This is a genomic window from Isoptericola sp. GX10416 (genome assembly GCF_056590155.1).
The window spans coordinates 1-55,985 of the sequence record NZ_JBWPVO010000012.1; the positions used below are offsets into that span (position 1 = coordinate 1).

Below are 55,985 nucleotides of genomic sequence, written 5' to 3' on the forward strand. Positions count from 1 at the left end.
CCTAGCGGCCTATGGCGCACGCTTGGAAAGCGTGTTGGGTTCACGCCCTCGGGGGTTCGAATCCCCCATCCTCCGCCAGCCTCACGGGCAGAACGCCGGGCGGCTCCGCAAGGGGCCCCCGGCGTTCGGCGTCTCACCGCCGGGTCCCGGCCCGGCTCGGCCGACGAGCGGTTCCGGCTCGTCGACCACGCGGTCACCCCGGCCGGCGTCGCGTGACCGCCGTCACCCCTCGACGACGAGCACCTCGTCCTGCGATCCCTCGGCGCACGCGGCAGGAATCCCGTCCACGACCTCCAGCGGAACCGGCACGGCAGCGAGCTCGACGTCCTCACCCACCTGCACGGTGCCCAGCCCCGGTGTGGTCACGGAGGGCCGGGCGTCACGCAGCACGAACTCCGCGTCGTCGGCGAAGACGAGGAGCTGCGGCGGCGCGTCGGCCTCCATCGCCAGGCAGCCCCCGGGGCCGCTGATGAGCATGCCCGAGTAGTCCTGCGCGCCGCCGTCGGGCACCTCGGTCGCCAGCAGGCCGATGGGCCCCTCCCCCTCGGCCTCGACGACCAGCAGGTCGCCACCGGTCGCACCCTCCGTGGACCCGGGCGTCGAGCTCTCGCCGTCGGCAGACGGCGTGGCGCCCTCGGGTTCTGTCGCGGTCGCGTCGGGCGCGGCGCCTCCCTGGTCGCCTCCGGCGTCGTCGTCCGTACAGCCGGCCAGGGCAGCGACCGCCACCACGCCGGCGAGCACCATGCCGTGCACACGAGCTCGTGCCACGATCCGTACCTCCAGGCTCCGAAGTGTCGTCGGCCGCGCCGATCGGTCGCGGCCGGGACCAATATGGCATGCCCCGTCGCCGCGCCTCCGTGCTCGTCCACGGGACGTCGTCGTCGACCGATGTGCTTGGATCGGTTCATGCCCCGCTTCGAGATCGGTGACGACGACTTCCTGCTCGACGGCCGGCGCCTCCAGATCGTCAGCGGTGCCCTGCACTACTTCCGCGTCCACCCCGACCAGTGGGCGGACAGGATCCGCAAGGCCCGGCTCATGGGCCTGAACACGATCGAGACGTACGTCGCCTGGAACGTCCACTCCCCCGACCGCGGCACCTTCCGCACCGACGGCCCCCGGGACCTCGGCCGGTTCCTCGACCTGGTCGCCGCCGAGGGGATGCACGCCATCGTCCGGCCCGGCCCGTACATCTGCGCCGAGTGGACCGGTGGCGGCCTCCCGGCCTGGTTGTTCACCGACCCGGGCGTGGGCGTGCGCCGCGCCGAGCCGCGTTTTCTCGCCGCGATCGAGGAGTACTACGCGGCCGTGGCCCGGATCGTCGCCCCGCGGCAGGTCACCGCGGGCGGTCCGGTGCTCATGGTGCAGGTCGAGAACGAGTACGGCGCCTACGGCGACGCCCCGCCGGACGAGCGGCAGCTCTACCTGCGCGCCCTCGCCACGATGCTGCGCGACCACGGCATCGACGTCCCGCTGTTCACCAGCGACCAGGCGAACGACGAGCACCTGGCCCGCGGCGGCCTGCCCGAGCTGCTGCGGACCGCCAACTTCGGCTCCCGCACGCCCGAACGCCTCGCCACCCTGCGCCGCCACCAGCCGACCGGCCCGCTGATGTGCATGGAGTTCTGGAACGGCTGGTTCGACTCCTGGGGCCTGCACCACCACGTCACCGCGCCGGGGACCACGGCCGACGACCTCGACGACCTGCTCTGCGCGGGCGCGTCCGTCAACCTCTACATGTTCCACGGCGGCACCAACTTCGGGTTCACCGCCGGCGCCAACGACAAGGGCACCTACCGCCCGATCACGACGTCCTACGACTACGACGCCCCGCTCGCCGAGCACGGGGCCGCGACCGCGAAGTTCCGCGCCCTGCGCGACGTGATCGCCCGCCACCGCCCGGTCCCCGACGAGGTGCCGGCGGAGGCGCCGTCCGCCCCGGAGCTCACCGTCACGATGGGCCGCCGCGTCCGGCTGGACGACGTCGTCGACGCCCTCGGCGAGACGCACCACGTCGACCACCCGCCCACGCACGACGACGTCGCCGCCTGGGACGGGTTCGTCCGCTATCGCACGCGGATCGCTCCCGACGACGCCGTCCTGGTGGTCGACGACGTCCGGGACCGCGCGCTCGTCGCCCTCGACGGCGAGCCGGTCGGGCTGCTGGACCGCACCACGCACGCCACCGCCGTCGCCCTGCCTGCCCGCGCCGGCGAGCTGACGCTGCTCGTCGAGGACCAGGGCCGCGTCAGCTACGGCCCGCGCATCGGCGAGCCGAAGGGCCTCGTCGGCACGGTGCGCACCGCCGTGCGGGAGGTCACCGGCTGGGACGCGACCCCGCTCCGGTTCGCCGACGACGGCGGAGCGTTGCGCCGGGAGGTCACGGACGCGTTGCGTGCAGCGCCGCCCGTGGGCTCGGACCTGCCTCTCGCCGGGCCGGTCCTGACGCTCGGGACGTTCGCGAGCACCGCGGGTGCCGACCACTTCCTGAGCCTCGACGGCTGGACCAAGGGCGTGGTGTGGGTCAACAGGTTCTGCCTCGGCCGCTTCTGGAGCGCGGGGCCGACACGGACGCTCTACGTCCCGGGTCCGCTGGTTCGGGCCACGGACAACGAGGTCGTGGTGCTCGAGCTGCACGGTGCGCACCACCGCACGGTGCGGATGGTCGCCGGACCCGGTCTCGGCCGGTCCGAGGAGTGAGCACCCCGCACCCTTCACCCTGTGACGGGCATCACGGCATCTCGGCCGTTGCCCGAGCAGACATCGACCGGACGCGAGACCGAACCAGGCGAATTGGCTCGATCGTGACGATATCGTGACGAACCATTGCCTCCGTCTCGGTGACCGCGTCGCCCTCCGCCTCTACGATGGCAGCCATGATCTTCAAATCCGTGGGCGATGGGCGTCCGTACCCCGACCACGGCCGCGAGAGCACCAACGACTGGTCGGACGTCCCACCGCGCCAGGTCCGGCTGGACGAGCTCGTGACGACCAAGCGCACGCTCGATCTCGACGCCCTGCTCGCCGACGACTCCACGTTCTTCGGCGACCTCTTCGCTCACGTGGTCGAGTACCGGGGAACCCTGTACCTCGAGGACGGGTTGCACCGTGCCGTCCGGGCCGCGCTCCAGCAGCGGCCGATCCTGCACGCCCGCGTCCTCGCCGTCGGATGATCGCTCCCGTTCCCGGAATCTCAGGTAGTTTCTTCGCGTGACGTCACCAGCCCAGGACCCGGCGAGGGTCGCCCGTCGTCGGCGCAAGCACGAGCGCCAGGCGGTGGTCTTCGGGCTCATCATCGCCTTCCTCGTGATCCTCGGCCTCGGTGCGCTCGCCGTCTACACCGAGACCATCGACGCGCCGTTCGCGGAGCCGATCTACACCCCGAGCGCCCAGTCGACGAGTATCGCCCCGGCCTGCCTGCCCACCGACGAGGACTCTCCCGAGGGCGTCCTGCCGACGGCGTACGACAAGGTCCGCGTGCGGATCTTCAACGCCGCCGACGACCGGTTCGCGCTCGCCGGCGCCGCCGACGACGTCCTGTCCGACCGCGGCTTCGACGTGCGCGACACCGGCGACTTCCCGAGGCTGATCGACGGGCCGTCCGAGATCCGCTACGGCGCCGAGGGCATCGTGCAGGCCTACACGCTGGCGGCACAGTTCGAGGACGTCGAGCTGGTGATGGACGACCGCGGCGGCAAGTTCGTCGACCTCCTGATCGGCGTCGGCTGGACCGAGCCGGTGCCGCCCGAGGAGGTCACCCTCTCCGCCGACGAGCCGCTCACGAACCTGCCGGGCTGCGTCCCCGCCGAGGAGCTCGAACCGGTCGAGCGTGAGTACGGCCGCGGCCGCGGCCCCGACGAGGCCTGATCCCCGTCACGCTGCGCGCACGAGCAGCCAGGCGAGCAGCCTGGACCGCGTCGACCCGTCGTCGATGCGCTCGTCCGGCAGCTCCCGGGCGACGTCCAGCGCCGCCGCCGCGTCCTGCGTGCCCAGCAGCGCGGCGTACATCAGGAGCTGGTCACCGAACATGACGTCCCACGTCGCCGGGTCCGCCCAGAAGTCGTCGGTGCCCAGCGCCTCGGCGAGGTTCTCCCGCACCCGGGCCGGGTCTTCGCCGAGGTAGACCGAGACCTCGGTGACCGGCAGCACCACGATGCCGAGCGCCGCGCTCGGCTCGGCCGAGAACCAGGTGGCCCGCTCACGTTTGCCGTCCCACACGAGCGACGTCACCGACGCCTCGAGCCCTGCCGTCGCCGGGTCCGCGGTGTCGAAGTCCGTCCAGTAGGCGCGCGCCGACGCCGCCTCGAGCGAGAGCATCCAGCGTGCTTGCTCACGCATCCCGCCGTCGTCCAGCCCGGCCGCCGCGCGCGCCGCGGCCCAGAGCGACAGGCCGTGCCACGCCGCGACCGCCTCGGAGGCCGACTCCTGGTTGTTCCCGTCAGCGAAGGGAGACGGTCCCGAGGCCCACGAGTGCCCCATGACGACGTCCAGCACCCGCAGGCCGGGCAGGGGCGCACCGTCGCCCACCGGCACGTCGGCGCCCGCCGCCACGTCGGCCGCGAGCAGGTCGAGCACCGGCGCCAGGTCCGCGGCCAGCTCGCCGTCGTCCGCGGAGACAACCCCCGCCGCGTACAAGAAGTAGCCGGAGTGGAAGTGATGATCGTTGCCCTCCTCCGAGCCGAACGCGGTCGCCTGCCCGACGACGGTGCGCAGGTCCGGCTCCCAGGTGAAGCAGCGCTCGGGCCGGTTCACACAGCCGTCCGCCTCCGTCCAGGTGCGCAGGTCCGCCACGACGCTCTCGCGCAGGTCCATCTGCACCCGCGGGGCGTACGGGCCGGCCAGCACGGCACCCTGCGCCCGCACAGCGGGCAGCCCGTACGCGAACCCGGACGCGGTGAGCCCGACGGCGAGCGGCAGCGGGAACACCGGCTGCGGCGCGTCGCCGAACACCAGACCGGAGAACCACCGGTTGGTCGGGGGTGCCAGACCGTCCGCGAGCCGCATCGGTACGTCGCCGCGGTCCACCGTCGGCAGCAGGGTGGGATCCACGTCCGGTGGCGCGGCGCTCGTCACCCCCGTGCCCGACGACGGCGCCGCGGCCGGGGCGGACGTCGTCGTGCAGCCGGCGACCAGGCTCGCCACCACGCAGGCCGCGACGACGAGCGCGGCTCCCCGGCGCGTCACAGCCCGATCCTCTGCAGGAACCGCTGGAAGGCGAGGTCGACGCCCGCCCACGGGCCGTCGTCGTGCAGCTCGACGCTCGCGACGACGGGCGTGCCGGGCTGCACCAGGTCGGCGCCCGCGCGCTGCGCGAGCGTGGTGCTGTCGACGACGACCTCACAAGTTAGGCCAGTGCCGACGTCCTGTCACGGGGTGAAGCGCTCGCCGCGCAGATCTACACCAACCGGAAATCGCGCCGTTCGCTCCCCGCAACGCGCCGTTCTCATTCCGTCCCGCTCCCCTTTCCGTTGTGGGCGCGATTCTTGGCCCGTTTTGTACCTTTTGGGGGCTTCTTTGGCCCAGGAATCGCGCCCACAACGGCTGCCGGGTCGGTCAGAGCTGGGGTGCGACCTCCCGGGCGATGAGGTCCAGGTGGTCCAGGTCCTGCTGGTCCAGCACCTGCAGATACACCCGCTCGACGCCCTGGTCACGCAACGACGCGAGCCGGTCCACCGCCTCGCTCACCGTCCCCGCGATGCCGTGCTCGCGCAGCTCGGCCGGCTCACGACCGATGGCCGCGGCACGCCGGGAGAACTCCGCCTCGTCGGCGCCCACCGCCAGCACCAGCGCGACCGACTGCGTCAGAGACTCCGGCGTGCGACCGGCCGCCGACAGCGCCTCGTTGATCACGCCGATGCGCGGTCCGATCGCGTCGAGCTCCGGGAACGCCTGGTTGTACTCGGAGGCGAAGCGGGCGGCGAGCGCCGGCGTCCGCCGCGGGCCACCACCACCGATGATCACCGGGATCTGCTCCTGCGTCGGCTTGGGCAACGCCGGAGAGTCGCTCAGCGTGTAGTGCCTGCCGCTGAAGTCGTACGTCTCGCCGACGGGCGTGCCCCACAACCCGGTGAGGATCTCCAGCTGCTCGGTGAGCATCCCGAACCGCTTGTCCGGGAACGGGATGCCGTAGGCGGCGTGCTCGGCGGCGAACCATCCGGTCCCCAGCCCCAGCTCCACCCGGCCACCGGACATCTGGTCGACCTGGGCGACCTGGATCGCGAGGACGCCGGGGTGGCGGAACGTCGCGGAGGACACCAGCGTCCCCAGCCGCACCGTCGTCGTCTCCCGGGCGATCCCCGCGAGCGTGGTCCAGGAGTCGGTGGGTCCCGGGAGCCCGTCACCGCCCATCGCGAGGTAGTGGTCCGAACGGAAGAACGCGCTGAACCCCAGCTTCTCGGTGGCCCGGGCGACGGCGAGCTGGGTGTCGTACGAGGCCCCCTGCTGGGGCTCGGTGAAGATGCGCAGGTCGAGGGTCACGGTGCTCCTGGAGGGTGGTTCGGCGATGGTGCTTGTGGTGCGGTGGTCGCTCGCGGCTCAGTCGTGGACCGGGCTCTCGGTGCGCGTCCGCTTGAGCTCGAAGAAGTGCGGGTTGGCGGCCAGCGTGACGGCGGCGTCGAACAGCTCCACGGCATCTTGTCCGCGCGGCACGCGCGTGAGGACCGGGCCGAAGAACGCGACGCCGTTGACGTGGAACGTCGGCGTGCCGACCTCGTCGCCGACCGGGTCCATGCCCGTGCGGTGGCTGGTCGCGAGCGCGTCGTCATAGGCGTCCGACGTCGCGGCGTCGGCGAGCTCGGCCGGCAGGCCGGCCGCGGCGAGGGCTTCGGCGATGACCGTGTCGAAGTCCGTTCCGCCCTGGTCGTGCCAGCGCGTACCGAACTCCGTGTAGTAGCGGCTGAAGGCCTCGTCACCGTGCTCGACCCGCACCGCGGCGGCGACGCGCCCCTGTCCCTGGCCGGCCATGACGCGCTCACGATAGGACTCGGGGATGTCCTTGTCCTTGTTCAGGAGGTACAGGCTCATCTGCTTGAACGTGAGGTCGACGTCGCGGTGCTTCGCGACCTCGAGCGCCCAGCGGGACGTCACCCAGGCGAACGGGCAGGTCGGGTCGATGTAGACGTCGACGACGGGAGGGGTGGTGTCGGTGGAAGTCACGTCCAGCACAGTACTCCGGGACGCGAATCGGTTCGAGGCCGCCCGGTCCGGTTACGCTCGGGACGTGCTCCAGACTCTGCGCGACATCCGCTGGGCGAGCATCCTGACCGTCCTGGTCGCCGGAGCCTTCACCCTGGTCACCCTCGTGGCCGCGCTGCGCGGGCGGGTGTGGGCATGGGTCCCGTTCACGCTCTCGGCTGCGATCCTCGTGCGCGAGCTCCGCTACCTGCAGCGTGCCAGACGGCGGCCCGCCGGTTTCGACGAGCCGGACCGTCGCGCGGGACGCAGCTAAGGGTGCTACCTCGGCGAGCGCCGCACTACCTCGCGCCGTCGCGCATTACCTCGGCGCGCGCTGCACCACCTCGCGCCGGGGCGAGACCGCGGGCCACGCCCGCCGTCGCCAACCGCCCTGCGAGGAACAGCCCGAACCACGTGCACGCCAGGAAGCTGCCCAGCATCAGCGTCACGAACGTCACCAGGACAGCCGGCGCCATCGCGCCCATGTCGAACGCCACCCATCCCGAGGCGACGTACGCCGCACCGAACACCAGCGCGTCCACGAAGAACAGCCAGGGCCGCCAGACGCGGTAGCGGGTCACCAGGAACGCCAGCTCGACGGCGGCGCCCGCCATCAGGCACGTGACGACCGAGTAGACGCCCACCGGGGAGGCGGACGACACGACGCCCGCCACGAACATGGTCAGGATCCCCGCGCCCGGCCGTCGCAGCAGCGCCATGGCGAGCACCGGCCCGATGATCCACAGCCCCACCATCGGCGCGTAGGCCATGGGTGCCGCGGCCGCGAGCGGCGCGCTCACGAAGTTGGCCGGGACGAGCAGCACCCCCATGGCGGCGCCGATGGCGGCGCACGTCATGAGGTAGCGGGTGGTGACGGACTTCATGAAGGCCTCCGAGGCGGGACGGGTCAGGCGAGGGTGACGGTCGCGGCCAGGACGACGCACGCCGCGCCCCCGGCCCAGAACGACAGGAGCAGGACGACGTCGCGCGCCCCGAACGGGACGGCGGTGCGCTCGGTGCGGGTCGGGTGGGCGCCGAACCCCCGGGCGTCCATCGCGAGCGACACCCGTTCGGCGTGCCGGATCCCGCCGGCGAGCAGGGGCACGACGTATCCGGCCTGTCGGCGCACGGCCACCACCGGCCCGCGGCCGGGCGCGACGCCCCGGACACGGTGAGCCCCACGGATCACCTCGAGCTCGTGACCGAACCGGGGCACGAACCGCAGCGCCGCGAGCGCCGCGTACCCGACGCGGTAAGGCAGGTGGAGCTGCTGGGTCAGCGCCCGCACGAGCTCGGCGCCCGACGTTGTCAGGCCGCCGAGCAGCACGAGCATCATCAGCGCCACCGTCCGCACCGCGGTGGCGAGTCCGACGGCCAGGGCGCCGGACCGCACCTCGAACGTCCCGACGGTTGCGAGCAGCGCCGTGCCCTCGACGAGCGCCGGGTCGGTGAGCAGGCCGAACGAGAACGTCATGACAGCGCACAGCACCACCGCTCCCCCGGCGATCGCGGCGAGCACCCGCGGGCGCAGCCGACCCATGCCGGCGAGCACCGCGAAGGCACCGAGCGCGACCAGCGCCGGCGTGAGGACGTCGCGAGTGGTCACGACGTAGACCATGACGGGGACGGGGCCGAGCACCTTGACGAGCGGGTTGTACGAGCGCAGGTCTCCCAGGCCGGTCATGCGTCCACCTCCGCGAGACGCGCCGCGGGCAGGTCGGCCAACCGGGTCACGGCCCGCCACGCCGGGTCGCGCAGGGCTCGGGTGGCGCGCGCGAGCGGCGGCGTCCGCAGCCCGGCGGCGGCCAGCACCGCGTCGTCACCGAGCACGACGGCGGGGCTCCCGTCCGCGACGACGCGCCCGTCGGCCAGCACCACGACGCGCGTGGCGTGCTCGGCGACGAGCTGCATGTCGTGGCTGACCACCACCACGGTGGTGCCGTCGTCGTGCAGAGCCGTCAGCAGGTCGAGGAGCTCGACGGCGCGCTCGCGGTCCTGGCCGTACGTGGGTTCGTCGAGGACGAGCACGTCGGGCCGGCACACTATCGCCGTGCCGACGGACAGCCGGCGCTTCTGCCCGCCGGAGAGCCAGAACGGGTGGCGGTCGCGCAGGTCGCCGAGGCCGAAGCGGTCCAGGACGTCGTCCACGCGGGCCGCGATCTCGCCGTCGGGCACGCCGCGCACCCGTAGCCCGTGGGCGAGCTCGTCGTCGACACGGCCGGTGACGAACTGGTGCTCGGGGTTCTGGAAGACGAAGCCGACGGCGGCGGTGAGGTCGCGGACGTCCGCCCGCCAGGGGTCGAGCCCGCCGACGCGCACGGAGCCGGCGACGGCGCGGCGGCGGGGCCGCAGGACGCCCGCGACGATCTGGGCCAGCGTCGTCTTGCCGGCGCCGTTGGCACCGACCAGCGCGAGCAGGTCGCCGCGCGCGACGTCGAGGCTGACGTCGTCGAGCACGGTCCGGCCGCCACGGCGGAGCGTGAGGTGGTCGACGCTGATGACGGCGTCGCGGGCGTCCGGCGGCCGGTCCGGCGGCGGCCGGTCCGGCTCGCCGACCACCGGCGCCGGGAGGGTGACGGCGTCGAGGGCGGCGGTGAGCTCGGCCGGGGTGAGCGGCAGCGGGTCGATCGGCACGCCCGCCGCGCGCAGCCGCAGGGCGGCGATCGTCGTGGTGGGCAGCCAGACGCCCAGCTCGGCGAGCAGCTCGGCCCGGTCAGCGAGGACCTCGCGCACGGGGCCGGTGGTGGCGACGCGCCCGGCGGCGTCGAGCACCACGACGCGGTCGGCGGCGTCGACGGCGGCGTCGAGGTCGTGCTCGACGAGCAGCACGCCCCTCTCGCCCGCGGCCGTCACCGACCGCAGCGTGGCGTAGAACTGCTCGACGCCGTCGGGGTCGAGGTTGGCGGTGGGCTCGTCGAGCACGAGCAACCGGGCGCCCACGGCGAGGGCGCAGGCCAGCGCGAGGCGTTGGCGCCCGCCGCCGGACAGCAGCGCCGGGTCGTCCTCGCGGCGCTCCCACAGGCCGACCTGCCGCAGGGCGTCCTCCGCGCGGGCGAGCACCTCCGCGGGCGGCAGGCACAGGTTCTCGGGGGCGAAGCAGACCTCGTCGAGCACCGAGCCGGTGACCACCTGGGCGTCGGGGTCCTGGAAGACCATCGCGACGTCGGCGGCGAGCAGCGGCGGGCGCGTCTGGGCGACGTCGTGGCCGCCCGCGGCGACCTCGCCGGTGACGTCGGCGGCGACCGCGTGCGGGACGAGCCCGTTGGTGGCGAGCGCCAGGGTGGACTTGCCGCAGCCCGACGGCCCGAGGAGCAGCACGACCTCGCCGGGTCGCACGGCGAGGTCGACGCCGTCCGGGGCCGGTGCGCCGAGCCGGTGGCCGCCGTCGTCGAGCGGCAGGTGGTGCCGCACGCGCAGGCCACGCAGCTCCAGCAGGGGGGAGGTCACCTGGTCAGGATAGGCAAACCTCACCCCTCCTGGCGAGGGTCGGTGACCCCCCTCACATCTGAGCGGCACTTCGCGCTCTGTCCGGCACCTCGAAGTGCCGGGCAGAAGACGAAGTGTCGGACGGACGCCGCGCGCGACGCGGTCACGTCCGGGAGTAGCCTCCTGCACATGACTGCCGTTCGGACGCACACGCACGCCCAGGCCGTCGACGCCGCCATCGACCTGTTCTCCCGCCAGGGGTTCGAACAGACGACGGTCGAGGAGATCGCCGACGCCGCGCAGGTCAGCCGCGCCACCTTCTTCCGCCGCTTCCGTTCCAAGGAGGACGTGATCTTCGCCGATCACGAGCTCCTCCTCGAGGAGGTGGTGGTCATGCTCGCCGCCACGCGGCCCGAGGCCCGCGAGACCGACGACGCCGGTGGCCGCGAGACCGCCTGGAACCCCGCCGTCGACCCCTACCTGGAGGTGTGCCGGGCCGCGCGGCTCGTGTTCGACCACCACGTGGGCCAGCGCGAGACGTCCCTCGCCCGCCACCGCCTGCTGCAGCAGGTGACCGCGCTGCGCGACCGCGAGCTCGTCACCACGCACCGCTACGAGCGCGCGTTCACCGCCTACCTGCGCGACACGCTGCCCCCGGACCGGTCGAGCACCACCATGTCGATCGCGTTCGCGGCCTCCGTCGTCGCGGTCCACAACGCGGTGCTGCGCCGCTGGCTGCGCAACCCCTACCTCGACCTGCGCCCCGACCTGGAGGAGGCGTTCGCCGAGCTGCGTCGCGCGGCCTGGGCACCCGGGGCCGACGGCGGCACCCCGGCCGACCCTGCGGGCACGGCCGCGCCCGGGGCCGCCGTCCCCACGAACCGTCGCGTCGTGGTGGCCGTCCTGGACCAGGACGCCGACGCCGACGACATCGCGCGGGCCGTGCGCGACGTCCTGGCCTGAGGAGCGAGATGATCGACTGGCTCTTCAGCGCCACGTTCAGCGTCGGCGCCGAGCAGGTCCTGTGGCGCGAGGTGATCGGCAACGCGTTCGGGCTCGCGTCGGCGCTGGGCGGGATGCGTCGCAAGGTCTGGGCGTGGCCGGTCGGCATCGTCGGGAACCTGCTGCTGTTCACCGTGTTCCTCGGGTCCCTGTTCGGGGACGCGGACCGCGTGGACATGCTGGGCCAGGCGGGGCGGCAGATCATGTTCATCGCCGTGTCCGTCTACGGGTGGATGCGGTGGCGCGAGACGCGCCGTCAGGACCTGGAGGTGCGCGCCGACGGCAAGATCCCGGCGTCGGGCGCGGAGGGTGTGCACCCGCGATGGGCCACCTGGTGGCAGCGGCTCGGCCTGGTGGCGGCGCTGGTCGGCGGCACGCTCCTGCTCACGCCGCTGTTCCGGGCGCTCGGGTCCTACGAGCCCGTGTGGGCGGACGCCTGGATCTTCATGGGCTCGCTGCTGGCGACGTACGGCATGGCCCGCGGCTGGGTCGAGTTCTGGCTGATCTGGGTGGCGGTCGACGTCGTCGGGGTGCCGTTGCTGTGGAGCGCCGGCTACTACGCGACGTCGTTCATGTACATCTTCTACGGGGCGTTCACGCTCGTCGGGTTCTTCGTCTGGTGGCGGGTGCACCGCCGCGAGCAGGCGGCCGCCGGCTGAGGCCGCCTGCTCTGCGGGCGGTCAGAGGGTGGCGTTCATCGCCTTGGCGAACCCGCGCGGGGTCAGCTCGCCGGTGAACACCCGGTGCAGGTTGTCCAGGAGCGGCCCGGCCTGGTCGGACGGGATCGCCTGGTCCCAGGAGAGCTGGAAGTGCGGCGCCGAGGCGACCATGTCGTAGACGTACTCCAGGTACTCGGCGTCGTCCCGCTGGGCGAGATGCTTGCCGAGGTTTCGGACCGGCGGGACGGTCCGCACGACGAGGAACCGTTCGACGGCGACGTCGGAGTACACCTGCTCGTTGAGGAAGTCGATCGCGGCCTGCTGCTCCTCCGGTGTCGCCGCGGACGAGACGGACCAGAAGTTGGCCGGGTTGCCGACCACGTTGTCCGGGTCGCCGGCGCCGTCCTCGACCGCGGGGAAGGGTGCGAACCCGAGCCCGTCGTTGGCGACCAGCGCCGGCGCGGCGGTGACGAAGTCCGGGTAGACCCAGGCGCCCTGGAGCACGAACGCGGCGGTCCCGTTCGCGACGAGACCCACGTCGCCGGACTCGTCGGCGACCGTCTCGGTGAAGTACTCCCCGAACGCGCCGGCGTCGACGAGCTCGCCGATCTTCTCCAGCGCCTCCAGGATCGCGGGGTCGGACCAGGCGTCGGGCTCGCCGTCGACCACGCGCTGGAAGACCTCGGGCCCGCCGATGCGGTCGGTGAGGTACTGGATGTACATGAGCTCCGGCCACCGGCTGCCGCCGGCCAGCGCGATGGGGATCACGCCGGCGTCCTGGAGCACGGGCACCGCGTCGAGCAGGTCGTCGAACGTCTCGGGCGGCTCCAGCCCGGCGGCGTCCAGCACCTCGGCGTTGTAGTACAGGACGACGGGCTGGGTCTGGTTGTTCGGCACGGCGTACGTGCGCCCGTCGACCTCGCCGTTCGCGGCGACGGCGGGCAGCACCCGTTCCTGGACGGGGCCGACGGCGTCGCTGAGGTCGACGACGGCTCCGTCCGCGACCATCCGGTCGAGGTCGCCGCCGGCCCAGCCGAAGATGAGGGTCGGGGGTTCACCGGCGCCGAGCGCCTCCTGGATGCGAGCCTTGTACTCGTCGTTCTCCATCCAGGTGACCGCGATCTCGTCGCCGGGGTGGCCGCTGTCCCACTGCTCGAAGGTCTTCTCGAGGACCACGTCGCTGCCTCCGGAGAGCGCCCAGGCGGTCGGTCCGTGGGCGGGTGCGGTCTCGGGCCCTGTCGCCACCTCCTGCGGGCTCTCGGCACAGGCGACGAGCAGCAGGCTCACGCCCCCCACTCCCGCCAAGACCTGCCCGAACCGTCGCCTCATCGCTTGCCCCCTCCACGCCGTCGTCTGGGTCGTCACCCGGTCTTGACGGTGTAAACCGTTTTCGATCCGGGCTGGTGCACATTACGTCAGAATCCGCGACCATCGTCAAGATCCTCGTGAGTTTCGATATCTGGCGAGACCTTGTTTCAATAATCAGTCGAATACCGGCCGCGAAATCCTTTCGACGCGAGAGGTCCGTGCCCACCGCGCCCGACCTCGGCAGGTGGGCCGACGACTACCTCCCTACCCTGAGCCTGTGATCTCGACACCCGGTACCTCGCGCCTCGCCGCGGCCTGGCCCGCCGAGCCCGGACGCGCCCGACGGGGGATCGTCGTCGGCGACCTCCTGCGCGTGTCCGCGCTGGTCAGCGTGGTGGTGACCGGCATCTGGTTCGGCTGGCCGGCCGTCGCGCTCTTCCTCCTCGTGCTCGGCGGCACGATGCTCCCCCGCGCCGCCGGGACACGTCCCGCGCTGGACGTCACCTATTGCGCGTCGCTGCTCGCCGCCGCATGGTGCGCGCAGCTCGGCGTCTACGAGCGCGTGGACCGGCTCGACCTCGTGGTGCACGCCGCGACGACCGGCGCGATCGCCGCCGTCGCCCACCACGTTTTCACCCGCGCAGGCCTGGTCGCACCGAGCCGGCACGCGCGCGCCTCGGCAGCACTGACGACCGTCGGGCTGGGCTCGCTCGTCGCCGTCGTCTGGGAGCTCCTCGAGTGGGTCGGCCACACGTTCGTCGACGACAGCATCTTCGTGACGTACACCGACACCCTCGGCGACCTCGCCGCAGGCCTCGTGGGCAGCGTGCTGGCGGCCGCGCTCGTGGCTCGCGGCGCCCGGGCCGAGACATGAGCCCCGCCGCCGCCCGACCGACCGTGTCGGTCGTGGTGCCCGCCCGCGACGACGCCGACGAGCTCGACCGGTGCCTCGCACTCCTGGCCGCCCAGTCGGTGGCGCCGCTGGAGGTCGTGGTCGTGGACAACGCCTCGCGGGACGCGACGGCGGAGGTCGCCCGCCGGTGGGGCGCCGTCGTCGTCCCCGAACCCCGCCTGGGCATCCCCGCCGCGGCGGCCGCCGGGTACGACGCCGCGCGAGGTGACGTGATCGCCCGCCTGGACGCGGACTCCCGGCCCGGCCCGCACTGGGTGCGCTCCGTCGTCGACTCGATGACCACGGACCCCGCCCCCGACGCGGTGACCGGCCGGCCCGGACTCCGACGCCCGACGACGAAGCGCCGCCCCGGATCTTTCGGGACGGCGCTCGCCGCAGGTGCACCGCCTCGCCGGCTGGTGGACGGCGGCGGTGATGCACACGACCGGCGTCGACCCACGCCGGGAGCTGGTCGGGGACGTCTCAGGCGAAGGAGGAGATGCCCGTGATGTCGCGGCCGACGATCAGCGCGTTCATCGACTCGGTGCCCTCGTAGGTGTGCAGGGCCTCGATGTCGGCGAAGTGCCGCGCGACGCGGTTCGCGAGCAGGATGCCGTTGCCCCCGAGCATGTCGCGGGCGACCGACGCCACCTCGCGCGCGCCCCGGGTGCAGGTGTACTTGGCCAGCGACGCCTGCTCGCCGGTGAGCTCGCCGGCGTCGGCGAGCTCGGTGAGCCGGCCGACCAGGAGCTGCATCTGCGTGATGGTGGAGAGCATGCGGGTGAGGCGCTCCTGCACCATCTGCTTGGCGGCGAGCGGCTTGCCGAACTGCACGCGCTGCTTCGAGTACTGCACGGCCGCCTCGTAGCAGGCGATCGCCTGCCCGACGGCGGACCATGCCACGGCGAGGCGGGTCGCGAAGAGGACGGCGGCAGTCGCCTTGAACGAGGTGGCGCCGGGCAGGGCCGCGCTGGCCGGGACGAACACGTCGTCGAGCTCGATGTGCGCCTGCCAGATCGCGCGCAGCGCCATCTTGCCCTCGATCGTGGTGCCGGTGTACCCGGGGGCGTCCTGCGGCACGATGAAGCCGTGCACCTGACCGTCGCGGTCGCCGGCGTCCGGGTCGTCGAGGCGGGCCCAGACCACGGTGATGTCGCCGCAGGAGCCGAACCCGATCCACTTCTTCTCGCCGTCGATCACGTAGCCCTCGACGCCGTCGCGCACGGCGGGCCGCGCCGTCGTCTCCAGGGAGACCGAGTCGGAGCCGTGGGTGGGCTCGGTGAGCGCGAACGCGCCGAGCACCTCGCCGCGCGCCATGGGCTCGGCGTACTGCTCGATCTGCTCGGGCGAGCCGTGCATGACGATGGAGCGCAGGGCGAGACCGCCCTGGACGCCGCAGATGGTGGCGACCGAGCCGTCCCCGCGAGACATCTCCATGCTGGCCAGGCCCTCGGCCATGAAGGAGACCTTCGGGCGGCCGGGCACGTCGACGCCGTCGCGCAGGAAGTCGTGCTCGGCGAGCTTGGTGACCAGGTCGAAGGGGACCTCGGCCCGCTCCCAGTAGCCGTCGATGACGGGCAGCACCTCGTCCTGCACGAACTGCCGCACGGCGAGCTGGTGCTCGCGCTCAGCCGGAGCGACGTCGGCGAACGCGGCCGCGTAGTCGAGGTCCAGGGGCTGGGAGACGTCGTACTCGGGCGCGGTGACGCCGGGCAGGACGGGGGCGGTGCGGGGCATGCGCGTCTCACTTTCCACGGGGGCGACCGCGCCGCCGCAGAGGCTGGTGACGACGGCGTCGGTCTCCCATCATAGTGCGACGCGACGGAGTCTCAGTCAAGCGATACGGCGTATCAGTTTGCGATCGTCAGCCAGAGCAGCGTCACGTTGAGCCCCACGATCACCGCCGCCACCGCCCAGGCGACCACCTGCATCGGCCGCCCGTTGCGGAACTCGCCCAGCAGCCCCGCGTCCCGCGTGACCCGCACCAGCGGGATCATCGCGAACGGGATGCCGAAGCTCAGCACCACCTGGCTGAGCACCAGCAGGTAGGTGGGCGAGATGTCGGTGGCCAGCAGCAGCAGCGCCGGGACCAGCGTCACCAGGCGCCGCGTCAGCAGCGGCACCCGTACCCGCAGCAGGCCCGCCATGATCTCCGAGCCCGCGTACGCGCCGACCGCCGTGGACGCCAGCCCCGAGGTCAGCAGCCCGACGCCGAACAGCACCGCGACCAGCGGTCCCAGCGAGTCCGAGATCGCCGCGTACGCCCCCTCGATGGTGTCCGTGCCCGTGCGGCCCGGCAGGTTGGCCGCGGCGAGCAGCAGCATCGCGATGTTGACCCCGCCCGCGATGATCAGCGCCGCGACCACGTCCCAGCGCGTCGCGCGCAGCAGGCGGCGCACGGCCGAAGGGTCCGACGGCGCCGCACCGGCCGCCGTCGCCACGTCCGACGGCGTCGCCCCGGCTATCGCGGCCCGCCGTGCCGCGTCGTGACGCACCCGGTCGCGGGCCAGCGAGCTGTGCAGGTAGATGGCGTGCGGCATGACGGTGGCACCGAGCATCGACGCGGCGAGGAGCACCGAGTCCGTCCCCTCGAAGCGGGGCACCAGGCCGCCCAGGACGGCCCCGGCGTCCGGCGGGGCCGCGAGCAGGCCCGCGCAGAAGCCGACGGTGATGACGCCCAGCATGGTCAGCAGCACCGTCTCGAAGATGCGCTGGCCCCGGCGCTGCTGGACCGCGAGGACCACCATCGACACCGCACCGGTGATGAGCCCGCCGACCACGAGCGGGACGCCGAACAGCAGGTTCAGCGCGATTGCCCCGCCGATCACCTCGGCCAGGTCCGTGGCCATGGCGACCCCCTCGGCCTGGAGCCAGTAGGCGATCCGGCCGCGGCGGGACATCCGGTCGGCGAGCACCTCGGGCAGTGACCGGCCGGTGACGACGCCCAGCTTGGCCGACAGGTACTGCACGAGCACCGCCATCGCGTTGGCCATGACGAGCACCCACACCAGCAGGTAGCCGAACTCGGCGCCCGCCGTAAGGTTCGCGGCCACGTTGCCGGGGTCCACGTAGGCGATCGCGGCCACGAAGGCCGGGCCGAGCAGCGCCAGCGCGCGCAGGCGGCGCAGGCCGCGCTCGGGTGGTGCGGTACGGGTGCTCACAGGGCTCCTTCGGCGACGACGGCCAGGCATGGTTTCGGGTAACCGAAACCATAGACGCTGCAGGACGCATCCGAAACCCGTCAGATCCCGCGCCGGTCCGTGCCGGTCTGGCACGATGTGCCCCGTGCCTGCCGACCCGCCCACCGACGCGCCGTCGTCGTCATCGCCGTCGTCGCCCACCGAGCACCGCGACCGTGGCGGCAGCCTCCTGCAGTCCCCCTGGCTGCTGGCGCTCGCCTTCGTCGTCGTGCACGCGCGCCTGGTGCACGAGGCGATCACCTGGCAGTACACGATCTTCGGCGACGTCACCCTGTACGAGTGGTGGGCGCGCCACGGTCTCGGCACCGGCGAGTGGCCCGTCCTGGACTACGACTGGGTCTACCCCGCCGGAGCGCTCGTACCGGTGGTCGCGCCCTCCCTCGTCACCGACGACCTGCTCGGCTACGAGATCGTGTGGACGGCCCTCATCGTGGCGCTCAACGCGGCCGCGACGGTCCTGCTGGTCCGGTCGACCCCGCGCGGGGCCCTCGGCGCCTGGTGGTGGCTGCTCTTCCTGCTGGCGCTGGGCCCCATCTTCGTGGGCCGGCTGGACGGCGTCATCGCCCCGATGATCCTCGCCGCACTCGTCCTGGCTCGGCGGCATCCCCGCATCGCGACCGCCGTCGCCACCGCCGGAGCCTGGATCAAGATCGCACCGGGCGCCGTCGTCGTCGCCATCGCCGCGACCCGCCGCGATGCGCGCGACCTGCTGCGCGCCGTCGTCGTCCCGGGAGCGATCGTGTCCGCCGTCGTCGTCGGGGTCGCGCTGGCCGGGGGAGCCGGCACGCGAGCGCTCAGCGTGTTCGGCGAGCAGGGCGCCCGCACCCTGCAGGCGGAGTCCGTGGCCGGGACGTGGTTCTCCGTGGCTCGGCTCTGGGACCCGGCCGTGACGATCGAGTACAACGACGACATCTTCACCTACGAGTTCCAGGGCTCCGGCGCCCGCAGCGTCGCCGACGCCCTCGACTGGATCCTGCCGCTGGCCGTGGTGGCGCTCGCCGCGCTCACCTGGTGGGCTGCCCGACGGCGTCCCGAGCGGGCCTACGAGATCGTGCTCCTGTCGTCCGCGGCGCAGCTCGTCGCGCTCATCGTGTTCAACAAGGTGGGCTCGCCGCAGTTCGTGGCGTGGATCGGTCCGCCCGTGGCCGTCGCCCTGGCGACCCTGCCCGCCGGGCGGGCGCTGCGGGCCTGGTGGCCGCCCGCGCTCGGCATCGTGCTGGTCGCGTACGGCACCTACCTCGTGTACCCCGTGGCGTACGGCCCCTTCCTGGACGGCGCCACCTGGATGATCGTGGTCGAGGCCCTGCGCAACCTCGCACTGGTTGTCCTCATGGCCGGGGCGGCCTGGCGGATCGCGCGGCTCGGCGCCGTCCGCAACGCGTAGTTCCGCCTCAACGTTCGCCCGGCGTTCGACGGCGCGACGGCGACACGTCGCCTGCGCCACCCCCGTTCGACACCCGTGGCCACGACAGTTCGAGTCGTGAGGGTAGCGATCGTCGCAGAGTCCTTCCTCCCGCAGGTCAACGGGGTCACGAACTCCGTGCTGCGGGTCCTCGAGCATCTCCGCCGGGGCGGGCACGAGGCCCTGGTCCTCGCCCCCGACTCGGACGAGGGAGACGTCCCACCGTTCGCGCACGGCGCGCCCGTGGTCGAGATCCCCTCCGTGGGGCTGCCCGGGTACGCCGACGTGCGCGTCGTGATGGGCCAGCGAGCCCGCATCGAGCGGACGCTCGCGGCGTTCGGGCCCGACGTCGTCCACCTCGCCTCGCCGTTCACGCTCGGCTGGCGCGGCATGCAGGCCGCCGAGGCCCTCAGGATCCCCACCGTCGCCGTCTACCAGACCGAGGTGCCCAGCTACGCCGCTCGGTACGGCATGCGCCACCTGGAGCCGCTGCTGTGGCGTCGGGTGCGCAACCTGCACGAGCGCGCCACCGTCACCCTCGCGCCGTCGAGCCCCACGATCGACCATCTGCGTGCCCGCGGCGTGCCGCGCCTGCACCGTTGGGGCCGCGGCGTGGACACCGTGCAGTTCCGGCCCGAGGCCCGCGACGAGGAGTGGCGGCGGGCGGTGGGCGCCGGGCGGCCGCTGCTCGTCGGGTACGTGGGGCGCCTCGCCGTGGAGAAGCAGGTGGAGGCGCTGCGGGTGCTGTCCGGCCGCGACGACGTCCGGCTGGTCGTCGTCGGCGAGGGTCCGGAACGCGCGCTGCTCGAGGAGCTGCTGCCCGACGCGCACTTCACCGGGCTGCTGCACGGGGACGAGCTGGCCCGCGCCATGGCGAGCCTCGACGTGTTCGTCCACCCCGGCGAGCTGGAGACGTTCGGCCAGACGCTGCAGGAGGCCAACGCCTCGGGCGTCCCCGTGGTCGCGCCCGCAGCGGGCGGGCCGATCGACGTCGTCGCGCACTCGCACACCGGCTGGTTGTACCCGCCGGGCGACCACGCCGCGCTGCGCTCCCACGTGGACGACCTGCTGGGCGACGACCGCAAGCGCCGCGCCTTCGGGACCGCCGCCCGGGAGCGAGCGCTCGGGCGCACGTGGGCGAAGGTGTGCCACGAGCTGATGGAGCACTACGAGGCCGCGATCAGCGTCTCGGCGGAGGTCTGACCCCGTGCGGATCGTCCACGTCGCCAACGCCTACGCGCCGCGGTCGGGCGGCATCCGCACCGCGATGCACGCCCTGGCCCGCGAGTACCTCGCCCACGGCCACGAGCCGGTCCTCGTCGTCCCGGGCCCGACGGCGGCCGAACGGCGAGACGGTGACCTTCGCGTCGTGCAGATGGCCGCGCCGCGGGTGCCGGGTGTGCCGGGCTACCGGGCCGTGGTCCGCCCCGGTGCGGTGCGCTCCGTGCTGGAGGCGCTGGCGCCGGACCGGGTCGAGGTCTCCGACCGCGCCACCCTGACGGGGATCGGCCTGTGGGCGCGCGAGGCCGAGGTGCCGTCCCTGCTGATGCTTCACGAACGTCTCGACGGCGTCCTCTCGGCGTTCTGGCCAGGTGCGGGCAGCGGCGCGCGGCCCGGGCCCGTCGGCCGTTGCCTGGCTCCCCTGGTGGCCGACCGCTGGAACCTGGCGACCCTCGGGCGGTTCGACCGGCTGGTCGCCACCACGGCGTTCGCCGCCGGGGAGGTGGAGCGCCTGGTCGGGCGGCGCCACGGACGCACGGGTGCCACGGTGCTGCCGCCGCTGCACCGGGTGCCCCTGGGGGTGGACCTCGAGCGGTTCACACCGGACCGGTTCGACGCGGACCTGCGACGGCGGACGGCCCCGCGCGGCGAAGCCGTCGTGCTGGTCATGAGCCGGCTCTCCCGCGAGAAGCGGGTGGACCTGGCCGTCGAGGCGGTCGGGCGGCTCGTGGCCGACGGTGTACCCGTGCGGCTGGTCGTGGCTGGCAGCGGCCCACGCTCCACGGCGCTGCGGGTGCGGGCCGAGCAGCTCGGCATCCGGCACCGGTTCCTCGGGTTCGTGCCCGACCGCGCCCGGGTGGCCGCGCTGCTGGCGAGCGCCGACGTCGTCGTCGCCCCCGGACCGATCGAGACGTTCGGGCTGGCGGCCCTCGAGGCGCTGGCCTCGGGGACGCCGGTGGTGTGCTCGGCGACCAGCGCGCTGCCCGAGGTGGTCGGCCCCGCCGGGGCGAGCGCCGCCCCCGAGCCCGAGGCGCTGGCCCTGGCGGTGCGCGAGGTGCTCTCCCGGGACGCGGGTGGGCGACGGGCGGCGGCACGAGCCCGGGCCGAGCTGTTCCCGTGGTCGGCAACGGGCGAGGCGATGCTGGCCCTCCACGCCACGGCGCCGGCCCTGGCGGGTGCACGGTGAGCGGGCCGGCCGTCGTCGCTCTCGGCGACTCCATCACCGCGGGGGTGGGTGACGCCGTCGGGCCCGACGCCGCGCACGGGCCCGGCTGGGCGGCGCACCTCGCGCTGCTCGCCGACTCGGCGCGGTTCGAGAACCTGGCCCGCAACGGCGCGCGGACGCAGACCGTCATCGCCGAGCAGCTCGACCTCGCCCTCGCCTCCGGGGCCGACCTCGCCACGCTCGTCATCGGGGGCAACGACGCGCTGCGCAGCGACTTCTCCCCCGCCGACGTCGCCCGCCGACTCACCATCTGCGTCGACGCGCTGCGCGGCCGGGGCGCCGCCGTCGTCCTCGCGACCCTGCCGCCCATCGGGCTGTTCGAGCTGTGCGGCGGCCGGATCCGGTCGGTGATGCGGGCGCGGATCGACGCGGTGAACACTGCCGTCCGGACGGTGGCGGCGCGGCACGCGAGCGAGTCGGGGTGCACGCCGGGCGTGGTGGTGTTCGACGTCGCCGAGGCCATCCGTCCCGCCGGGCTCGGCGCCTGGTACGTCGACCGCGTGCACCCCTCTCCCCTGGGCCACCGGCACCTCGCGGTCACGGCGGGACGCGCCCTGCACGTCTCGCTGCCCGAGCTGTCGCGGCTGCCCGCTCCGCCGCCCCCGCCGCCGGCGTGGGAGCGCGCTGCCTGGCTCGCGTTCGCCGGCGTGCCCTGGGCGTTGCGCCGCGGCCGCGACTTCCTGCCCGGCCTGGTACGCGCCGTCGTCGACGACCTGCGGGGCGCTGGCGTCGAGCGGCTCGACCTGGAGCTGCCGCAGGTCGACACCGAGTCGCTGGCGCGGGCCACGTAGCCCGAGAGGTCGCTGCGGGGCGCTTCCAACAACAGTAAACGGCGTTGCCGTAAACGTCGTTACTAGTGTTCCGACGGAGGGCCGAGCGCAGCGTCCTCGTGGCGGCGGCGGTCGGCTTGGGCGTCGGCGTGGTGGTGCCCGCAGCATGGGCGGACTACCCGTGGACGACCTCGGGGAGGCTGCCGTGGCTCGTCTGGATCGTGGTCCTCGGACCGCCCGTCGCGGCGGTGATCGGCGCGATCCGCGCCCGCTCCTACCGTCGTGGACCGCTGTTCTGGCTCACGGTCGCGCTCGCGATGGTCATCCTCATCCGCCGGGCGATGGCGCTGCGGGCGGTCGCCCGCTGCTGATCACGAGGCCGGCCACTCGGGTGACCTGGTTGCCCTCCCTCAGAAGACGTTGACCCTCGGCAACATATCTAGTAGACCTGTCTATGAGAGATGTCCACGAGGGAGGCACCATGGCACGCCAGGACACGGCCGACCGGCTGCAAGCGTCGCTGGATCGGAAGGCTCGGCGCCGAGGCTCGATGCCACCGCCGCAGGTGCTGGTGGTCGCACCCGAATGGCAGGTCGAGTCCGGAGGTGCGCAGCCGTTCCACGCGGCCAGCGTCGGCAAGGTCATGACAGCCACCCTCATCGCCGGGCTGGTCGAGCAGGGGCTGCTGAGCTTCGACAGCCCGCTCGGCAAGGTCCTCCCGGCGGCGGACATCGACGGGCTGCCCGGTGCACCGGGCGTCGACGTCGCCTCCGAGGTGACCGTGGAACACCTCCTCACGCACACCAGCGGACTCCCCGACTACTTCGAACCGCCCCGCGGCACGCAGACCGGCCCTTCGGCCAGCACCGCCGGGACACAACCGGATCGTCGCTGGACCCCGGCGGAACTGCTCGACGAAGCGCGCCGACTGCCCGCCGTCGGGCGTCCCGGCGAGCGGTTCCGTTACGGCGACACGGTGTTCGTGCTGCTGGGACGGATCGCCGAGGAGCTGACCGGGGAGCCGTTCAACTCCCTGCTGCGGCGGCGAGTCTTCGAGCCGAGCGAGATGGAGCACAGCTCCACGCCCTACAGCGACGCCCGCACCCCCGCAGACCTGCAAGGGCTCGACGTCGCACCGTTCTGGCTCGGTCGGCACGAGCTCAGCCGCGCGCTCAGCGTCAGCCTGGACTGGGCGGGCGGCGGCATCGTGGCCCCGCCCGCAGATCTCGTCAGCTTCCAACGCGCACTGCACGGCGGGAAGCTCGTGTCCTCCGAGACGCTCCGCTGGATGGCCTCGCCGCGGCACCGCCGTCGTCGGGGGATCCACTACGGCGCCGGCATGGTGACCGTGCGGTTCGCCGAGTTCACCCCGCCGTTCCTGCGCGGGCTCCACGAGCCGATCGGCGGCCTCGGGCACTTCGCCACCCACATGTTCTACTACCCGCGCCGGGACGCCCACGTGGTGCTCAACTTCCACACCTACCGCCGGATGAACCAGAGCTTCATGCTCCACGCGCGCATCGCCGGGCTGCTCGCCGCGTCGGCCTGACGCGGACGACGGCGCCCTGGCCCCTCAGCGCACCACGCCTTCAGCGCACGACGCGGTAGCGCAGGGCCATGCGCACACCGATCTCCTGAGCGCTCACCTTCTCCAGGGTCACCGCCGGACCGCCGGCGAACAGGCGCACGCCGTCACCGAGAAGTACCGGCATGACGTCGATCGACAGCTCGTCGACGAGCCCCGCCGCGAGGAGCTGACCGAAGACGTCGGCGCCGCCGATGAACGTCACGTCCCGGTCTCCGGCTGCCTCGACCGCTCGCTTCACCGCTTCCTCGACGCCGTCGGTCACGAACGTGATCGACAGGCGTCCGTTGCTCTTCGGCGTGACGGGCGGGGCTTCATGCGTGACGACGAACATCGGCACCTGGAACTCGTAGTTGTCCGCGTAGTCGTCGGGGCCCTCAGCCATGTCGAACGTGCGCCGCCCCATGAGGACCGCACCCGTCTCGTCCTGCAGTGCCTTCATGTACTCGCTGCCCGCCAGCTCCTCGAAGTCCGAGTACAGGGCAGCGGCACTGCCCTCAGCGTCCTCGACGAACCCGTCCAGCGACACCGTCGCCCCGGCGATCACCTTGGCCATCTCGTCCTCCTGTCTGCGCGCGAACCTGGGTACAGAGTTGGACCGGGGCGAGTGGCAAGACTCATCGGGCTGCTGGGTGTCCGCCTGTCGTCCCAGCGGTGTCCCTGTTGTTACCTTGACGGGCGGGCCGGTACGGTCGGCGACCCGGTCCGAACCTCATGCTGGAGAACGAGCTTGCACCCACCGACGACGCCCACAGCGGGAGGTCTCGCGCTCAGGTCGCTGAGCGCCGTCGTCGGGGCGGCGGCGTACGTCGTCGCAATCGGCTATCTCGCCCTCCATGCCGAGGCCGCGAAGGCTGGCGCCGTGCTCGCGTGGGACGGCACCATCACGTCCCTCGCACCCCCGACGCCGCCACTGTGGTCGAGCGTCGGCGTCGTCGTCCTGGTGGCGGTCGCCTTCCTCCTTGCCTGGCGTTCCCACGCGACGGCATCGTCCCGGCGAGGAAAGCTGCCGCTGTGGACAGCGACGCTCACGCTCATCGTCCTCTCCGCCTACCTCATGGCGACGTCGCAGCTCCCCTTCAGCGCCTTAGTCGCGGTGTCGGGGATCGATGCCTCCGAATCCATGCCCGCTGTCGTCGCGTGGGCCCGCCAGGGAGCGCTGAGCTCCGCCACCTACGCCGTGACCGGGGTCATGCTGGTGCTTTCGTTCCTCCGTCCTGGGCGCCGGACCGCCTTGCGCTCTGACGACGAGCCTGCTGCCGGCGCGACCATCACGGGCCCGGACCATGAGTCCGGCGTACAGGCCGGCTGAACCGCCCGACTCCATGAGGCCAGTCCCCCGGCGCGCGAGGTGCCCCCGCCCTGGCTAGCGTCGAGGCGTCGAGGCGTCGACCACGGAAGGGGCACGATGACACTCGAAGGCAAGGTCGCACTGGTCACCGGCGCAGGATCGGGCATCGGACGGGCAACGGCGGTGCGCCTGGCACGCGAGGGCGCCACGGTGGTCCCGGTCGGGCACCGCCAGGAGAGCGCCGACGACGTCGCGGCCGAGATCCGGCGCGACGGCGGCACAGCGCTCCCGGTGGCGGCGAACGTCGAGGACGCCGCCATGGTGCGCGACGTGCTCGCACAGGTCGAGCAGGAGCTCGGCCAGCTGGACGTCGTCGTCGCGAACGCCGGCGTCAACGGCGTCTGGGCCCCGCTCGAGGAGCTGGAGCCGGAGGACTGGTCCAGCACGATCGACACGAACCTCACCGGCACGTTCCACACCGTGCGCTATGCGGTGCCGCTGCTCGTGCGGCAGGGCGGCGCGATCGTCGTCGTCTCGTCGATCAACGGCACGCGCACGTTCAGCAACTCCGGCGCTTCCGCCTACGCGACGAGCAAGGCGGGCCAGGTGGCGTTCGCGCGCATGGCCGCCGTCGAGCTGGGTCCGCGCGGCGTGCGCGTGAACTCCGTCTGCCCGGGCGCGATCGACACCCAGATTGAGGACAACACCGAGCAGCGCAACACCGAGGACCTCGGCGTGGAGGCCGACTACCCGGAGGGTCAGATCCCGCTGACCGGCGAGGAGTCGGGCGAGGCCGCGCAGGTCGCCGACGCCATCGCCTACCTCGTGTCGGACGCTGCGAGCCACGTGACCGGCACCGAGGTGTTCGTCGACGGGGGCCAGTCGCTCATCGCCTGACGTGCCGGCGCGCTTGACCGTGTTCGGACAACATGGTCTCTACTGCCGCCATGCACACAACGTCCGGCGTGACAGCCTTGCGCGTCCGTCCTCGGGTCTGGCTGGGCCTCGGTCTCTTCGTGACCTACCTGGCAGTCTTCTACGCCGTCTGGATGGTCAACGGCATCGACTACGCCCGCGTCGGGGAGAGCGAAGAGACGCTGGCGAAGTGGTATGTGGCGCCCCTCAGCGGTGGCCTCGCCGTGATCCTGGTCGGCCTCTCGGTCTTCGGGTGGTGGCGGCCGGCTCTGCGCGAGACGAAGCGGCTCCCGAGAAGTGGCGCCGTCGTCCCGGTGATCATGGCCGTGGTCGCGATCCTCAACCTGGTGTTCGGCGAGTTCTCCCGCGTCACGATGACGATGTGGATCCTCCTCGTGATCGGCAGCATCCTGGTGGGGTTCAACGAGGAGGTCGTCGCGCGTGGTCAGCTCTTCGTCGCGCTGCGCAGCCGGTTCGGCGAGACGGGTGTCTGGTTCCTGTCCACCGCGCTGTTCTCGCTGCTGCACCTGCCGAACTTCTTCTTCGGCATCGGATCGCTGGCGTTCCTCCAGGTCGTCATCCAGTTCGGGCTCGGATCCGTGTACTACCTGGCGTTCCGTTCGACGGGCTCGCTGGTCCCCGCGATACTCCTCCACGGCCTGTGGGACTTCTCGACGTTCTCGTCGAGCCTCCCCTGGGCCGGACTCGTCGCCCCGTTCCTCGCGGTCGCAGGCGTCGTCGTCGCCGTCGTGCTGCTGGTGAAGGAGCGACGGCGGGACGCGGACACGAGGAGCTTGTCGATCCGCTGATCGACGTTCAGCCATCGGGCCGGGTCAGCGGACGACGAGGCGCACCAGCGTCTCGACCCGCTCCTCCTGGTGCGTGGCCGGGAAGCGTCCCGCGCGCCGGAGGGCGACGATGCCGTGGACGGCACCCCACAACACCTCCGCCGTCGTCGGCAGGTCGGCGGGCGGGTCGTCGAGACCGTAGAGTGCGCCCTCGATCGCCTCGAACCCGGCTCGCACGATCGCCGGCGTCTCGTCCGAGGCGAACGGGACGAGGACGGGCAGCAGGAACATCGCGTCGTAGGTCGCCGGGTGGCGCTCGGCGAAGCCGAGATAGGCGGTCACGAGCGCCCGGACGCGCTCGGCGTCGCTCGCTACGGGGACGTCCGCCGACGGCGCGAGCGCGGTCGCCAGCTCCTCGAAACCCTCCAGCGCGACGGCGGTGACGATCTCCGTCCTGCCCTGCGGGAAGTGCCCGTAGAGCACCGGCTGGCTGTACTCGATCGCGTCGGCGAGTCGGCGGATGGTCACGGCGTCCCACCCCTCCGTCTCGGCGAGGGTGCGGGCCGCACCGACGATCTGCGACCGCCGTTCCTCGAGCTGACGGGCTCGGCGTGCTGCGGCGGGAGTCGTCATGCGCCCAAACTCTAGCACCGCTAGACAATCGCTGCTACATTCTCCAGCACCGCTAGATCTAGCGGCGCTAACCGAGGATGGAGCGCGTCATGGAATCGTTGTCGATCGTCGCTGTGATTGTCGTCGGACTGATGGTGGGGGTGGAGCTGTCGGTCGCGCTCGTCATGAATCCGATCTTCGACCGGCTCCCCCGGGACGCCGGGATCGCAGCACGCTCCGACGGGGCACGCATGCTTGGACGCGTCATGCCGATCTGGTACATCGGCTCGGTCCTCCTGGTCGCCGGCACGGCACTGGCAGAGCCCACCACCGCGGGGCCTGCCTGGGCAGCGGTCGCCCTGCTGCTCGTCAGCGTGATCATGTCCGTTGCGCTGCTCGTCCCGATCAACAACCGGTCGAAGACCTGGACTCCTGAGACAGCTCCGGCCGACTGGCGCGACCAACGAAGCCGTTGGGACCGCCTGCACCTGGTGCGCCTGGCCCTGATCATCACCGCGTTCGTCCTCGTAACCGTCGCCGCCACGCGATGACCACGGAGCGGACGGCGGCACGCCGGCACGTCGGAGTCGTCGGCCACCCGGCCGAGGTGCCGCTGCCATGGGCGGCGTCGATGCTCGAGAGTGAGAGCAGGCGGTGACCGATGAGATCAGTCGGGTGCGGCGGTCTAGGGGTGGACACCTGTCGACCAACCCGGAGGACTCCCATGTCAGACACGAGCACCACACTCGACCACACGTTCACCGCGCCGATCGGCGTCGACGTGAAGGGCGAGACCTGGCCCTGCGTCGAGCTCACCGGTGCCGCCGAGCTGCTGGGGACGGGACGGTCGGTGCGGGTCGACGCCACCGTCGATGATGTTCCGGTCGAGAACATCGGCCTCATGCCCACCGGGCGCGGTGAGCTGATGCTGTCCCTCAACGCGAAGCTGCGCAAGCAGCTCGGCAAGGACGTGGGCGACACCGTCACCGTCCACCTGGCGAAGCGTCTGAGCTGAGGCCACTGCACCCGCGACCGACGAAGGGCCCCTGATCTCGGCGAGTTCCGTTGCGGCCGACGGCGGCACTCCGGTAGCGACGATGCATCGACTTTCGTCGCGGTCAGCGTCGTCCAGGGAACAGGCCAGCGAGCTTGTCCATGCACTGATCCAGGCCCATCTGGGAGCCGTCGCGGCCTGGGCCCTCCGCATACCCGGACTCGACGACCGTGACCCGCGTGCCACCGTCGACCGGTTCGAACGTGACGACGTGCGGCGTCCCGTCGGGCATACCGGACGGGACGCCGTCGTCGCCAGGAGTCAGCGCCGTGCCGTCTTCCGTGGCGAACCGCATCGTGTACTCGAGGCGGTGCGGGTGATCCACGCGCGTGTACGTCCAGGTGTTGTACGTGGTGCCGCCGCCGTACTCGGGCGGAGCGGTCATCCCCGTGAGGGTCACGCCGCCTTCACGCACGTCCAGCTCCGCCGTCGTGCAAGCGAATCCGTCCACGGCCCACCAGCGGGAGAGCAGGCTCGACTCGGTGAACGCCGCGAAGACGTCGCCGGGCGGTGCGGGGACGGTCCGGCTCGACTCGACTGTCGCCGAGGGTTGGTGCGACATCTCGATCACTCCTGACGGGGCCTCCACTGTGAGGCCGATCGCTGCCACGGTGAGATCGACGCTAGACGCTACGATCATCGTAGTCAATAGTGTGGAGGTAGTTGGTGAAGAGGTCCGGCGGCAAGTCGCACTGCCCGATCAACTTCGGGCTCGAGGCCTTCGGCGACCCGTGGTCGCTGCTCATCGTGCGCGACGTCGTGTACTCCGGCAAGCACACGTTCAACGGTTTTCTCGCCTCGGAGGAGGCCATCGCGCCCAGCGTGCTGGCGGCACGGCTCGACGGGCTCGTCCAGGCCGGCGTGCTGCACCGGTCACCCGACCCCGCAGACAAGCGGCGCGTTCGCTATTCCCTCACCGAGCGTGGCCTGGACCTCATTCCCCTCCTCCTGGAGATGGCGGAGTGGAGCGCGGGCGTGGATCCCCAGACGCAGGCGCCCCCGGACTGGATCACGTACGTCAAGGCGAACAAGACCGAGGCGATCGCACGCGTGCGCGAGACCGTGCGCCGTGGTGGCAGCGTGTTCGTGGGCGACGACAGCGTCGTCGCCCAGCTCGCGGACGAGAGCACGAACCGCTAGGCCGTCCTGGATGCCAGCGACCACACCACGAGCATCAGCAGCGTTGTCATGGAGACCACCCGCACCGGGTGCCACCGGCGCAGCGCCAGGACGACGAACTGCGTCGCGAAGATCCCGAAGAAGAACGCGACGACGGCCTGTACCAGGAAAGCGACACCCATCATCGCGTTGCTGACGGGGCCAGGGCCGGGCGGATCAGAAGACGCGTGCCGCGATGCCGTCCGAGTGGTGAGGGCAGGGCAACGTCGAGCAGTTGATGGCCATCGTCGGCGCAGACGGGCGCAGGCATGCGGACGGTCCCGTGGGGTGGTCCTGTCGAAACGTTACTGCAGCCGCGGGCGGCAGCAGCGAAGCACGAGTTACGGGAACGACGAAGGGCCCCACAGCCGCAGAATCTTGCGGGCGGGGCCCTTCGGGTGGCGGTAGCGGTGGGCTTTGCTGGCACTTTCGGACTCGGTGGCCCTCGCGCCCATGAAACCTGGCCTGACCTGCAGTTTCATGACGAGGCTGGTCGGACGGTGTTGCACGCGATGGGCCGGATCTCCACCGCAAACCGGAGGGAATCTGGTGACCAAGGTGCATCTGTGCCGGGAACCGGCCAGCCCGCAGAATCACCTCGTCGTACACGACTCCAGTGCGTTCTGCTCCTCCTGAAGATCACGCGCTTCGGGAGAGCTGGCCACGACCTCGGCCGAGCCGTCGGCGCCGTTCAGCGTCATCCCGATGCCGGGTACGCCCCAGTTCACGATCAGCACGGTGGACAGGTCACCGCTCTCGACAGCCTGCTCGCTGACTGTGCCTACCGCGGGTATGTCGACGCGCTCGTCGTCGGCCAGCACTACCTCTGCGCCTTCGAGGTTGCAGCCTGGGTCGCCGAGGACGGGAACCTGGTCGAGCGACACTTCCCAGGTCGTGCAGGGCTCCAGGCCATCGCCGCCAGGTGGGATGCTCACGCCGCCGCAGGTGTTGCAGCCGGAGACGACCGCCAGCGAGGCGACGGCCACGCAGGCACTGAACGCTCTCTGCATCCGGCCAGGCTACTGACCGATCCGTTCAGTGCGCGCTGCACAGCGCCGGCATCGGCGGGGACACTCGGAGGCGCCGTGCCGATAGCGGAGCACTGGAGGTCGGCGGAGGTCCGGGTCAAGGGTGGCCGCAGGCCATCGCGCAGCGACGCCGCAGGCGCCCTTGACGCGGGCCAGAGTCGGCCGGATGCTCGGCTGTCGGTGCGGTGCCGGAACGCGAGGGAGCAGCGATACCCGACGGCGGCGCCACCTACCTCCGGGCCGACCGGTACTCACCACATGCGTACAGTGGACGTACTCAGCCAGATTGAGGAGTCACCATGCCTACGGCCAACGCGCGGTCCGAGCGTCTGAACATGCGCCTGTCGCCCGATGCCCTTGCGACCATCCGCGCGGCCGCTGCGGCGCAGCAGCAGGACGTGTCCGCGTTCGTGCTCGGGGCGGCGATGGCGCACGCCCGCGAGGTCCTGCTTCGCGACCGCGTCCTCCAGCTCACCCCGCGCGAGCTCGACCAGGTCGACAGCGCACTCGACGCCGAGCATCGCGTAGTCCCGGAACTCGCCGCGCTAATCGCTGCGGTCCGACGGGACGCGCCGCAGCGCGACAAGTAGGAGCTGACGTCGCTCTGAGCGACCAGCCCGAGCATGAACAGAGGGCGACCCCGGAACTGATCCGGGGCCGCCCTTCATCGTCTCGGGACGGGATGTCGGGTGGGGTGCGCGCAGCGAGCGGAGCGAGCGAAGCGCGGGGCCCCACACGACGGGCCGGCCAGCGCGGCGGAGCCGCGCCTTGAGTCAGTAAGGAAAGTTCTCACGGCGGGGCCGGTGTCGGAACATGGCATGACTAAGAATCATGCCACGATCGCTTCTACTAAAGAGTCCGCCCGACGCTGAAGCCTGCTAGCAAGGGTGACAACGAACTTCAGGTAACGCTCTAGATCATCGGTAGTCGGCTTTCTGTCGCTCGTGCCATGAGCAATATCATTACGGCATTTCACGACATCGCTTAAGGACCGACGCACGTTCGTAGTCGCGAGACCTTCATCGCCATAGTCAAGATCAATGTCACCATCGCATACCTTGCTAGAACAGCCCATCCTCTCAAACAGCTCGTCTATCACGATGCCGTCGGCATTCGTGACTATGCGCGCGAACCTCTGCGAATCCAGCGAACCAGCCGGGGGTTTTGCACTGCCGTTCCAAAGTGCGGAAACAGACCCGAGCTTCTTGAAGAGCGCTTCGCGCTGCCCAGGATCCTTCGTTGAGACGATCCCCTCGAGGATGGGCAGGGATTGCACTTCGCGCACTCCTCTTGGAAGCCGATGCGATTCGATTGACCCCGTCCCGATCGCATCAACAAATTCAAGCGCCACAGCCTTCAGGAATGCCTCGAAGTGACTAACCAGAAGCACGACCGCCGACCGTCGGAGGGCGTTGACCTGCTCCACCATGCCACTGAGTTCGGCCTCCGCCGCAAGATCCCGGAGGACGAACACCTCCTTGACTCCATCTTCGAGTACGTCAATCGCCACGACTGGCTCACTCCTCTTCAATGAGTGGTCGCGGCAAGGATGAGGCAACGCCTACCTTCTCAAGTTCTCGAGCGAGTGCACCAATCCGATAGTTCATCCGAGAACGGTCCGCAGTCGCTCGTCCTATTGCCGTCTGGAAGCGCTCTTCATTCAGCAACGTCGCCAACGCTGCTTGCGCCTCATCGTGAAGCTCGTAGAGTTTATCGCGATCACAGAATGCGACCGCCACCATGACTGCATCATAGAGAGCCTTGTTGACAGGATTGGTTGCGCCAGGGACACCGAATGCTCTTGGACCAAAGACCGCGTGGACAGCCTCACAGCAGTCCCTAAACCGGCGCTCCTTGACCGCGTCGATGGAAATTTTCCGATTGGCCCTCATATAGGTGTTCAGGAACTGGCGAAGTGGAGGCTTGTAGTCCCCGACTCCATCGGTCAGCGCAAAGAAGCGGAGCGCCAATTCTTCGTTGCTCATGCGCTTATTACCCTGAGTTCCGGCCAGAGAAGTAAAGTACTCCTCCTTCGCAAGCCGCTTGAGGCCCTCGTTGAACGGACCGCGGTACACAGAGTTCCTCAACTCCTGAGCCGTCAATCGAACAGCACCGGTGTTAAGCCTTTCGAATACATCAAACTTGATATCCGGATGGCTGTCCGCAGTGATCACAATGCAGCGTATTGCGCGCCCTTCAAGTCTCCGACGATCGCGAGGAGAGAGGTTGTCAATCTTTTTTCCAATCAGTTCAGGTAGCACTGAAAGACCGGTTAGCGCGAACTTTCCTGTGAGGAATCTTTCAATGGCTGTCAGTCGTTGAAGTCCATCGATTACCTCATAGACACCGTCGTCGTCCTCTGCGAAGTAGCAAACGGGGATCGGCACGTTGAGGAGCAAGGATTCGATCAGCCTCGAGGCCTTGCCGTTATCCCACACGTACCGTCGCTGATACTCGATTGTGAGACTGATGCGCCCTTCGGCTATATCGTCCTTAATTGAACGAACACCGAGATCGTAAGGCTGCGTAACCAGCTTCCGATCCCCAGGAGCGATAGAAAGCGGTTCTTCTTGTGAATCTGCTCCGTCGAGATCTTCCTCGTCGACCACGACGTCACTGGTCGATGTCTCTTCGTCAGCCACAGCTTCTGCATCGCTGTCGGGACGTCCGGTCACACTTGCCTCCAATGGTTGCGCGTTGTCTCAACGGTACTTGATTCGTACGGCGTTGGGTGGGTGAAAGATCGAAGCCCGACCAACTCAAAGTTTTAGTAGCGGCGCTGCGAGACCGGAGTCGAAGACTCTTACTGGATCAGTCGCGATGTGTAGTTCTGCGCAACGAGCCGCTCAAAGGCCTCCCGCGTTCTGGCGTCGACCTGTTGGCCAATCGCGAAGCCTTTGTCTGCATATACCCAGACTCGCTGGGTATCGCCTACGAGCATATTGAGGACGTGACCGACATCTCCGATGGAGGCGACGTAGTCGCGGAGCGACTGCGCGCGGGCCGAGCAGACGACGTCCAGCTCGGGCCAAACCTGACGGGCCGTCGCGTAGGCACGACGCTGCTGATACGGCCTGCTGATGATCGTGGCCGAACCCGGATGGATGCCAAGACCGTCGAGCAGATCGCGCGTGAAAGTGAAGTTCTCGCCCGTGTTGGTCGCCCGCGTCTCGGTCAGGATCGTGTCGGCCGGCACGCCGAGCTCTTGAGCACGCTCGGCGTAGTGCACAGCCTCCCCGCGGGGGAAGACGTCGACCGTCGTCGGCGCGTTCGCCCCGGTGAAGACGATCAACGGGAAGCGACCCTCGTGCCACAGTTCGGCAGCATGTTCCGCGACGCCGATGTCGTGGCTCCCGAGCCCGATGGCAATGTCGGTGTTCCTGGGCTCGTGGTGCAGCTGGTGGTAGTCCCAGAGGATCTGGGCGTCGTCCATCACGCTCATGGGGTGTCCGTTCGTCAGTCGGGCATCTCGAAGGTGTAGGTCCACGCGAACCGTGAGGCAGCGTGCACGCCTTCGGCGTACTCGACCACTCTGCCCTCCTTCGTCCGCGTGGTGCGTTGCAGCACCATGACCGGCTCGCCGCCGGGCAGTTCGAGCATCGCGGCCTCGTCCGGCCTCGGCATCCGGGCCGTCAGCGTCTCGGTGATCTGGTCGGGCTCCAGCCCTTGCAGTGTGAGCACGGCGAATCCACCTCCACGCCCGGCCGGTCCCGGGGTCGGGTCGACCAGCGGCGTGCCATCGACGTCCTCCACGCGGTAGTAGCTCGTGAGCGTGTGGGTCGGCGTGCCGTCCTGACGCATGGTTCTCGCGCGGGCGTACACCTCAGCATCGGGCTCGATGCCCAGCGCCTGCGCAACGCGGCTCGGAGCGTGAACGCGCTCGACAGTCTGGGTCTGGTCCGTCGGCGTCCACGACTGGCCGCTGGCCTCACGATCGGCTGCGAACGCGACTCGGTCGCCGTACTTCCAGTTGCTCTTGGCGTATCGCTCGATGCCAAGCCGGCGCATCGGTGGGCGCGACCGCACGACCGTCCCGCGACGTCGGACCGGGGTGACGAGGCCTTCGGACTCGAGCAGCGCGACGGCGTTGCGCACCGTCTTGATGTTGACCCCGTACTCCGCGGCCAGGTCGGCCTGCTTGGGCAGCGTCGTGTCCGGCGGGTAGTCGCCGCGCTGGATGCCGTCACGCAGGACTGCCGCCAACTCCTTGTAGCCGTGCGTCATGGCCCACCTCCTTCCCGGTTAACGGTAGCGGTATGCGGCCGTCCGATCGATGCCGGAGCATTAGGGGTGGTTCTATCTGCGCTCAGGTGCTACGTTCTGGTTAGAACCACCTCTATCCGGGAGGGGTCGGTCCGGTCGCACCGGGCAGACAGCGAAGGAGCTAGGACATGGCACTGAAGCAGCGCTTCCAGATCGAGCACACCACGGCGTTCCCCAAGGGCGCGTTCCTGCGCGGGGAGGTCGAGCCGGTGGCGGACTTCAACGCCGCGGCCGGCCCCGACGGCTCCCGCCCCCAGCAGCTCGACAAGGAGACCGGCCTGCCCCTGTGGCAGTGCGTGGTCATCGACGGCGACGAGGACGCCGGCCGCAAGGACATCGGCGTCACGGTGAAGTTCGTGGCCAAGCACCAGCCCGTCCCGCCGGAGAACAAGTCCGGGCTTCCGTGGACGCCCGTGGAGTTCGTCGGCCTCATGGCCCTGCCGTACGTCGACGACAACGGCATGCGGCCCCGCATCGCCTGGTCGTTCCGCGCCTCGGAGATGGTGACCCCGGGTCAGGCGGGTCAGGGCGCCAAGACCACCGCGAAGGCCGCGGCGTGATCACCGCTCGCGCGTGGCAGGCGGTCCGCCGGGTGTTCTCAGCCCTGTGGCTGGCACTCCGGTGGACCGCCCGCGGGTGGTGGTGGCTCACCGCGTCGGTGTTCTTCTACGGCGTGCTGAGCCTCATGGGACACGACCTCCTGAGCGTCGTGATCCTCTTCTCCGTCCCGGCCTGGAACCTCACCCAGGCATTCTGGGCGGTGTTCAGCCCGATGACGTACGAGCCGCTGCTCGGTGGTCCGCTGCGGCGGTTCTCCTGGCGTCGCCACGTCCGCCGCAACTGGCTCGACCTCGCCATCGCCTGCGGGCTGGCAAGCGCCGTCGTGCTGGACCGTCGAGTTGTCCCACGGCTGCTGCGGGTCCGCGCTCGGGGCAACACGTTGCGGGTCCGGGTGCGGGCTCGCGCCGGGCAGACGCTCGACGATCTCCGCAGGGCCGTACCCGCGATCGAGACGGCGTTGGAAGCCGAGAGCTCGACCAGCCAGCGGGTTCGGCCCCGCGTCCTCGACATCGTGCTGACGATGGCCGATCTGCTCGACCAGCCGCTCTACGCGAGCATCCCCCAGGTCGTCGACCCGCACGGCGTGGACCTCGGCCGCAACCAGGACGGCTCGCGGTGGCGGCTCACTCTGCGGGGGCGGCAGACGCTCGTGGTCGGCTGCTCGGGGTCCGGCAAGGGCTCGGTGTTCTGGGGCATCGCCGGCAATCTCGCCCCGGCGGTGGAGGCGCGGCTGGTCCGGCTGTGGGGCATCGACCTCAAGGGCGGGATCGAGATCGGCATGGGTGACGGCGTCTTCCACCGGGTCGCCACCGACGAGGACCAGGCCGTCGAGGCCCTGCGCGACCTGCTCGCCGTCGTCGACCGCCGCCAGCGGCTGATGTACGGCCGCACGCGGGACTTCGAACCGATGCCGGGCGACCCGGTGCACGTGCTGATGATCGACGAGCTCGCGGTGCTGACCGCCTACGCCTCCAAGAAGGTCCAGAGCGAGGCATCGGACCTGCTGCGGCGCATCCTCACCCAGGGGCGTGCGCTCGGCGTGGTCGTGGCCGCGTTCGTCCAAGACCCCCGCAAGGAGACGGTGGGCATGCGTGGGCTGTTCACGCAGACGGTCGCGCTGCGGCTGCGGTCGGCGTCCGAGACGACGATGGTGCTCGGCGAGGGGATGGCCGACGTCGCGCCGGCCCACCAGATCAGCCCGGCCCACCCGGGCACCGGCTACGTGGTGGCCGACGACGGTCACGTAGAGCGGGTGCGGGCGGACTTCTGGGAGGACACCTTCATCCGGATGGTGGCCGACACCTACCCGGCGCCCGACCGGCATCTGCCCGAGCTGGCATCACCGCAGGTGGACGAGGCTCCGACCTCTGCCCCGGAGGACGACGAGAACGTGGCTCCGGTCGACGTCTCGTCCGGCGCGGCGTCCGCCAACACCGGCGCGGCGCGGCCCGCGGGGAACGAACCCGCGCCGCGCCCTCGGAAGCCGCGCACGCCCCGTGCTGCTCACCAGCCTGCCGGGTCGGGGGCTCGCGGTGAGTGACGTGCATGCCGTCACGGGAGGGTTCCCGGGGTTCGGGCAGGACGCCCCGCTCGACCTCGGGGACCTCTCCCCCGCCGCCGTCGCCGGCATCACCGCCCGGCTGCGTGACCGCACCGTCGGCGCCTTCTCCGAGGCCGCGGCCCGCGTGGGCTTCTGCTCGCACCCGGTCCGGCTCAAGGGCTCGTCGACCACCATCGACGCCGCCACGGGCGAGGTCCTGGCCGAGTTCAGCTCCGCTGATGCTCCGCTCGGCGTCCTCTACCGGGCGTGCGGCAACCGCCGGGAGTCTGTCTGCCCCGCTTGCTCCCGGGTCTACGCCCGCGACACCTTCGAGATGATCCGCGCCGGGCTCCTGGGCGGCAAGACCGTCCCGGCCGAGGTGGCGGACAACCCGCTCGTCTTCGCGACGCTCACTGCGCCGTCGTTCGGGCACGTGCACGGCAACCGCTCCAAGAACGGCGGCGCCGGACGCTGCCGCCCCCACGGTCGAGGCACCTGCCCGCACGGCGTCCCGCGGTCCTGCACCGCACAGCACTCCGAGCACGACCCCGCCGTCGGAGGTCCGCTGTGCGACGCCTGCTACGACTGGAAGTCCGCCGTCGTGTGGCAGTGGCACGCCCCCGAGCTGTGGCGGCGGTTCACCATCGCGATGCGTCGCCAGGTCGCCGAAGCCCTGGGCGTGCGCGAATCGGCGCTGCGCGACGTCGCCTCGGTGCAGTTCGCGAAGGTCGCCGAGTACCAGGTGCGCGGTCTCGTGCACTTCCACGCCCTCATCCGCCTCGACGGACCCGACGGCGCTGGATCACCGGCTCCGCTTCCCGGCGCGGTGCTCGCCGAGGCGGTCCGGGATGCTGCGCGGGCGGTCTCGGTCACGGCCCCTCCGGTCGACGGTGCGGACGTCCCGCGCGTGCTGCGCTTCGGTCAGCAGCTCGACGTGCGGTGCGTGCGCTCTGGCGTGCCGGAGAACGACGAGGGCTCGGACGACCTGCGCCCTGAACAGGTGGCCGGCTACCTCGCGAAGTACTCGACCAAGGGCACCGGCACCGACCCGTCAGCCCCGCGACCGCACCACCGCCGTCTCATCCGTACCTGCCGGTGGCTCGCCGAGCGCGCCCGCACCGCCTGCCGCGGCCTCGCCGGCCCGGACCCTGAGGACGACGACGGGTGCGTCTGCGGTCAGTGCGTCGACAGCCCGTACCGGCTCCTGGCGAAGTGGGCTCACATGCTCGGCTTCCGCGGCCACTTCTCGAGCAAGTCACGCCGCTACTCGATCCCGCTCGGACGCCTGCGCCGGGCCCGCATGCGGTTCCAGCGGCTCAAGGCCGACGCCGACCGCGACGGCACGCCGATGGACACGCCGACCTCGAGGCCCGCCTGCTCGCCGACGACGAAGACACCACCCTCGTCGTCGGGCACTGGACGTACCAGGGCACCGGTTGGACGAACCCCGGTGACAAGGCCCTCGCCGACGCCGCTGCCGCGCGTGCCCGCGAGTACGCACAGTGGAAGGCGACCCGCACGGCATGACCGACAAGGACGAGGGACCAGAGCAACGGGAGGAAGCATCATGAGCACCACGAGCGTGACCCAGATCGACCGGACGACTCGCCGCCGACGTCTCATGACGCCGAGCGAGCTGGCCGAGTACCTGGGCGTGAGCCTGCACTGCGTGTACGCGTGGTCGAGCCGCGGCGGTGGGCCGAAGGTGGTCCACTTCGGCGCCCGGCTGCGCTACCGGCCCGACGACGTCGAGGCGTGGCTCGATCGCGTCACCGACGACCGTGCGGCGGGCTGACCGATGCCTCGCAAGCCCATCGAGCCCGGACGCTGGGGGCAGATTCGCCGCCGTGAGGTCTCCCCCGGCGTCTGGCGGGCGCAGGCGCTTTACCGCGACTTCACGGGCGTGCTGCACAAGTACGAGTCCCGTGGGCCGTCCGGTGCCGCCGCGCAGCGTCGCCTGGAGGACAAGCTGCACCGTGCGAGCACGGACGGCACGACCAGCGGTGGCGCCGCGATCACGCCGGAGTCCCGGATGACCGTCGTCTTCGACCAGTGGGTGTCAGAGAAGCGGGTCGAGGGGCAGATCACGCCGCAATCGCTCGCGACGTACCTCGGCGTGCTGGAGCGGGACCTACGCCCGGCGTTCGGCGCGCTGCGGGTGCGCGAGGTGACTCCGGTCGCGGTGAACCGCGTGCTCATGGCGCTGAGCGCGGCGCGGAAGTTCAACACCGCCCGGCAGGCCCGCAACGTGCTGTCGCAGGTCATGATGATGTGCGTCCGGTACGGGGCGGCACCGTTCAACCCTGTGCGTGACGCCGTGACGGTGCGCAAGCCGCGACGTGCCGAGGTCCGTGCGCTCGGGCTGGAGGACATCGCCCTGCTGCGCAAGGCCGTCCGGGAGTGGGAGGACCGTCCCGCGCTCCCCCGCGGTCGCCGGAACATCACGCTGCTGCCGCAGATCGTGGACACGATGCTCGGCACTGGCCTGCGGATCGGCGAGTGCCTGGCGCTGCGGGAGGCGGACCTCGACCTCGAAGCCCTGATCCCGACGCTTACCGTGACGGGCACCATCGTCCGGGTCGAGGGCCGGCTGCTGCGGCAGTCCAAACCCAAGTCGGACTCGTCGCGCCGGACGATCACCCTGCCGGACTTCGTCGCCGCGGCCATCACCGAGGCATTGGACCTCGGGCTCGACGGCGGACCGGACGACCTCGTGTTCCCGTCAACCAGCGCCACTCCACGCTCGCCGAGCCGGATCCGCGACCAGCTCCGCGACGCGCAAGCCGCCATCGGCACCAAGGTCACACCGCACGACTTCCGCCGCACCGTCGCCACCCAGGTCGCCAACTCGACCACCATCGCCAACGCGACCGCACTGCTTGGGCACGCCGACGAGGGCACTACGGTGCGGCACTACGTGAAGCGCACCCACGTCGCTCCGGATCTGCGCGTCGTCATCGACCAACTGATCACCCAGGCGACAGGAACGAAGGGTGGTGCCCCATGACTCACGCTGCGTGCGTCAAGTTCCGTTGCGCTGCTGACCAGGATCGATACTGGCGTCATGACTCTCCTGAGCGGTGCTCAGCTCGCCGACGTCGACGACCCTGCGTGGCCCAGGATCCTCGAGCTCGTCAGCGCCACACCTGGCACACGGACTCTGCGTATCTCAAGCGCCCAGGGCCTGCGCACGCTGGAATCACTTCAGGTCACAGCCAGGTCGACTCTCGGTGCCCTCGCCCTCAACTGTGGCGCGATCATCGCCGACCACGGGTGGTTCCGCCTACTAGGTGGCGGTGGAGAAGGTCTGCCGGACCTCGCAACGGCCAACCAGTTGACTCCCGGCACGAGCCCCGCGCCGCCCTCGTACATGGTGGTGGGGTACGACGCACTGGGCGGCCGCTTCGCGATCGATGGCGGCGGACTGGGCGTGGCGCCCGGGCAGGTCTGCTACTTCGGTCCGGACACGTTGCAATGGGACGGGCTCGGCGGTGGACACTCCGCCTTTGTGGAGGCGGTGATCAGCGGATCGATGGGCGAGACGTTCGCCGACCTCCGTTGGAGCACGTGGCAGCGCGACGTCGAGGCCCTTGCACCCGACCAGGGGATCAGTGCTTATCCGCCGCCCTTCAGCGAGGAAGGTCGCAATCTGGACGAGGTCTCGCGCCGTCCGGTACCTCTCTCGGAGCTCTTCGCCTTCTACGACGAAGCTTCGGCGCAGCTCTGACTGCTCGACACGTTCCCGGGGGCGCGTCCCGCCCCTCCGTCAACGTGGCCTGCGAGCAAAACGGAGTGAAAACGGAGTACGGGGAACGACGAAGGGCCCCACAGCCGCAGAATCTTGCGGGTGGGGCCCTTCGGGTGGCGGTAGCGGTGGGATTTGAACCCACGGTGGCTATGAACCACACAGCATTTCGAGTGCTGCACCTTCGGCCGCTCGGACACGCTACCTCGCCGGACGAACCGGCCCACCGAGGATACCGAACGCGGACAGATCTGCGAAATCTGCGACCCTGCGACGTCGGTCACCGTCACCCGTGCCGCGAAGTAGTACGCCCGGCGGTGGTGGAGTATCCGCGGGGCACTTCACCAGCACGGGAGGTACTACTTCGCGGCGCGGGTGGGGCGGTGCAGCCTCAGACGCAGGGCGCTCCCGCGTCCCACGCGCCGGTGACCGACGTGCCGGGCACCTCGCCGCGGGTCCACCACAGCGCGGCGTGGTTCACACCAGCGCGCGAGACCACGTCGCCGGACGCGTATGTCGCAGCCGGGTCGAACGCCTCCCCGCACTCTTCGGCGGCCACGGGGTGGTCGCCGTGCACGCCGACCTCCACCCACGGGCCCTTCGACGCCTTGGCGGCAGCGCCCGGCATCTTGCCGCGCGTCCACCACTTCGCCTCGTACTCGACGCCGTCGTGCGACACCACGTCGCCGGAGGTGTACACCCCGGAGGCGTACCAGGGCGCGGCCCCGTCACCGACGACGAGCGGTCCCGGTGCCGCAGCCCGGAAGGTGTCGGCGAGCGCGCCGCCGAGCTCGTTGCGGTAGTCGCCGGCGATGTCCCAGAAGTAGGCGCCGCCGAACCCGTTCTCCGCGAGCCACTCGGCCTTGGCGGTGACGGACCGCGGCGTGTCGAGGCTCCACCACTGGTCGCCGTCCCACCGGTAGGCGGCGACGGCCTCCTCGTCGTAGTTCTCCTCGCCGACGGTGCGCAGCTCGGAGTAGTTCTTCACGCCGAGCGCCCCGGCGGCCTGGGCACCTGGTGTCGGGTCGTCGACCCCTTCCCAGCCCTGGCCGTAGGCGGCGAGGCCGAGCACGATCTGCTCGTCCCGGTAGCCGGCCGCTCGGTAGGCGCCGAGCAGGCTGTCGGCCGCGAGACCCCAGTTCGCGTCCTGGTCCGGCGCGTCCGGCCAGGAGTACGGGTGCAGGTTCCCCTGGTGCCCGGTCCGGTCGGCGACCCAGGTGCCGTGGTAGTCGTAGCCCTGGATGTTGAGGAAGTCGACGACGGCGGCGAGTCGCGGGTCCACCCAGCCGCCGTCGGTGCGCGGGGCCCAGCCGGCCGGTGCGAACCCGGTCAGCAGGTAGTCCTCGCCGTCGGCGGCGGAGCGCTCGTCGAGCTCGGCGCGGAACAGCTCCATGAGGGCGAGGAAGTTCTCGCGGTCGGCCTCGGGGTTCGGCGAGGGGTGCTCGCCGGTCGCGGCCGGCCACTCCCAGTCGATGTCGAACCCGTCGAAGATGCCGGCGGCGACACCCTCGCCGCCCTGGTCGCCGACGACAGGCAGGTTGCCGTCGAGGTACACGTCGAGGCAGGACTCGACGAGCCGCGCGCGGCTCTCCGCCGTCGACGCGGCCTCGGAGAAGTTGTCCGACCAGGTCCAGCCGCCGAGCGAGACCATGATCTTCAGGTCGGGGTAGAGCTCCTTGAGCTTGCGGAGCTGGTTGAAGTTCCCGGCGAGCGCCTGCCCCTCGACGTCGGCGACACCGTCGACGGCGTCCTCGGCGCCGACGATCCGCAGATAGTCGTTCTCGGGGTCGCCCTCCGGCTGGCCTGGGTCGACGCCGTCGTCCGGGACGACGTCGTCGCTGATGTCGCACACCAGGTCGCTGGTGACGTTGCCGAAGGCGTAGGTGAGGTGGGTGAGGTCGGCGACGGCGCCGGTCTTCACGAGGTCGGCGACCTCGTAGTCGTGGGTGTCCCCGGTGCCCCAGGCAGGGAAGTAGCCGAGCGTCGTGTAGCCGTTGACGCCGTCGGCGTCGTGGGTGGAGCTCGCGTCGGGTGGTGCGGGGGCGGGCTTCGCCGCGGCTGCGGGCGCGGCGAGTGCCGCTGCGGTGAGTCCGGCGGCGGCGACGGTGGCGGTGAGGGTGGTCAGGACGGACGTGCGCTGTTTCATCGGGGAGCCTCGCTGCTTCCTCGGGATGCGACCGAACCCGGTTTGTTCGGTTCCCTGCACAATAGCGAGGCGTCGGCCGCAGCACCAGGGCCCGAGCCGCAAGAGCCTCCTTCGTGATGACTTTGTGAGAGCCGGGCACGGGACGACCGCTCGGACGGCAGGTCCGCTCCGGCGGGGATAACGTCGCGGTAACGACCCACCGCTGAGACCCAGCGACGGACCAACGGACAGAGGAGAGCGCGATGAACCCTTCACCGGGTAGCACCGAGCACCAGCCGCTCGAGAACGTCCTTGCCCTGGGTGACTGCACACCGACCGGCACCTACCGCGTCGACCTCACCACCCAGGAGTGGTGGTGGTCCGACGAGACCTACCGGATCCACGGGTTCGAGCCCGGCGAGGTGGTCCCGACCACGGCGATGGTCCTCGCCCACAAGCACCCCGCCGACCGTGAGCAGGTACGCCACGTGCTCGAGGACGCACGCCGCACCGGCGCCCCGTTCGCCTCGGTGCAACGCATCATCGACGCCCACGGCAAGAACCACGTGGTGTCGATCGTCGGCCGCGGCCGGACCGACGACCACGGCGACCTCGTCGACCTCGTCGGCTACGTGCTGGACCTCACCGGCAGCATCAAGCGCTTCGCGTCCGAGGAGGCGAACTTCTCGATCCGCGCCGCCGCCCAGAGCCGCCGCGACATCGAGCGGGCCAAGCTGCTCGTGAGCCTCGCGCTCGGCGTGGACGACGACGAGGCCTTCGCCCTGCTGCGCCGTCGCTCCAACGACTCGAACGTCCCGCTCCGGGCGCTCGCCGAGCGGCTGATGCGGCACGTGCGCACCGCCACCGTGCCCGGACAGCCCGTCGACCCGACGCGCGCCCTGCGCCACTTCGACGCGAGCCTCCGCACGGAGGGATGAGCCTCACCGCAGAGCGGCGAGCGGGCCGACGCGCGACGCCGTCAGGCGCCGACGCTGTCGGTCAGCTCGGCCCCGGTGCTGACCCGGGCGCAGTGGCTGCAGCAGAACGTCTCGTCGTCCACGTCGACGCCGTGCCCCAGCACCGCGCACCCGCAGTGGGCGCACCGCGGTGCCATCGCGTGGATGGCGCACTCGAACGAGTCGTAGACCCCGCTCGCGCCGTCGGCCTTGGTGATCGTGAAGGTGTGTGCGTACTCGTTGCCGCACATGTCGCAGGTTGCCATGTCGCCCCTCCGTCGATGAACGGGTCGGCCCGTGGCTGGACCAGTCGCGCGAGGTGCGACCGGTCCCCCGGGCTCGCCGGCCCCGCCCTTTCCACGCTAGGGCGAAACCGGCGAGCAGGCCACCGCGGCGCTCGAACTGCCGACGTCGGTAGTCCGTGCCCAGATCGGTAGTTCGCACTACCGACCTCGAGACGAATTACCGACGTCGGTAATTCGGGGGCAAGGGCTGGGCGTCAGCCGATCCCGAACAGGCGCTTCAGCCAGTCGATCAGACTGTCGACGACGTCGCCGAGCCAGCCGCCGTGACCGCCCCCGTGCCGCTCGTCGACCGTCACCGGCTCCGACGTCGCGACAGCAGGTTCGCCGCCGCCCGCGGGGACTGCCGTGACCTCGACGCTCAGCTCGTGCCCCACGTCGGCCTTCTTGACCCGGTAGTCCTGCTTCGTGCCCTTGCGGCCGATCGGCTCGCCGTCGCGCAGCCAGCGGTACGAGAACTCCGCGTCCGCGGACCACCGGCCCGGGTCGGCCGTCAGGCGCGAACCCTTGACCGCGTCACCCACGATCGAGGGCGCCACCGTGTTCTCCAGCGGCGTGGTGACCTCCGGCAGCAGCTCGATCTCGGTGGGTCCCGGGTTCGCCACGAGGCGCGCCCCGGTGTCCGACGGCGCCACGTCCGTGAGCTCGTACAGCCCGTTCATCTCGATCGAGCCGTCCGCCGCGATCTGCGGCACCGTGGCCGCGGAGTCGGTCGTGACGAACCAGTCCTCGCCGACCTCGGCCGGCCGCCCGTCGGAGGCGTCCGCCGTCGTGCCGTCGAAGTAGTTGGACGGGTCGGTCAGCAGCGACGTGTCGTCCTGGGCGAGGCCCAGCACGTCCGACGCCGCGGCCCGCCACGACAGCACCCCGGCAGCCTCGTACGCCGTCTCGCTCGCGTTCGTCTCGAGCCGGACGCCCCGCTCGTTGTCGACGGAGGTGACGCGGTCGAGCCGGATGTCCGGACCGGAGTTGGACGTCACGCCCGTGGCGAGGTTGTCGAAGGCGACCGCGTTGCGCAGCAGGTGGTCGCCCGGCATGGACTCACCGCCGAGCTTGAACCCGTTGCCCTCGCCCGTCCGCGTCGGGTCCGCCTCGAGCCACCCGTTGCTGTACGCCACCGAGTCCTCGACCACCACGGTGCCGATCGGGCCGGTGGTGGACTTGGCGAACAGGTCCCAGCCGTCGTCGATGTTGTGGTGGGCGATGTTGTACCGGAACACGTTGCCCTCGCCGACGGTGAGCTTGGCCGCGAACCCGTCGGCGTCGTTGCCGCCGTCGTCGGCATTGTTGTGCGACACCGAGGAGACCACCAGGTTGTGCGACGGCCACATCGACGGCGGCTCCGCGGACCGGCCCGAGATCTGGATGCCGGTGTCCCGGTTGTGGTGCGACTCGACACGCTCGACCACGTTGTGGTGCCCCTCGACGAGCATCGGCTTCTGCTTGTCCGCCGAACCCGTGATCTCGAGGTCGTGCACATGCCACCAGTCGCCGCGGATCACGAGGCCGCCGTCGGGCGACTCCGACAGGTCGAGCACCGCGCGGGTGCCCGGCTCCGACAGGATCGTGATCGGCGCGTCCTCGGTACCGTCCCGGCCGCGCTCGGCCACGACCGCGCGCTGCGGCGTGTAGGTGCCACCCGCCAGCACGATCTGCTGCCCGGGCTGGGCGAAGCCGACGGCCGTGTGCAGGTCGAGCGGGTCGGCCTGCGTGCCCGCACCGTCGGCCGAGCCGTCGGGCGCCACCCAGATCGACTCGCCCGGCTCGCCGTACGAGTCGACCGTGACCGTCAGGGGGACGTCGACCGGGTCGGTCGACTCGATCCGCTCGTACTCGCCGAGCTGCGGCTGCTCGGCGTCGGGCAGCAGCCGCGCGGTGAGTGCGTTCTCCCCCGGCGCGAGGTCGACGCTCACGAGCTCGCGCTCCCCCGGCGCCAGCTCGACGCCGTCGACGACGACGTCACCGGCGGCGTCGAGGATCTGGCCCTCGCCGTGCATGGTCGAGACGAGCGGCACGTCGATCTGGTCGTGGGGCGTGGTGGAGGTGACGTCGACCTGCAGGTCGGCCGGCACGTACTCGATCGGTCGCTCCTGCGCGGGCTCGTCGTCGTCCGGGTGGATCGTCGTGAGCTCCCAGTCGGTGACCGTGACCTGGATCTTGCGTGCCACGGCCATGCCGACGTAGAGCGCCTCGGGGTCCTGCTGGAGCAGCATCTCGGGGTCGTACTGGATGACCTCGATGTCCTCGCCGTCCGCACCGGCACCCTGCCAGATCGCGTGGAACCCGGTGTTGGACCTGCGCAGCGTCAGCTCGTAGACGTCGCCGTCGCCGAACTTCGGCCCGGTGGCGATCTCCGGCCGGTAGTCCGGGTCGAACACGACCGAGTCGCTCTGGTCACGCGACCCGGCGGTGTTGTCGTCGGTGGCGCCGGTGTAGCCGTGCACGAACCGGGCGCCCGGCATGCCGTTGACCACGTTCTCGGTGCCGTCGCCGAACCGCGTGAGCAGCGCGCCCGCCGAGTTGAAGTAGCGGTGCGGCGAGGACTCGGCGACCAGGTCGTCGACCGCCACGACGCCGAACCCGGACTGGTTGTCCTTCGCCGCCGAGTCGTCCACGTGGAACGTGGCGGTCAGCGTGAAGTTCTCGGTGGCCGGGTCGATCCTCGTGAAGTAGTACTGGAACCCGTCCTCGGACGTGGCGAGCTTGGTGGAGCTCGCGCGGGCGTCGAAGGTGATGGTCCCGTCGGCGTTCTCGACGATCTCGCCGCCGGAGCCGGCGTTCGATCCGACGTCTGCCGACTGCCAGCGCTCGACCGAGTCCGCCACGGTCACCTCGAAGGGCGCACCGGCGGCCTCGTCCGTGCCGCGCTGCGCGACGACGCGCACCTGGTAGGTCTGGCCGACGGTCAGCCCGGCGATCTCCGCGCTCGTGCCGGTCACGCCGTCGACGGCGGTGGTGAAGCCGGTGCCGTCGGTGCTGGTCTGCACGGCGTAGGTCGTGGCCTCGGGCGTGGCTCCCCACTCGACGGCGACGGTGCCCTGACCGCCGGAGACCGCCGTGGTGAGCGCGCCGGTGATCTCGGGGCCGACGAGCGGTAGCGAGAACTCGCCGGTGGTCGCCCGCTCGGAGACCAGCGGGTCGGCCTCGCCGGAGCGGGTCAGCCGCACCTCGACCTCGTAGGTGCCGGAGGCCGGTGGGGTCAGGGAGACGGTGCCGGACGTCCCCTGCGCCGCGGTGAAGTCGCGGTCCACGATCTCGCCGGCCGCGTCGTACAGCAGGGCGTGGGCGATGTCGCCGCCGTCGGTGCCGACCAACCCGCTGTAGGCGACGGCGAGCCGGGCCGGGTCCTGCGGGTCGGGCGTGACGCCGTCGACCACCGGTGCCGCGACGTCCGCCCAGGGCGCGCGGGCGACGTCGTCGTCCATGCCGAGCTGGGCGTAGTAGACGTTGACGCCCGAGGACGGCGAGGAGAGCCAGTAGGTCCCCGCGGCCGGCACCTCGAGGACCTCGGTGGCGACGGGCACGCCGGAGTCGTCGGCGAGGGCGGGGGCGGCGTCGACGACGGTCCACGACTCGTCGAAGAGCGCGAGCTCACGGTCGCTGCTGCCGCTGCCGGAACGGGCGTGGACGAGGACCTCGGTCGCCTCGTCCACCGTGAACCGCAGCGACCGGTGGTCGGCCGTGCCGGATCCGTTGAGCTTGAGCCGCTGGGTGTACTCGTCGCCGCGGTCGGAGGTACGGCTGCTGCCGTCGACGTCGACGTCCTTGCCCTCGGCGGCCTTGACGGTGAAGTCACCGGCGACGACGTCGCTCGTGTACTCCCCGGCGGTGAGGTCGTCGGCGCTGAACGCCGTCTCGGGGCCGGCGGCGACCGCCGCGACCGCCGGGCCGAAGGTGAGGGCCGCTGCCGCGACCACCGCCCACGACGCACGGAACCTGCTGCCTGTCGGTGTCATGGATCTCCTCGTCGAGATGCGCATCGCTCAGCGTCGAACGTGCGGGAAACCGGTTTCCGACAAGGTAGCCGCATCCTCGTCCCGGCGTCAAGGGTCGGCCCCGCTCGCGCACCGCGCCGCCGTCGTACGCTCGAACAGTGCAACCCGCCCCCCGGCCGCTCGCCCCCACCTACCAGCAACGCCGCTGGGAGCTGCCCCCCGACGCCGTGATCCACCACGGCACGGTGGACGACGCCGCCCGCCTGCTCGAGGGCCGCACCGTCACCGCCCTGACCGGCGCCGGGATCTCCACGGACTCGGGCATCCCCGACTACCGCAGCCCCGACTCGCCACCCCGCAACCCGATGACGTTCCAGCAGTTCACCGGCGACCCCGACTTCCGCCGCCACTACTGGGCCCGCAACCACGTCGGCTGGCAGCACGTCCGCCGCACGCACCCCAACGCTGGCCACCGGGTGCTCGCCGACCTGGAGCAGCGCGGCATCGTGCGGGGCGTCATCACCCAGAACGTCGACCTGCTCCACGAGGACGCCGGCTCGCGCACCGTCATCGACCTGCACGGACGCTACGACCGCGTGATCTGCCTGCAGTGCGGCCGCACCATCTCGCGCTCCCACCTGGCCGAACGCCTCGACGCGCTCAACCCGGGCTTCGTCGAGTCCGTGCTCGACGGCGGCACCACCGTCGCGGACATCGAGATCGCCCCGGACGCGGACGCCGTCATCGCCAAGACCTCCCACTTCCGCCCGGCGGACTGCGAGTTCTGCGGCGGCGTGCTCAAGCCGGAGATCGTCTACTTCGGCGAGAACGTGCCGCGCGCCCGAGTCGACGACGCCTACGCGCTGGTCGACTCCGCGGACGCCCTGCTGGTCGCGGGCACCAGCCTCACCGTGATGAGCGGGCTGCGGTTCGTGCGCCGGGCCGCCCAGGCGGGGCAGCGGGTCGTCATCGTGAACCGCGGCGAGACCCGCGGCGACCCGCTCGCCACGGTCAAGGTGGACGCCGGCGTGAGCGAGACCCTCGTCGCCCTGGGTGAGATGCTCTGACGCGTGCCAGCACCGTCCACCGCGCGGACCGACATCCAGGGCCTGCGCGCCCTCGCGGTCGCCGCGGTTCTCGGCTTCCACCTGTGGCCCGCCGCGGTCACGGGCGGGTACGTCGGCGTGGACGTGTTCTTCGTGGTGTCCGGATTCCTCATCACGAGCCACCTGCTGCGCCGCCCGATCCGTGACGGCCGCGACCTGCTCGGCTTCTGGGCCCGGCGGGTGCGCCGCCTCATCCCGGCCGCCAGCCTCGTGCTGCTCGTCACGATCGTCGCCGCGGCCGCCTGGCTGCCCACCACCACGCTGGTGCAGGTCGGGCGGGAGGTGCTCGCCTCGGCGCTGTACCTGGAGAACTGGGCCCTGGCGAGGTCGGAGACGGACTACCTCGCCGCCGACCAGCTCCACTCCCCCGTGCAGCACTACTGGTCGCTGTCCATCGAGGAGCAGTTCTACCTGGTGTGGCCGCTGCTCCTCGCGGCGGTCGCCTGGGCCGGCCTGCGGGCGCGGCGCCGGCATCGCGACCCGGAGCGCACGACGGCGGCACTGGCGGTCGCGCTGACCGGTGCGGTCCTGGTGGCCTCGCTCGGCTGGTCGGTGTGGATGACGTGGGCGGAGCCCGCCGCCGCGTACTTCGTGTCCACCACACGGTTCTGGGAGCTGGCGCTCGGCGGGCTGCTCGCCGCCCTGCTCGCCCTGCGGGCCGTCCACGCGCCCGCCCCGGAGGGGCAAATGGGTGCGGAGCCCGGTACGCCGCCCGCCGCGTCCGCCCTGCGCGCCGTGGCCGCCTGGACCGGCCTGGCCATGATCGCCGTCACCGTGCTGACGTTCGACGCCGAGACCGCGTTCCCCGGGTACGCGGCCCTGCTGCCGACCGTCGGGGCGCTGCTGGTGATCGCCGCTGACGCCGACCGGCTCCGCGCCGGCCCGGGTGCCGCCCTGCGCCGGCGGCCCGTCCAGTGGCTGGGCGACACGTCCTACTCGGTGTACCTGTGGCACTGGCCGCTGATCGTCATCGCACCGTTCGCCCTGAGTCGCGACCTCAGCGACGTCGACCTGCTCGCGATCCTCGGGGTGACCCTCCTGCTGGCGTGGTTCTCCCAGCGGTACGTCGAGGACCGGCTGCGGTTCCACCCCCTGCTCACCCGCCGTCTCGGGGCGACCTTCGCGATGCTCGGGCTGTGCGTCGCCGTCGTCGGAGGCACCGCCGTCGGCGTCCGGGAGTGGGCGAGCGCCGCCGAGCGGGACGCCGTCGTCGACGCGCGCGCCGCCGTCGCGCAGGCCGGGCCGTGCCTCGGGGCGCAGGTGGTCCGCGACGAAACCTGCGAGGACCCGGGCCTCGTGCTGCCGCCGACCGCCGCCGCGCAGGACAAGCCGGTGGTGTACGCCGACGGCTGCTGGAACGACTCGCCCTTCACCACTCGGAACGTGTGCACCTACGGGGACGGCACCGGGGAGCCGACGGCGCGGCTCGCCCTGGTGGGCAACTCGCACGCCGGGCACTGGGTCCCGGCGCTCGAGGACGCGATCGCCACGGACGGCTGGCAGCTGGACACGTACCTGCAGTCCGTCTGCTACACCGTCGACGCGCCGATCGAGCTCCCGGGCGAGGGCGTGACGCAGGCGTGCCAGGCCACGAACCGGTGGGCCGTCGAGAGCGTCGTGACCGGCGGCTACGACCTGGTGGTCCTGTCCGACCGCACCCACCAGCCGCTGGCCGGCGTCGCCGAGGAGGACCAGGTGGCCGCCGCCGAGGACGCCTACCGCGAGACGCTCGCGGCGTTCACCGACGCCGGCATCCCGGTGCTGGTGCTGCGCGACACCCCGGTGATGCCGCGCAACGTGCCCGAGTGCCTCGTCCAGCTCGCCTACGACCCCGACGCCTGCGGCGCCCCGCCCGCGACCGCGCTCGAGCCAGACCCACTCGCCGCGGCCGCGAGCGCCGACACCACCGGCCTGGTGTCGGTGACCAGCGTCGACCACCTCATGTGCGACGAGATCTGCCACCCGGTGATCGGCGGCGTCACCGCGTACTTCGACCACGGGCACCTGACGGCGACGTTCGCCCGGACGCTCGCCCCCGAGGTGTCGGGTGCCGTCCGCGCGGCGCTCGAGAGCCCGCCGTAGGCTGCGAAGCATGCTGGACGCCGTCGTGGTGGGATCGGGGCCGAACGGGCTCACGGCCGCGGTCACGCTCGCGCGCGCCGGCCTCGAGGTCGTCGTCCTGGAGGAACAGCCCACGGCGGGCGGGGGCGCCCGTACCCTCGACCTCGGCCTGGCCGACGGGATCGTGCACGACGTCTGCTCCGCCGTCCACCCCATGGCGTGGGCCTCGCCCGTGCTGCGCGCGTTCGACCTGGCGACCCACGGCGTCGAGCTGCTGACCCCTGACGTGTCCTACGCCCAGCCGTTGCCCGGCGGCCGCGCCGGGATCGCCTACCGCGACCTGGAGCGCACCGTCGAGCGCCTCGGGGCCGACGGCGACGCGTGGCGCTCGCTGCTCGGCCCGTTCGCCGAGCACTGGCAGGCGGTCGTCGGGCTCGCGCTGTGCGACAAGCGCTCCTGGCCTCCGGGCCTGTCCGACGGCGGAGCAGCGGTCACGGCCGCCCGCTTCGGCCTGGCGGTGGCCGAGCAGGGCACCGGGCTGTGGGGGCGGCGGTTCCGCACCGAGGAGGCGGCGGCGCTCCTGACCGGGGTCGCCGCCCACGCCATCGCCCCGCTGCCGTCGACGGGGGCGGCCGGGACGGCGCTGCTGCTGGGCACGCTCGCCCACGTGGGGCACGGCTGGCCGATCCCGCGCGGCGGGTCGGGCGCGATCACGGCGGCGTTGCAGGCCGAGCTGGAGTCCCGGGGCGGCACCGTGGTGACCGACCATCCGGTGCGGTCACGCGCCGACCTGCCGCACGCCGCGACCTACCTGTTCGACACCTCGCCCGGCACCCTGCTGGACGTGCTGGGCGACGACCTGCCGCCGTCACGACGCCAAGGACTGACGGGGGTCGCGCGCGGCGACGCCGCCGCGAAGGTCGACCTGGTGCTGTCCGGCCCGGTGCCGTGGGCCGAGCCGGACGTCGGCCTGGCCGGCACCGTGCACGTGGGCGGCACCCGCGCGGAGATGGCGCGGGCCGAGGCAGCCGTCGCGGCGGGCGACCACGCCGAGCGGCCGATGTGCCTCGTCAGCGACCCGACCGTCGTCGACCCCTCCCGTGCGAAGGGCGGCCTGCGCCCCCTGTGGGCGTACGCGCACGTGCCCGCCGGTTCCACCCGCGACGTGACGGACGACGTGCTGGACCAGATCGAGCGCTTCGCGCCCGGCGTGCGGGACGTCGTCGTCGCCTCGCGGTGCACCCCGGCCTCCCGGCTGGCCGAGCACAACGCGAACCTGACCGACGGCGACATCGCGGGCGGGCGCGTCACCCTGTGGCGGATGATCGCCCGGCCGACCGCCCATCCCAACCCGTACCGGCAGGCCGGCGGGGTCTACCTGTGCTCGGCGTCCGTGCCGCCGGGCCCCGGGGTGCACGGCATGGCCGGCTGGCATGCGGCCCGGCACGCGCTGCGGGAGGTCTACGACCTGCGCACTGCGACCCTCTGAGCTCCGGTCGGGCTCAGGGAGCGAGGTAGGCCACGTCCCCGTTCGAGCTGCGGACCTCCACGGTGCGCTGCGCCGCCGGGTCCGTCGGGCCCTCGATCGTCTCGCTGCCGTTCGACGTATCGATGACCAGGTTCACCGGCTCACCGTCGCCGACCACCGTCGCCGAGCCGTTGCTCGTCCGGGCCAGCACGTCTCCGGCTGCACCCGCCACCTCGACCCTGCCGTTCGAGGACTGGGCCTCGACCTCCCCGCCGACGGTGGACACGTCGACCGACCCGTTGCTCGTGCGGGCGAGCACTCCCGCGCCGACGTCGGAGGCCGCGACGTCACCGTTGCTCGACCGCGCCGTCACCCGCCCCTCGACGCGGGACGCCTCCACGTCACCGTTCGAGGTCCGCGCCTCCACGTCCCCGCCCACGTCGGCAAGGACCAGGTCACCGTTGCTCGACGTCGCCAGCACGTCGCCACCGATCGCCTGCGCGACGACGTCGCCGTTCTCCGAGCGCAGCTCGGCCCCGTCGAAGCCCGACGCCTCCACGTCCCCGTTCGAGGTCCGCGCGTCCACCGCCGTCCCCGTCGGGACGACGGCGCGCAGCTCGCCGGAGCACACCCAGGAGAACCAGGCCCACGAGGGGCACTCGTGCGTCAGCACCAGCCGGTCGCCCACCTGCTCGACCCCGTACCGCGGGGAGACCAGACCACGGTGGGCGACGACCTCCACCTCGATCCCGGTGATCGCGTCGTCGGCCCGGACCTCGACGTCGCCGTCGGCCACGAGACCCAGGTCCGCCGAGGCGTCGTAGTCCTCGCGGGTGGTCTCCGTCGAGGACACGGCCCGGTCGACCAGGAGCAGCGCCGCCCAGGCGACCACGAGGACGCCGAGGCCGAGGCCGACGGCGAGCAGCACGCGCCCGGCCGTCCCGCGGCGCCCGTCGGTCGCGGGTCCCGGGGCGGGCGAGGAGCCCGGGGAGGATGTGGTGCCCGGGGTGGGTGTGGTGTCCGGGGTGGGTGTGGTCATCGCAGATCTCCGTTCAGGTCGAGCCAGCGCAGGACGGCGAGGACGCGCCGGTGCGCGTCGGCGTCGGGCGGCAGGCCGAGCTTGCTGAGGATGTTGGTCACGTGCTTCTCCACGGCGGCCGGCCCGACGACGAGCCGGTCGGCGATGGCGGTGTTCGAGCGACCCTCGGCCATGAGCGCGAGCACGTCGCGCTCCCGTGGGGTGAGGTCCGCCAGGTCGTGGCGTGAGCGGGCGAGCACCTGCGACACGACCTCCGGGTCGAGGACGGTCCCGCCGCCCTCCACACGCGCGACGGCGTCGAGGAACTCGTCGACGTCCGCCACGCGGTCCTTGAGCACGTAGCCCAGGCCGCGGGTGCCGCGGGCGAACAGCTCGGCGGCGTAGCGCTGCTCCACGTACTGCGAGAGCACCAGCACCGGCAGGTCGGGGTGCAGGCTGCGCAGGTGCACCGCCGCGCGCAGCCCTTCGTCGGTGTGCGACGGCGGCATGCGCACGTCGGTGACGAGCAGGTCGGGCAGGGTCACGCCCGGGGTGCTGAGGGCAGCGACCATCTCCTCCGCGGTGCGGTGGCCGGTCACCTCGTGCCCCTCGGCCTGCAGCAGCCGGGTGAGACCGTCGAGCAGGAGGACCGAGTCCTCGGCGATCACGATGCGCACGGCAGCTCCACGATCAGTCGGGTGCCGGCGTCGGCCGGGCTGGTCAGGTCGAACGTTCCGTCGAGCGCGGCGACGCGTCCCCGCAGGCCCGCGAGCCCGCCGCCGGGCGCGGTCCCGGCACCGCCGCGGCCGTCGTCGGTCACCTCGACGCGCAGCACCGGTCCGGAGCCCGCGGCGCCCTCGGGGACGACGGCGGCACGGACGTGGGCGACCGACGCACCGGCGTGCTTGGCGACGTTCGTCAACGCCTCCGCGACGACGAAGTAGGCGGCTGCCTGCGCCGTCGTCCCCGCTGCCTCGAGCCCGGACGCCTCCACCCGGACCGGGACGGGGCTGCGGGCCGCGAGCGCCGACAGCGCCGCGTCGAGACCGCGGTCGGAGAGCACGGCGGGGTGGATGCCGCGCACCAGGTCCCGCAGCTCGGCGAGCGTCTCCTTGACCTCGCCGTGGGCCTGCTCCAGCGCGTCGACGGCGGCGGCGGGTTCGCGCTCGGCCACGCGCCGCGCGGTGCCCAGCGTGACGCCGAGGGCCACGAGACGCTGCTGGGCGCCGTCGTGCAGGTCGCGCTCGATGCGACGCCGTTCGGTGTCCGCGGCCTCCAGGGCGGCGGCGCGGGTCTCGGTGAGGACGTCGGCGCGCTCGGCGGCCGCGGCGGCGACCGACTCGGCGACGCGCGCCTCGGACTCGGCGACCGCCTGGGCGGCCCGCGCCTCCGCGGCGGCGGACGGGCCGAGGAGCGCCCGCGCCAGGCGGACGATCGTCAGGGTGCCGGCCTGGGCGCAGAACGCGGCGAACCAGACGGCCACCACCACGGCGAGCGCGAGGAGCAGCCCGCCGGCGATCGTGGCCCAGCTGCTGGTGCCGCCACCGCCCAGCAGGAACCGGGCGGCCAGCACGACGCCTCCGACGGCGCCCGCGGCCAGCGCCACGACGAACGCCAGGTACACGCTGGTCAGCAGCAGCGCCACGAGGGCGTAGGCCGTCGCCCGCCAGCCGACCGGGTCGCTCGAGGCCGCCCACAGCCGGGTGACCCAGTGCGGGCCGCCGGGCCGCCGTCGGGCCGGGGCGGGCACGACGGCGCCGGTCTGCGCGGCCAGGCGCGCCCGCTCGGCGCCGCCGAACGCCCGGGCGAGGGCGAGCGCCGGCGGCAGCACGAGCAGCCCCAGGCCGAGCACGGGGACCAGGGCGGCCGCCGTGACGACGACGATCATGACGGGGAGGCCCGCCGTCAGGGCCCAGAGCCAGCCGACGACGACCTGCGCGACGCCGTGGTAGGTCGCCGGGGCGAACGGGGCGCGCAGGAACCCGGAGGTCGTCAGCGCCGGTGCGACGCGGCCGGTCGCCGGCTCTGTGCTGGTCATGCCACCGACCCTACGGAGGCGGCGACCCGTGCGGAATGCGGCGCACCCACGGGTCGGCGTCGGGTTGTCCCTACCCTCGGCGGGCATCGAAGAAGGCGCGCAGCACGTCGGCGCACTCCTGGGCACGCACGCCGGTCACGACCTCGACCGCGTGCAGC

56 protein-coding genes and 1 tRNA gene (1 of these 57 running past the window's edge) are annotated in these 55,985 nt (G+C 71.8%); 30 read left to right on the forward strand and 27 right to left on the reverse strand.

The features are described from left to right. Positions 1-222: 222 nt before the first annotated feature. Positions 223-768 carry a hypothetical protein gene (locus ACWAT2_RS15635; protein WP_402376872.1) on the reverse strand — a complete coding sequence of 182 codons (546 nt, stop codon included), beginning with the start codon at positions 766-768 and terminating at the stop codon, positions 223-225. 138 nt (positions 769-906) lie between these two features. Between ACWAT2_RS15635 and ACWAT2_RS15640 the strand changes: the two genes are divergently transcribed. The 3 genes from ACWAT2_RS15640 to ACWAT2_RS15650 all read left to right on the forward strand — a co-directional run bounded on the left by ACWAT2_RS15640 (position 907) and on the right by ACWAT2_RS15650 (position 3,867). Further along, on the forward strand, positions 907-2,700 hold the full coding sequence (locus ACWAT2_RS15640) for a glycoside hydrolase family 35 protein (RefSeq protein ID WP_402376875.1): 1,794 nt from the start codon (positions 907-909) through the stop codon (positions 2,698-2,700). Between the two features lie 176 nt (positions 2,701-2,876). After that, complete coding sequence (locus ACWAT2_RS15645; protein ID WP_402376877.1) at positions 2,877-3,173, forward strand: type II toxin-antitoxin system VapB family antitoxin; 297 nt, start codon at positions 2,877-2,879, stop codon at positions 3,171-3,173. A 37-nt stretch (positions 3,174-3,210) separates the two neighbouring features. Continuing rightward, the gene (locus tag ACWAT2_RS15650; RefSeq protein WP_402376880.1) at positions 3,211-3,867 is read left to right on the forward strand and encodes a LytR C-terminal domain-containing protein; all 657 of its coding nucleotides are present in this window, start codon (positions 3,211-3,213) and stop codon (positions 3,865-3,867) included. 6 nt (positions 3,868-3,873) lie between these two features. Here the strand turns inward: ACWAT2_RS15650 and ACWAT2_RS15655 are convergent, their stop codons facing one another. The 3 genes from ACWAT2_RS15655 to ACWAT2_RS15665 form a co-directional block, all read right to left on the reverse strand. Continuing rightward, complete coding sequence (locus ACWAT2_RS15655; RefSeq protein ID WP_402376883.1) at positions 3,874-5,184, reverse strand: glycosyl hydrolase; 1,311 nt, start codon at positions 5,182-5,184, stop codon at positions 3,874-3,876. Positions 5,185-5,553: 369 nt separating this feature from the next. Beyond that, entirely contained in the window at positions 5,554-6,477 is a 924-nt protein-coding gene (locus ACWAT2_RS15660) for an LLM class F420-dependent oxidoreductase (RefSeq protein ID WP_402376885.1), read from the reverse strand. A 57-nt stretch (positions 6,478-6,534) separates the two neighbouring features. After that, the gene (locus ACWAT2_RS15665) at positions 6,535-7,155 is read right to left on the reverse strand and encodes a mycothiol-dependent nitroreductase Rv2466c family protein (protein ID WP_402376887.1); all 621 of its coding nucleotides are present in this window, start codon (positions 7,153-7,155) and stop codon (positions 6,535-6,537) included. A 64-nt stretch (positions 7,156-7,219) separates the two neighbouring features. On the opposite strand from ACWAT2_RS15665, the gene ACWAT2_RS15670 reads away from it, so the two are divergent. Then, entirely contained in the window at positions 7,220-7,447 is a 228-nt protein-coding gene (locus ACWAT2_RS15670) for a hypothetical protein (RefSeq protein WP_402376890.1), read from the forward strand. Positions 7,448-7,472: 25 nt separating this feature from the next. Here the strand turns inward: ACWAT2_RS15670 and ACWAT2_RS15675 are convergent, their stop codons facing one another. The 3 genes from ACWAT2_RS15675 to ACWAT2_RS15685 are packed head-to-tail and all read right to left on the reverse strand — an operon-like array spanning position 7,473 to position 10,620. Further along, positions 7,473-8,057, reverse strand: coding sequence for an ECF transporter S component (locus tag ACWAT2_RS15675; RefSeq protein WP_402376892.1), 585 nt, complete (start codon positions 8,055-8,057; stop codon positions 7,473-7,475). A gap of 23 nt (positions 8,058-8,080) precedes the next feature. Further along, complete coding sequence (locus ACWAT2_RS15680; RefSeq protein WP_402376894.1) at positions 8,081-8,857, reverse strand: energy-coupling factor transporter transmembrane component T family protein; 777 nt, start codon at positions 8,855-8,857, stop codon at positions 8,081-8,083. Continuing rightward, entirely contained in the window at positions 8,854-10,620 is a 1,767-nt protein-coding gene (locus ACWAT2_RS15685) for an ABC transporter ATP-binding protein (protein ID WP_402376897.1), read from the reverse strand. Before ACWAT2_RS15685 ends, ACWAT2_RS15680 begins: the two co-directional genes overlap by 4 nt. A gap of 168 nt (positions 10,621-10,788) precedes the next feature. Here ACWAT2_RS15685 and ACWAT2_RS15690 point away from each other — a divergent pair, with 168 nt between their 5' ends. Both ACWAT2_RS15690 and pnuC read left to right on the forward strand, forming a co-directional pair. Beyond that, positions 10,789-11,562, forward strand: coding sequence for a TetR/AcrR family transcriptional regulator (locus tag ACWAT2_RS15690; RefSeq protein WP_402376899.1), 774 nt, complete (start codon positions 10,789-10,791; stop codon positions 11,560-11,562). An 8-nt stretch (positions 11,563-11,570) separates the two neighbouring features. After that, positions 11,571-12,260, forward strand: a complete 690-nt coding sequence (gene pnuC / locus ACWAT2_RS15695) for a nicotinamide riboside transporter PnuC (protein WP_402376902.1) — start codon at positions 11,571-11,573, stop codon at positions 12,258-12,260. 21 nt (positions 12,261-12,281) lie between these two features. Here pnuC and ACWAT2_RS15700 read toward each other — a convergent pair whose 3' ends face one another. Continuing rightward, positions 12,282-13,547: an ABC transporter substrate-binding protein gene (locus tag ACWAT2_RS15700; RefSeq protein ID WP_402376905.1), complete on the reverse strand. Its 1,266-nt coding sequence runs from the start codon at positions 13,545-13,547 to the stop codon at positions 12,282-12,284. A gap of 298 nt (positions 13,548-13,845) precedes the next feature. On the opposite strand from ACWAT2_RS15700, the gene ACWAT2_RS15705 reads away from it, so the two are divergent. After that, complete coding sequence (locus ACWAT2_RS15705) at positions 13,846-14,442, forward strand: DUF2238 domain-containing protein (RefSeq protein ID WP_402376908.1); 597 nt, start codon at positions 13,846-13,848, stop codon at positions 14,440-14,442. Next, the gene (locus ACWAT2_RS15710; RefSeq protein ID WP_402376911.1) at positions 14,439-14,969 is read left to right on the forward strand and encodes a glycosyltransferase family A protein; all 531 of its coding nucleotides are present in this window, start codon (positions 14,439-14,441) and stop codon (positions 14,967-14,969) included. Before ACWAT2_RS15705 ends, ACWAT2_RS15710 begins: the two co-directional genes overlap by 4 nt. Here the strand turns inward: ACWAT2_RS15710 and ACWAT2_RS15715 are convergent. Continuing rightward, positions 14,944-16,197 carry an acyl-CoA dehydrogenase family protein gene (locus tag ACWAT2_RS15715; RefSeq protein WP_402376914.1) on the reverse strand — a complete coding sequence of 418 codons (1,254 nt, stop codon included), beginning with the start codon at positions 16,195-16,197 and terminating at the stop codon, positions 14,944-14,946. The two genes, ACWAT2_RS15710 and ACWAT2_RS15715, sit on opposite strands and share 26 nt — an antisense overlap. A gap of 113 nt (positions 16,198-16,310) precedes the next feature. Beyond that, positions 16,311-17,651, reverse strand: coding sequence for an Nramp family divalent metal transporter (locus ACWAT2_RS15720; protein ID WP_402376916.1), 1,341 nt, complete (start codon positions 17,649-17,651; stop codon positions 16,311-16,313). A gap of 94 nt (positions 17,652-17,745) precedes the next feature. On the opposite strand from ACWAT2_RS15720, the gene ACWAT2_RS15725 reads away from it, so the two are divergent. The 6 genes from ACWAT2_RS15725 to ACWAT2_RS15750 all read left to right on the forward strand — a co-directional run bounded on the left by ACWAT2_RS15725 (position 17,746) and on the right by ACWAT2_RS15750 (position 23,827). Next, positions 17,746-19,044, forward strand: coding sequence for a glycosyltransferase 87 family protein (locus ACWAT2_RS15725; protein WP_402376918.1), 1,299 nt, complete (start codon positions 17,746-17,748; stop codon positions 19,042-19,044). A gap of 96 nt (positions 19,045-19,140) precedes the next feature. Further along, positions 19,141-20,265 (forward strand): glycosyltransferase family 4 protein, encoded by a 1,125-nt coding sequence (locus ACWAT2_RS15730; protein ID WP_402376920.1) that lies wholly within the window; start codon positions 19,141-19,143, stop codon positions 20,263-20,265. Between the two features lie 4 nt (positions 20,266-20,269). Further along, a complete protein-coding gene (locus ACWAT2_RS15735; protein WP_402376922.1) occupies positions 20,270-21,469 on the forward strand; it encodes a glycosyltransferase in 1,200 nt (399 codons plus the stop codon). Then, positions 21,466-22,299, forward strand: a complete 834-nt coding sequence (locus ACWAT2_RS15740; protein ID WP_402376925.1) for an SGNH/GDSL hydrolase family protein — start codon at positions 21,466-21,468, stop codon at positions 22,297-22,299. The genes ACWAT2_RS15735 and ACWAT2_RS15740 overlap by 4 nt, the downstream gene beginning before the upstream one ends. A 65-nt stretch (positions 22,300-22,364) precedes the next feature. After that, positions 22,365-22,649, forward strand: a complete 285-nt coding sequence (locus ACWAT2_RS15745) for a hypothetical protein (RefSeq protein WP_402376928.1) — start codon at positions 22,365-22,367, stop codon at positions 22,647-22,649. Positions 22,650-22,759: 110 nt separating this feature from the next. Continuing rightward, the gene (locus ACWAT2_RS15750; protein ID WP_402376930.1) at positions 22,760-23,827 is read left to right on the forward strand and encodes a serine hydrolase domain-containing protein; all 1,068 of its coding nucleotides are present in this window, start codon (positions 22,760-22,762) and stop codon (positions 23,825-23,827) included. A gap of 40 nt (positions 23,828-23,867) precedes the next feature. On the opposite strand, the gene ACWAT2_RS15755 is transcribed toward ACWAT2_RS15750, so the two are convergent. Next, positions 23,868-24,419, reverse strand: a complete 552-nt coding sequence (locus ACWAT2_RS15755; protein WP_402376933.1) for a dihydrofolate reductase family protein — start codon at positions 24,417-24,419, stop codon at positions 23,868-23,870. A gap of 174 nt (positions 24,420-24,593) precedes the next feature. Here ACWAT2_RS15755 and ACWAT2_RS15760 point away from each other — a divergent pair, with 174 nt between their 5' ends. The 3 genes from ACWAT2_RS15760 (at position 24,594) to ACWAT2_RS15770 (ending at position 26,878) form a co-directional block, all read left to right on the forward strand. Further along, positions 24,594-25,175 (forward strand): hypothetical protein, encoded by a 582-nt coding sequence (locus ACWAT2_RS15760; protein WP_402376936.1) that lies wholly within the window; start codon positions 24,594-24,596, stop codon positions 25,173-25,175. A gap of 96 nt (positions 25,176-25,271) precedes the next feature. After that, positions 25,272-26,051 (forward strand): SDR family oxidoreductase, encoded by a 780-nt coding sequence (locus ACWAT2_RS15765; protein WP_402376939.1) that lies wholly within the window; start codon positions 25,272-25,274, stop codon positions 26,049-26,051. Positions 26,052-26,101: 50 nt separating this feature from the next. After that, the gene (locus tag ACWAT2_RS15770) at positions 26,102-26,878 is read left to right on the forward strand and encodes a CPBP family intramembrane glutamic endopeptidase (protein WP_402376942.1); all 777 of its coding nucleotides are present in this window, start codon (positions 26,102-26,104) and stop codon (positions 26,876-26,878) included. A gap of 24 nt (positions 26,879-26,902) precedes the next feature. Here the strand turns inward: ACWAT2_RS15770 and ACWAT2_RS15775 are convergent, their stop codons facing one another. Next, positions 26,903-27,490 carry a TetR/AcrR family transcriptional regulator gene (locus ACWAT2_RS15775; RefSeq protein ID WP_402376945.1) on the reverse strand — a complete coding sequence of 196 codons (588 nt, stop codon included), beginning with the start codon at positions 27,488-27,490 and terminating at the stop codon, positions 26,903-26,905. Positions 27,491-27,567: 77 nt separating this feature from the next. Between ACWAT2_RS15775 and ACWAT2_RS15780 the strand changes: the two genes are divergently transcribed. Then, positions 27,568-28,020, forward strand: coding sequence for an anthrone oxygenase family protein (locus tag ACWAT2_RS15780; RefSeq protein WP_402376948.1), 453 nt, complete (start codon positions 27,568-27,570; stop codon positions 28,018-28,020). Between the two features lie 173 nt (positions 28,021-28,193). Further along, on the forward strand, positions 28,194-28,484 hold the full coding sequence (locus ACWAT2_RS15785; protein ID WP_402376951.1) for a DUF1905 domain-containing protein: 291 nt from the start codon (positions 28,194-28,196) through the stop codon (positions 28,482-28,484). Between the two features lie 103 nt (positions 28,485-28,587). Here ACWAT2_RS15785 and ACWAT2_RS15790 read toward each other — a convergent pair whose 3' ends face one another. Continuing rightward, positions 28,588-29,085 carry an SRPBCC family protein gene (locus tag ACWAT2_RS15790; RefSeq protein ID WP_402376953.1) on the reverse strand — a complete coding sequence of 166 codons (498 nt, stop codon included), beginning with the start codon at positions 29,083-29,085 and terminating at the stop codon, positions 28,588-28,590. A gap of 104 nt (positions 29,086-29,189) precedes the next feature. Between ACWAT2_RS15790 and ACWAT2_RS15795 the strand changes: the two genes are divergently transcribed. Further along, positions 29,190-29,663 carry a winged helix-turn-helix transcriptional regulator gene (locus tag ACWAT2_RS15795; RefSeq protein WP_402376956.1) on the forward strand — a complete coding sequence of 158 codons (474 nt, stop codon included), beginning with the start codon at positions 29,190-29,192 and terminating at the stop codon, positions 29,661-29,663. Here ACWAT2_RS15795 and ACWAT2_RS15800 read toward each other — a convergent pair. Both ACWAT2_RS15800 and ACWAT2_RS15805 read right to left on the reverse strand, forming a co-directional pair. After that, positions 29,660-29,824, reverse strand: a complete 165-nt coding sequence (locus ACWAT2_RS15800) for a hypothetical protein (protein WP_402376959.1) — start codon at positions 29,822-29,824, stop codon at positions 29,660-29,662. The two genes, ACWAT2_RS15795 and ACWAT2_RS15800, sit on opposite strands and share 4 nt — an antisense overlap. Positions 29,825-30,274: 450 nt before the next feature. Beyond that, positions 30,275-30,691, reverse strand: a complete 417-nt coding sequence (locus ACWAT2_RS15805; protein ID WP_402376961.1) for a hypothetical protein — start codon at positions 30,689-30,691, stop codon at positions 30,275-30,277. Between the two features lie 317 nt (positions 30,692-31,008). On the opposite strand from ACWAT2_RS15805, the gene ACWAT2_RS15810 reads away from it, so the two are divergent. Next, a complete protein-coding gene (locus ACWAT2_RS15810) occupies positions 31,009-31,299 on the forward strand; it encodes a type II toxin-antitoxin system TacA family antitoxin (RefSeq protein ID WP_402376963.1) in 291 nt (96 codons plus the stop codon). Between the two features lie 239 nt (positions 31,300-31,538). Here the strand turns inward: ACWAT2_RS15810 and ACWAT2_RS15815 are convergent, their stop codons facing one another. The 4 genes from ACWAT2_RS15815 to ACWAT2_RS15830 form a co-directional block, all read right to left on the reverse strand. Continuing rightward, complete coding sequence (locus ACWAT2_RS15815; protein ID WP_402376966.1) at positions 31,539-32,219, reverse strand: MAE_28990/MAE_18760 family HEPN-like nuclease; 681 nt, start codon at positions 32,217-32,219, stop codon at positions 31,539-31,541. 7 nt (positions 32,220-32,226) lie between these two features. Continuing rightward, entirely contained in the window at positions 32,227-33,351 is a 1,125-nt protein-coding gene (locus tag ACWAT2_RS15820) for a DUF262 domain-containing protein (RefSeq protein WP_402376969.1), read from the reverse strand. A 161-nt stretch (positions 33,352-33,512) separates the two neighbouring features. After that, positions 33,513-34,151, reverse strand: coding sequence for a YdcF family protein (locus ACWAT2_RS15825; RefSeq protein ID WP_402376971.1), 639 nt, complete (start codon positions 34,149-34,151; stop codon positions 33,513-33,515). Positions 34,152-34,165: 14 nt separating this feature from the next. Next, positions 34,166-34,933 carry a GntR family transcriptional regulator gene (locus tag ACWAT2_RS15830; protein ID WP_402376974.1) on the reverse strand — a complete coding sequence of 256 codons (768 nt, stop codon included), beginning with the start codon at positions 34,931-34,933 and terminating at the stop codon, positions 34,166-34,168. Positions 34,934-35,100: 167 nt separating this feature from the next. Here ACWAT2_RS15830 and ACWAT2_RS15835 point away from each other — a divergent pair, with 167 nt between their 5' ends. From ACWAT2_RS15835 to ACWAT2_RS15855, 5 genes are read left to right on the forward strand one after another with little or no spacing between them, the layout of a single operon-like run. Next, complete coding sequence (locus ACWAT2_RS15835; protein ID WP_402376976.1) at positions 35,101-35,532, forward strand: plasmid replication, integration and excision activator; 432 nt, start codon at positions 35,101-35,103, stop codon at positions 35,530-35,532. Then, positions 35,529-37,073, forward strand: coding sequence for an FtsK/SpoIIIE domain-containing protein (locus tag ACWAT2_RS15840; RefSeq protein ID WP_402376979.1), 1,545 nt, complete (start codon positions 35,529-35,531; stop codon positions 37,071-37,073). Before ACWAT2_RS15835 ends, ACWAT2_RS15840 begins: the two co-directional genes overlap by 4 nt. A 1-nt stretch (position 37,074) precedes the next feature. Then, entirely contained in the window at positions 37,075-38,868 is a 1,794-nt protein-coding gene (locus ACWAT2_RS15845) for a replication initiator (protein ID WP_402376982.1), read from the forward strand. Between the two features lie 3 nt (positions 38,869-38,871). Further along, complete coding sequence (locus ACWAT2_RS15850; protein WP_402376985.1) at positions 38,872-40,080, forward strand: tyrosine-type recombinase/integrase; 1,209 nt, start codon at positions 38,872-38,874, stop codon at positions 40,078-40,080. Between the two features lie 57 nt (positions 40,081-40,137). Next, a complete protein-coding gene (locus ACWAT2_RS15855; protein ID WP_402376988.1) occupies positions 40,138-40,800 on the forward strand; it encodes a DUF2625 family protein in 663 nt (220 codons plus the stop codon). A gap of 135 nt (positions 40,801-40,935) precedes the next feature. Here the strand turns inward: ACWAT2_RS15855 and ACWAT2_RS15860 are convergent. Together ACWAT2_RS15860 and ACWAT2_RS15865 are read right to left on the reverse strand one after the other, a co-directional pair. Then, positions 40,936-41,024: transfer RNA gene (locus ACWAT2_RS15860), tRNA-Ser, on the reverse strand. Between the two features lie 185 nt (positions 41,025-41,209). Continuing rightward, positions 41,210-42,964 (reverse strand): glycosyl hydrolase family 18 protein, encoded by a 1,755-nt coding sequence (locus ACWAT2_RS15865; RefSeq protein ID WP_402376991.1) that lies wholly within the window; start codon positions 42,962-42,964, stop codon positions 41,210-41,212. Positions 42,965-43,206: 242 nt separating this feature from the next. Here ACWAT2_RS15865 and ACWAT2_RS15870 point away from each other — a divergent pair, with 242 nt between their 5' ends. Continuing rightward, a complete protein-coding gene (locus ACWAT2_RS15870) occupies positions 43,207-43,881 on the forward strand; it encodes a PAS and ANTAR domain-containing protein (protein ID WP_402376993.1) in 675 nt (224 codons plus the stop codon). A 41-nt stretch (positions 43,882-43,922) separates the two neighbouring features. Here the strand turns inward: ACWAT2_RS15870 and ACWAT2_RS15875 are convergent, their stop codons facing one another. Then, positions 43,923-44,165 carry a hypothetical protein gene (locus tag ACWAT2_RS15875; protein WP_402376996.1) on the reverse strand — a complete coding sequence of 81 codons (243 nt, stop codon included), beginning with the start codon at positions 44,163-44,165 and terminating at the stop codon, positions 43,923-43,925. A gap of 233 nt (positions 44,166-44,398) precedes the next feature. Further along, positions 44,399-48,157 (reverse strand): hypothetical protein, encoded by a 3,759-nt coding sequence (locus tag ACWAT2_RS15880; RefSeq protein ID WP_402376999.1) that lies wholly within the window; start codon positions 48,155-48,157, stop codon positions 44,399-44,401. Between the two features lie 137 nt (positions 48,158-48,294). Here ACWAT2_RS15880 and ACWAT2_RS15885 point away from each other — a divergent pair, with 137 nt between their 5' ends. Genes ACWAT2_RS15885 through ACWAT2_RS15895 form a run of 3 tightly spaced genes read left to right on the forward strand, consistent with a single transcriptional unit; the run spans position 48,295 to position 52,792 of the window. Next, on the forward strand, positions 48,295-49,203 hold the full coding sequence (locus tag ACWAT2_RS15885; protein ID WP_402377002.1) for a Sir2 family NAD-dependent protein deacetylase: 909 nt from the start codon (positions 48,295-48,297) through the stop codon (positions 49,201-49,203). 3 nt (positions 49,204-49,206) lie between these two features. Next, complete coding sequence (locus ACWAT2_RS15890; protein ID WP_402377004.1) at positions 49,207-51,324, forward strand: acyltransferase family protein; 2,118 nt, start codon at positions 49,207-49,209, stop codon at positions 51,322-51,324. 10 nt (positions 51,325-51,334) lie between these two features. After that, positions 51,335-52,792 (forward strand): phytoene desaturase family protein, encoded by a 1,458-nt coding sequence (locus ACWAT2_RS15895; protein ID WP_402377006.1) that lies wholly within the window; start codon positions 51,335-51,337, stop codon positions 52,790-52,792. Between the two features lie 13 nt (positions 52,793-52,805). On the opposite strand, the gene ACWAT2_RS15900 is transcribed toward ACWAT2_RS15895, so the two are convergent. From ACWAT2_RS15900 to ACWAT2_RS15915, 4 genes are all read right to left on the reverse strand, one after another. Continuing rightward, entirely contained in the window at positions 52,806-53,810 is a 1,005-nt protein-coding gene (locus ACWAT2_RS15900; RefSeq protein WP_402377009.1) for a DUF4097 family beta strand repeat-containing protein, read from the reverse strand. Next, a complete protein-coding gene (locus ACWAT2_RS15905; protein ID WP_402377011.1) occupies positions 53,807-54,466 on the reverse strand; it encodes a LuxR C-terminal-related transcriptional regulator in 660 nt (219 codons plus the stop codon). The genes ACWAT2_RS15900 and ACWAT2_RS15905 overlap by 4 nt, the downstream gene beginning before the upstream one ends. After that, positions 54,454-55,827 (reverse strand): sensor histidine kinase, encoded by a 1,374-nt coding sequence (locus ACWAT2_RS15910; protein ID WP_402377013.1) that lies wholly within the window; start codon positions 55,825-55,827, stop codon positions 54,454-54,456. The genes ACWAT2_RS15905 and ACWAT2_RS15910 overlap by 13 nt, the downstream gene beginning before the upstream one ends. A 70-nt stretch (positions 55,828-55,897) precedes the next feature. Beyond that, positions 55,898-55,985 carry the 3' end of a nucleoside deaminase gene (locus ACWAT2_RS15915; protein WP_402377135.1) on the reverse strand. It continues 347 nt past the right edge of the window, so 88 of the gene's 435 nt are visible here — the last part of the coding sequence; its start codon lies off the right edge, out of view; its stop codon occupies positions 55,898-55,900.

Coding starts and splice junctions, on each gene's coding strand:
- ACWAT2_RS15770 (WP_402376942.1), top strand. CDS start 26,102: ATGCACACAACGTCCGGCGTGACAGCCTTGCGCGTCCGTCCTCGGGTC.
- ACWAT2_RS15825 (WP_402376971.1), bottom strand. CDS start 34,151: ATGAGCGTGATGGACGACGCCCAGATCCTCTGGGACTACCACCAGCTG.
- ACWAT2_RS15750 (WP_402376930.1), top strand. CDS start 22,760: ATGGCACGCCAGGACACGGCCGACCGGCTGCAAGCGTCGCTGGATCGG.
- ACWAT2_RS15645 (WP_402376877.1), top strand. CDS start 2,877: ATGATCTTCAAATCCGTGGGCGATGGGCGTCCGTACCCCGACCACGGC.
- ACWAT2_RS15715 (WP_402376914.1), bottom strand. CDS start 16,197: ATGCCCCGCACCGCCCCCGTCCTGCCCGGCGTCACCGCGCCCGAGTAC.
- ACWAT2_RS15855 (WP_402376988.1), top strand. CDS start 40,138: ATGACTCTCCTGAGCGGTGCTCAGCTCGCCGACGTCGACGACCCTGCG.
- ACWAT2_RS15805 (WP_402376961.1), bottom strand. CDS start 30,691: ATGCAGAGAGCGTTCAGTGCCTGCGTGGCCGTCGCCTCGCTGGCGGTC.
- ACWAT2_RS15720 (WP_402376916.1), bottom strand. CDS start 17,651: ATGCCTGGCCGTCGTCGCCGAAGGAGCCCTGTGAGCACCCGTACCGCA.
- ACWAT2_RS15880 (WP_402376999.1), bottom strand. CDS start 48,157: ATGACACCGACAGGCAGCAGGTTCCGTGCGTCGTGGGCGGTGGTCGCG.
- ACWAT2_RS15895 (WP_402377006.1), top strand. CDS start 51,335: ATGCTGGACGCCGTCGTGGTGGGATCGGGGCCGAACGGGCTCACGGCC.
- ACWAT2_RS15765 (WP_402376939.1), top strand. CDS start 25,272: ATGACACTCGAAGGCAAGGTCGCACTGGTCACCGGCGCAGGATCGGGC.
- ACWAT2_RS15640 (WP_402376875.1), top strand. CDS start 907: ATGCCCCGCTTCGAGATCGGTGACGACGACTTCCTGCTCGACGGCCGG.
- ACWAT2_RS15755 (WP_402376933.1), bottom strand. CDS start 24,419: ATGGCCAAGGTGATCGCCGGGGCGACGGTGTCGCTGGACGGGTTCGTC.
- ACWAT2_RS15690 (WP_402376899.1), top strand. CDS start 10,789: ATGACTGCCGTTCGGACGCACACGCACGCCCAGGCCGTCGACGCCGCC.
- ACWAT2_RS15870 (WP_402376993.1), top strand. CDS start 43,207: ATGAACCCTTCACCGGGTAGCACCGAGCACCAGCCGCTCGAGAACGTC.
- ACWAT2_RS15800 (WP_402376959.1), bottom strand. CDS start 29,824: ATGGGTGTCGCTTTCCTGGTACAGGCCGTCGTCGCGTTCTTCTTCGGG.
- ACWAT2_RS15785 (WP_402376951.1), top strand. CDS start 28,194: ATGTCAGACACGAGCACCACACTCGACCACACGTTCACCGCGCCGATC.
- pnuC (WP_402376902.1), top strand. CDS start 11,571: ATGATCGACTGGCTCTTCAGCGCCACGTTCAGCGTCGGCGCCGAGCAG.
- ACWAT2_RS15810 (WP_402376963.1), top strand. CDS start 31,009: ATGCCTACGGCCAACGCGCGGTCCGAGCGTCTGAACATGCGCCTGTCG.
- ACWAT2_RS15680 (WP_402376894.1), bottom strand. CDS start 8,857: ATGACCGGCCTGGGAGACCTGCGCTCGTACAACCCGCTCGTCAAGGTG.
- ACWAT2_RS15835 (WP_402376976.1), top strand. CDS start 35,101: ATGGCACTGAAGCAGCGCTTCCAGATCGAGCACACCACGGCGTTCCCC.
- ACWAT2_RS15850 (WP_402376985.1), top strand. CDS start 38,872: ATGCCTCGCAAGCCCATCGAGCCCGGACGCTGGGGGCAGATTCGCCGC.
- ACWAT2_RS15875 (WP_402376996.1), bottom strand. CDS start 44,165: ATGGCAACCTGCGACATGTGCGGCAACGAGTACGCACACACCTTCACG.
- ACWAT2_RS15865 (WP_402376991.1), bottom strand. CDS start 42,964: ATGAAACAGCGCACGTCCGTCCTGACCACCCTCACCGCCACCGTCGCC.
- ACWAT2_RS15900 (WP_402377009.1), bottom strand. CDS start 53,810: ATGACCACACCCACCCCGGACACCACACCCACCCCGGGCACCACATCC.
- ACWAT2_RS15910 (WP_402377013.1), bottom strand. CDS start 55,827: ATGACCAGCACAGAGCCGGCGACCGGCCGCGTCGCACCGGCGCTGACG.
- ACWAT2_RS15675 (WP_402376892.1), bottom strand. CDS start 8,057: ATGAAGTCCGTCACCACCCGCTACCTCATGACGTGCGCCGCCATCGGC.
- ACWAT2_RS15710 (WP_402376911.1), top strand. CDS start 14,439: ATGAGCCCCGCCGCCGCCCGACCGACCGTGTCGGTCGTGGTGCCCGCC.
- ACWAT2_RS15790 (WP_402376953.1), bottom strand. CDS start 29,085: ATGTCGCACCAACCCTCGGCGACAGTCGAGTCGAGCCGGACCGTCCCC.
- ACWAT2_RS15775 (WP_402376945.1), bottom strand. CDS start 27,490: ATGACGACTCCCGCCGCAGCACGCCGAGCCCGTCAGCTCGAGGAACGG.
- ACWAT2_RS15830 (WP_402376974.1), bottom strand. CDS start 34,933: ATGACGCACGGCTACAAGGAGTTGGCGGCAGTCCTGCGTGACGGCATC.
- ACWAT2_RS15780 (WP_402376948.1), top strand. CDS start 27,568: ATGGAGCGCGTCATGGAATCGTTGTCGATCGTCGCTGTGATTGTCGTC.